The sequence below is a fragment of the Micromonospora sp. NPDC005163 genome (genome assembly GCF_053599835.1).
The window spans coordinates 1-55,509 of the sequence record NZ_JBSFYP010000030.1 but is presented as its reverse complement, the minus strand read 5'-3'; the positions used below and the strand labels follow the sequence as shown (position 1 = coordinate 55,509).

The 55,509-nt window shown below is 71.7% G+C and carries 55 protein-coding genes and 3 pseudogenes (1 of these 58 only partly in view); 24 read left to right on the top strand and 34 right to left on the bottom strand.

The genetic code is table 11. The annotated features are described in order from the left end of the window. On the top strand, window positions 1-403 hold the end of the coding sequence (locus ACWD6N_RS21205) for a SulP family inorganic anion transporter (RefSeq protein ID WP_450005098.1). It extends 1,088 nt beyond the left edge of the window; the window shows 403 of its 1,491 coding nt (coding positions 1,089-1,491); its start codon lies off the left edge, out of view; it ends in the stop codon at window positions 401-403. Next, window positions 403-834, top strand: a pseudogene (locus ACWD6N_RS21200) (MerR family transcriptional regulator); the annotation flags it as partial. The gene ACWD6N_RS21205 and the pseudogene ACWD6N_RS21200, both read left to right, overlap by 1 nt. 107 nt (window positions 835-941) lie before the next feature. On the opposite strand, the gene ACWD6N_RS21195 reads toward ACWD6N_RS21200, so the two are convergent. From ACWD6N_RS21195 to ACWD6N_RS21185, 3 genes are read right to left on the bottom strand one after another with little or no spacing between them, the layout of a single operon-like run. Then, window positions 942-1,505, bottom strand: a complete 564-nt coding sequence (locus ACWD6N_RS21195; RefSeq protein WP_450005097.1) for a GerMN domain-containing protein — start codon at window positions 1,503-1,505, stop codon at window positions 942-944. Further along, window positions 1,502-2,857, bottom strand: coding sequence for a sensor histidine kinase (locus ACWD6N_RS21190; RefSeq protein ID WP_450005096.1), 1,356 nt, complete (start codon window positions 2,855-2,857; stop codon window positions 1,502-1,504). Before ACWD6N_RS21190 ends, ACWD6N_RS21195 begins: the two co-directional genes overlap by 4 nt. Beyond that, on the bottom strand, window positions 2,854-3,543 hold the full coding sequence (locus tag ACWD6N_RS21185; RefSeq protein WP_450005095.1) for a response regulator transcription factor: 690 nt from the start codon (window positions 3,541-3,543) through the stop codon (window positions 2,854-2,856). Before ACWD6N_RS21185 ends, ACWD6N_RS21190 begins: the two co-directional genes overlap by 4 nt. 154 nt (window positions 3,544-3,697) lie before the next feature. Here ACWD6N_RS21185 and ACWD6N_RS21180 point away from each other — a divergent pair, with 154 nt between their 5' ends. From ACWD6N_RS21180 to ACWD6N_RS21165, 4 genes are all read left to right on the top strand, one after another. Next, complete coding sequence (locus tag ACWD6N_RS21180; protein ID WP_450005094.1) at window positions 3,698-4,114, top strand: STAS domain-containing protein; 417 nt, start codon at window positions 3,698-3,700, stop codon at window positions 4,112-4,114. A gap of 133 nt (window positions 4,115-4,247) precedes the next feature. Next, the gene (locus ACWD6N_RS21175) at window positions 4,248-4,850 is read left to right on the top strand and encodes an STAS domain-containing protein (protein ID WP_387322717.1); all 603 of its coding nucleotides are present in this window, start codon (window positions 4,248-4,250) and stop codon (window positions 4,848-4,850) included. A gap of 65 nt (window positions 4,851-4,915) precedes the next feature. Next, window positions 4,916-5,191: a GlsB/YeaQ/YmgE family stress response membrane protein gene (locus ACWD6N_RS21170; protein ID WP_387322719.1), complete on the top strand. Its 276-nt coding sequence runs from the start codon at window positions 4,916-4,918 to the stop codon at window positions 5,189-5,191. A gap of 31 nt (window positions 5,192-5,222) precedes the next feature. Next, complete coding sequence (locus tag ACWD6N_RS21165; RefSeq protein WP_354965345.1) at window positions 5,223-5,522, top strand: BON domain-containing protein; 300 nt, start codon at window positions 5,223-5,225, stop codon at window positions 5,520-5,522. 27 nt (window positions 5,523-5,549) lie between these two features. Here the strand turns inward: ACWD6N_RS21165 and ACWD6N_RS21160 are convergent, their stop codons facing one another. From ACWD6N_RS21160 to ACWD6N_RS21145, 4 genes are all read right to left on the bottom strand, one after another. After that, window positions 5,550-6,911 carry a permease prefix domain 1-containing protein gene (locus tag ACWD6N_RS21160; protein ID WP_387322721.1) on the bottom strand — a complete coding sequence of 454 codons (1,362 nt, stop codon included), beginning with the start codon at window positions 6,909-6,911 and terminating at the stop codon, window positions 5,550-5,552. Then, on the bottom strand, window positions 6,908-7,282 hold the full coding sequence (locus ACWD6N_RS21155; protein WP_387322722.1) for a PadR family transcriptional regulator: 375 nt from the start codon (window positions 7,280-7,282) through the stop codon (window positions 6,908-6,910). The genes ACWD6N_RS21160 and ACWD6N_RS21155 overlap by 4 nt, the downstream gene beginning before the upstream one ends. An 84-nt stretch (window positions 7,283-7,366) precedes the next feature. Then, window positions 7,367-8,251 (bottom strand): MHYT domain-containing protein, encoded by an 885-nt coding sequence (locus tag ACWD6N_RS21150; protein WP_387322724.1) that lies wholly within the window; start codon window positions 8,249-8,251, stop codon window positions 7,367-7,369. Window positions 8,252-8,417: 166 nt separating this feature from the next. After that, a complete protein-coding gene (locus ACWD6N_RS21145; protein WP_450005093.1) occupies window positions 8,418-11,219 on the bottom strand; it encodes a DEAD/DEAH box helicase in 2,802 nt (933 codons plus the stop codon). An 86-nt stretch (window positions 11,220-11,305) separates the two neighbouring features. Here ACWD6N_RS21145 and ACWD6N_RS21140 point away from each other — a divergent pair, with 86 nt between their 5' ends. Beyond that, window positions 11,306-12,076: an HAD family hydrolase gene (locus ACWD6N_RS21140; protein ID WP_387322728.1), complete on the top strand. Its 771-nt coding sequence runs from the start codon at window positions 11,306-11,308 to the stop codon at window positions 12,074-12,076. A 55-nt stretch (window positions 12,077-12,131) separates the two neighbouring features. Here ACWD6N_RS21140 and ACWD6N_RS21135 read toward each other — a convergent pair whose 3' ends face one another. Further along, window positions 12,132-12,530 (bottom strand): hypothetical protein, encoded by a 399-nt coding sequence (locus ACWD6N_RS21135; protein WP_450005092.1) that lies wholly within the window; start codon window positions 12,528-12,530, stop codon window positions 12,132-12,134. Beyond that, window positions 12,527-12,835, bottom strand: a complete 309-nt coding sequence (locus ACWD6N_RS21130; RefSeq protein ID WP_387322732.1) for a hypothetical protein — start codon at window positions 12,833-12,835, stop codon at window positions 12,527-12,529. Before ACWD6N_RS21130 ends, ACWD6N_RS21135 begins: the two co-directional genes overlap by 4 nt. A gap of 115 nt (window positions 12,836-12,950) precedes the next feature. On the opposite strand from ACWD6N_RS21130, the gene ACWD6N_RS21125 reads away from it, so the two are divergent. Further along, complete coding sequence (locus ACWD6N_RS21125; RefSeq protein WP_450005091.1) at window positions 12,951-13,868, top strand: EamA family transporter; 918 nt, start codon at window positions 12,951-12,953, stop codon at window positions 13,866-13,868. Here the strand turns inward: ACWD6N_RS21125 and ACWD6N_RS21120 are convergent. From ACWD6N_RS21120 to ACWD6N_RS21095, 6 genes are all read right to left on the bottom strand, one after another. Further along, window positions 13,831-14,769 carry a diacylglycerol kinase family protein gene (locus ACWD6N_RS21120; protein WP_387322834.1) on the bottom strand — a complete coding sequence of 313 codons (939 nt, stop codon included), beginning with the start codon at window positions 14,767-14,769 and terminating at the stop codon, window positions 13,831-13,833. The genes ACWD6N_RS21125 and ACWD6N_RS21120 overlap by 38 nt on opposite strands. Before the next feature lie 172 nt (window positions 14,770-14,941). Next, window positions 14,942-15,895 carry a twin-arginine translocase subunit TatC gene (gene tatC, locus ACWD6N_RS21115; protein ID WP_387322736.1) on the bottom strand — a complete coding sequence of 318 codons (954 nt, stop codon included), beginning with the start codon at window positions 15,893-15,895 and terminating at the stop codon, window positions 14,942-14,944. A gap of 18 nt (window positions 15,896-15,913) precedes the next feature. Further along, window positions 15,914-16,207 (bottom strand): Sec-independent protein translocase subunit TatA, encoded by a 294-nt coding sequence (tatA, locus tag ACWD6N_RS21110; protein WP_089021067.1) that lies wholly within the window; start codon window positions 16,205-16,207, stop codon window positions 15,914-15,916. Window positions 16,208-16,410: 203 nt separating this feature from the next. Next, complete coding sequence (locus tag ACWD6N_RS21105) at window positions 16,411-16,656, bottom strand: hypothetical protein (protein ID WP_354965354.1); 246 nt, start codon at window positions 16,654-16,656, stop codon at window positions 16,411-16,413. Between the two features lie 10 nt (window positions 16,657-16,666). After that, window positions 16,667-17,731, bottom strand: a complete 1,065-nt coding sequence (locus ACWD6N_RS21100; protein WP_354965355.1) for a helix-turn-helix transcriptional regulator — start codon at window positions 17,729-17,731, stop codon at window positions 16,667-16,669. Next, entirely contained in the window at window positions 17,728-18,726 is a 999-nt protein-coding gene (locus tag ACWD6N_RS21095; RefSeq protein WP_450005090.1) for a helix-turn-helix transcriptional regulator, read from the bottom strand. Before ACWD6N_RS21095 ends, ACWD6N_RS21100 begins: the two co-directional genes overlap by 4 nt. Before the next feature lie 126 nt (window positions 18,727-18,852). Between ACWD6N_RS21095 and ACWD6N_RS21090 the strand changes: the two genes are divergently transcribed. Both ACWD6N_RS21090 and ACWD6N_RS21085 read left to right on the top strand, forming a co-directional pair. Next, window positions 18,853-19,854: a cation diffusion facilitator family transporter gene (locus tag ACWD6N_RS21090; protein WP_450005089.1), complete on the top strand. Its 1,002-nt coding sequence runs from the start codon at window positions 18,853-18,855 to the stop codon at window positions 19,852-19,854. A gap of 59 nt (window positions 19,855-19,913) precedes the next feature. Further along, the gene (locus ACWD6N_RS21085) at window positions 19,914-20,999 is read left to right on the top strand and encodes a DUF3866 family protein (protein WP_450005088.1); all 1,086 of its coding nucleotides are present in this window, start codon (window positions 19,914-19,916) and stop codon (window positions 20,997-20,999) included. A gap of 28 nt (window positions 21,000-21,027) precedes the next feature. Here ACWD6N_RS21085 and ACWD6N_RS21080 read toward each other — a convergent pair whose 3' ends face one another. The 3 genes from ACWD6N_RS21080 to pafA form a co-directional block, all read right to left on the bottom strand. Continuing rightward, a complete protein-coding gene (locus ACWD6N_RS21080; protein ID WP_450005087.1) occupies window positions 21,028-22,173 on the bottom strand; it encodes an oxalate decarboxylase family bicupin in 1,146 nt (381 codons plus the stop codon). 165 nt (window positions 22,174-22,338) lie between these two features. Then, a complete protein-coding gene (locus tag ACWD6N_RS21075; RefSeq protein ID WP_354965360.1) occupies window positions 22,339-22,533 on the bottom strand; it encodes a hypothetical protein in 195 nt (64 codons plus the stop codon). Between the two features lie 67 nt (window positions 22,534-22,600). Then, window positions 22,601-23,959 carry a Pup--protein ligase gene (pafA, locus tag ACWD6N_RS21070; protein WP_354965361.1) on the bottom strand — a complete coding sequence of 453 codons (1,359 nt, stop codon included), beginning with the start codon at window positions 23,957-23,959 and terminating at the stop codon, window positions 22,601-22,603. 192 nt (window positions 23,960-24,151) lie between these two features. Between pafA and rfbB the strand changes: the two genes are divergently transcribed. Next, window positions 24,152-25,135: a dTDP-glucose 4,6-dehydratase gene (rfbB, locus tag ACWD6N_RS21065; protein ID WP_450005086.1), complete on the top strand. Its 984-nt coding sequence runs from the start codon at window positions 24,152-24,154 to the stop codon at window positions 25,133-25,135. 4 nt (window positions 25,136-25,139) lie between these two features. Here rfbB and prcA read toward each other — a convergent pair whose 3' ends face one another. The 6 genes from prcA to arc form a co-directional block, all read right to left on the bottom strand. Further along, window positions 25,140-25,964 carry a proteasome subunit alpha gene (prcA, locus tag ACWD6N_RS21060; RefSeq protein WP_354965363.1) on the bottom strand — a complete coding sequence of 275 codons (825 nt, stop codon included), beginning with the start codon at window positions 25,962-25,964 and terminating at the stop codon, window positions 25,140-25,142. A 61-nt stretch (window positions 25,965-26,025) separates the two neighbouring features. After that, a complete protein-coding gene (prcB, locus tag ACWD6N_RS21055; RefSeq protein WP_354965364.1) occupies window positions 26,026-26,865 on the bottom strand; it encodes a proteasome subunit beta in 840 nt (279 codons plus the stop codon). Continuing rightward, window positions 26,784-27,455, bottom strand: a complete 672-nt coding sequence (locus ACWD6N_RS21050) for an endonuclease VII domain-containing protein (RefSeq protein WP_450005085.1) — start codon at window positions 27,453-27,455, stop codon at window positions 26,784-26,786. The genes prcB and ACWD6N_RS21050 overlap by 82 nt, the downstream gene beginning before the upstream one ends. Before the next feature lie 5 nt (window positions 27,456-27,460). Continuing rightward, window positions 27,461-27,676 carry a ubiquitin-like protein Pup gene (locus ACWD6N_RS21045; RefSeq protein WP_067366797.1) on the bottom strand — a complete coding sequence of 72 codons (216 nt, stop codon included), beginning with the start codon at window positions 27,674-27,676 and terminating at the stop codon, window positions 27,461-27,463. Window positions 27,677-27,793: 117 nt separating this feature from the next. Further along, window positions 27,794-29,311, bottom strand: a complete 1,518-nt coding sequence (gene dop, locus ACWD6N_RS21040) for a depupylase/deamidase Dop (protein ID WP_354965366.1) — start codon at window positions 29,309-29,311, stop codon at window positions 27,794-27,796. A 185-nt stretch (window positions 29,312-29,496) separates the two neighbouring features. Next, window positions 29,497-31,278, bottom strand: a complete 1,782-nt coding sequence (gene arc / locus ACWD6N_RS21035) for a proteasome ATPase (RefSeq protein WP_387322754.1) — start codon at window positions 31,276-31,278, stop codon at window positions 29,497-29,499. A 178-nt stretch (window positions 31,279-31,456) separates the two neighbouring features. Between arc and ACWD6N_RS21030 the strand changes: the two genes are divergently transcribed. After that, a complete protein-coding gene (locus tag ACWD6N_RS21030; RefSeq protein WP_074309704.1) occupies window positions 31,457-31,747 on the top strand; it encodes a ferredoxin in 291 nt (96 codons plus the stop codon). Window positions 31,748-31,791: 44 nt separating this feature from the next. On the opposite strand, the gene ACWD6N_RS21025 is transcribed toward ACWD6N_RS21030, so the two are convergent. The 3 genes from ACWD6N_RS21025 to ACWD6N_RS21015 form a co-directional block, all read right to left on the bottom strand. Continuing rightward, a complete protein-coding gene (locus ACWD6N_RS21025) occupies window positions 31,792-32,364 on the bottom strand; it encodes a hypothetical protein (protein ID WP_450005084.1) in 573 nt (190 codons plus the stop codon). 102 nt (window positions 32,365-32,466) lie between these two features. Continuing rightward, window positions 32,467-33,486: a tRNA (adenine-N1)-methyltransferase gene (locus ACWD6N_RS21020; protein WP_450005083.1), complete on the bottom strand. Its 1,020-nt coding sequence runs from the start codon at window positions 33,484-33,486 to the stop codon at window positions 32,467-32,469. After that, a complete protein-coding gene (locus ACWD6N_RS21015; protein WP_450005082.1) occupies window positions 33,483-34,637 on the bottom strand; it encodes a site-2 protease family protein in 1,155 nt (384 codons plus the stop codon). The genes ACWD6N_RS21020 and ACWD6N_RS21015 overlap by 4 nt, the downstream gene beginning before the upstream one ends. A gap of 78 nt (window positions 34,638-34,715) precedes the next feature. Here ACWD6N_RS21015 and ACWD6N_RS21010 point away from each other — a divergent pair, with 78 nt between their 5' ends. The 4 genes from ACWD6N_RS21010 (at window position 34,716) to ACWD6N_RS20995 (ending at window position 40,199) form a co-directional block, all read left to right on the top strand. Further along, complete coding sequence (locus ACWD6N_RS21010) at window positions 34,716-35,630, top strand: RecB family exonuclease (protein WP_450005081.1); 915 nt, start codon at window positions 34,716-34,718, stop codon at window positions 35,628-35,630. A gap of 205 nt (window positions 35,631-35,835) precedes the next feature. Next, entirely contained in the window at window positions 35,836-36,522 is a 687-nt protein-coding gene (locus tag ACWD6N_RS21005; RefSeq protein ID WP_450005119.1) for a response regulator, read from the top strand. Between the two features lie 354 nt (window positions 36,523-36,876). Continuing rightward, a complete protein-coding gene (locus ACWD6N_RS21000) occupies window positions 36,877-37,644 on the top strand; it encodes an ABC transporter ATP-binding protein (protein ID WP_354965373.1) in 768 nt (255 codons plus the stop codon). Beyond that, window positions 37,644-40,199 (top strand): ABC transporter permease, encoded by a 2,556-nt coding sequence (locus ACWD6N_RS20995; RefSeq protein ID WP_450005080.1) that lies wholly within the window; start codon window positions 37,644-37,646, stop codon window positions 40,197-40,199. Before ACWD6N_RS21000 ends, ACWD6N_RS20995 begins: the two co-directional genes overlap by 1 nt. A gap of 62 nt (window positions 40,200-40,261) precedes the next feature. On the opposite strand, the gene ACWD6N_RS20990 is transcribed toward ACWD6N_RS20995, so the two are convergent. Continuing rightward, entirely contained in the window at window positions 40,262-40,918 is a 657-nt protein-coding gene (locus tag ACWD6N_RS20990; protein WP_450005118.1) for an HAD family hydrolase, read from the bottom strand. A 122-nt stretch (window positions 40,919-41,040) separates the two neighbouring features. Beyond that, entirely contained in the window at window positions 41,041-41,784 is a 744-nt protein-coding gene (locus ACWD6N_RS20985) for a neutral zinc metallopeptidase (protein ID WP_450005079.1), read from the bottom strand. Between the two features lie 181 nt (window positions 41,785-41,965). Here ACWD6N_RS20985 and ACWD6N_RS20980 point away from each other — a divergent pair, with 181 nt between their 5' ends. The 3 genes from ACWD6N_RS20980 to ACWD6N_RS20970 all read left to right on the top strand — a co-directional run bounded on the left by ACWD6N_RS20980 (window position 41,966) and on the right by ACWD6N_RS20970 (window position 44,543). After that, entirely contained in the window at window positions 41,966-42,328 is a 363-nt protein-coding gene (locus ACWD6N_RS20980; RefSeq protein WP_354965376.1) for a hypothetical protein, read from the top strand. A gap of 545 nt (window positions 42,329-42,873) precedes the next feature. Further along, window positions 42,874-43,266 (top strand): YciI family protein, encoded by a 393-nt coding sequence (locus tag ACWD6N_RS20975; protein ID WP_354965402.1) that lies wholly within the window; start codon window positions 42,874-42,876, stop codon window positions 43,264-43,266. Window positions 43,267-43,268: 2 nt separating this feature from the next. Continuing rightward, window positions 43,269-44,543 carry an RNA polymerase sigma factor gene (locus ACWD6N_RS20970; protein ID WP_450005078.1) on the top strand — a complete coding sequence of 425 codons (1,275 nt, stop codon included), beginning with the start codon at window positions 43,269-43,271 and terminating at the stop codon, window positions 44,541-44,543. 28 nt (window positions 44,544-44,571) lie between these two features. Here the strand turns inward: ACWD6N_RS20970 and ACWD6N_RS20965 are convergent, their stop codons facing one another. Continuing rightward, complete coding sequence (locus ACWD6N_RS20965) at window positions 44,572-45,669, bottom strand: calcium:proton antiporter (RefSeq protein WP_450005077.1); 1,098 nt, start codon at window positions 45,667-45,669, stop codon at window positions 44,572-44,574. 316 nt (window positions 45,670-45,985) lie between these two features. Between ACWD6N_RS20965 and helR the strand changes: the two genes are divergently transcribed. Next, a complete protein-coding gene (gene helR / locus ACWD6N_RS20960) occupies window positions 45,986-48,130 on the top strand; it encodes an RNA polymerase recycling motor ATPase HelR (protein ID WP_450005117.1) in 2,145 nt (714 codons plus the stop codon). Window positions 48,131-48,136: 6 nt separating this feature from the next. Here the strand turns inward: helR and mug are convergent, their stop codons facing one another. Further along, window positions 48,137-48,712, bottom strand: coding sequence for a G/U mismatch-specific DNA glycosylase (mug, locus tag ACWD6N_RS20955; protein WP_354965380.1), 576 nt, complete (start codon window positions 48,710-48,712; stop codon window positions 48,137-48,139). A 100-nt stretch (window positions 48,713-48,812) separates the two neighbouring features. Between mug and ACWD6N_RS20950 the strand changes: the two genes are divergently transcribed. From ACWD6N_RS20950 to ACWD6N_RS20940, 3 genes are all read left to right on the top strand, one after another. Continuing rightward, window positions 48,813-49,556, top strand: a complete 744-nt coding sequence (locus ACWD6N_RS20950) for an SAM-dependent methyltransferase (protein WP_450005076.1) — start codon at window positions 48,813-48,815, stop codon at window positions 49,554-49,556. Between the two features lie 37 nt (window positions 49,557-49,593). Further along, on the top strand, window positions 49,594-50,436 hold the full coding sequence (locus ACWD6N_RS20945) for a CPBP family intramembrane glutamic endopeptidase (protein ID WP_450005075.1): 843 nt from the start codon (window positions 49,594-49,596) through the stop codon (window positions 50,434-50,436). Between the two features lie 109 nt (window positions 50,437-50,545). Next, complete coding sequence (locus ACWD6N_RS20940) at window positions 50,546-51,466, top strand: NAD-dependent epimerase/dehydratase family protein (RefSeq protein WP_450005074.1); 921 nt, start codon at window positions 50,546-50,548, stop codon at window positions 51,464-51,466. A gap of 9 nt (window positions 51,467-51,475) precedes the next feature. Here ACWD6N_RS20940 and ACWD6N_RS20935 read toward each other — a convergent pair whose 3' ends face one another. Next, window positions 51,476-51,916: a VOC family protein gene (locus tag ACWD6N_RS20935; RefSeq protein ID WP_354965384.1), complete on the bottom strand. Its 441-nt coding sequence runs from the start codon at window positions 51,914-51,916 to the stop codon at window positions 51,476-51,478. Between the two features lie 199 nt (window positions 51,917-52,115). On the opposite strand from ACWD6N_RS20935, the gene ACWD6N_RS20930 reads away from it, so the two are divergent. Further along, on the top strand, window positions 52,116-52,850 hold the full coding sequence (locus tag ACWD6N_RS20930) for a methyltransferase (protein ID WP_450005073.1): 735 nt from the start codon (window positions 52,116-52,118) through the stop codon (window positions 52,848-52,850). A gap of 769 nt (window positions 52,851-53,619) precedes the next feature. Here ACWD6N_RS20930 and ACWD6N_RS20925 read toward each other — a convergent pair. Further along, window positions 53,620-53,925: pseudogene (locus tag ACWD6N_RS20925) on the bottom strand (integrase core domain-containing protein); the annotation flags it as partial. Between the two features lie 7 nt (window positions 53,926-53,932). After that, a pseudogene (locus ACWD6N_RS20920) lies at window positions 53,933-55,283 on the bottom strand (IS30 family transposase). Window positions 55,284-55,509: the final 226 nt, after the last annotated feature.

Genomic DNA, 55,509 nt, shown 5'->3' with positions numbered 1-55,509 from the left:
GGCCACCGTGGCCACCACCCTGGCCACCCACAACCTGGCCGTCGGCGTCGTCGTCGGTGTGCTCACCGCCACGGTCATCTTCGCTCGCCGGGTCGCCCACCTGGTCGAGGTCACCAGCGTCCTGGACCCGGACGGCACCACCCGGATCTACTCCGTGCACGGTGAGTTGTTCTTCGCCTCCAGCAACGACCTGGTCGGCCAGTTTGACTACGCGAACGACCCCGAGCACGTGGTCATCGACATGAGCCACGCCCACGTCTGGGATGCCTCTTCCGTCGCCGCCCTCGACGCGATCACCACCAGGTACGCCACCCGCGGCAAGACCGTCGAGATCGTCGAGCTGAACAAGCCCAGCGCCCGCATCCACGACACCCTCGCCGGCCAGCTCGGCGTCGGCCACTGATGGCCGCCACCGGCCAGGAGAGCGGGTCGGAGCACACGCCCGCCCCGGCCACCGGCCGTCTCATGCAGATCGGAGAAGTGGCCGAGCGGGTCGGGTTGAGCATCCGGACGATCCGCCACTACGAGGAAGCCGGCCTGATCGTCCCCTCCGCCCGCAGCGAGGGCGGCTTCCGCCTCTACACCGAACCTGACCTCAGCCGACTCGCCGTGGTCAAGCGGATGAAGCCTCTCGGGTTCACCCTCGACGAAATGCGGGACCTGCTCACCGTCCTCGATGCCCTCGACACCGCCACCGGCACCGACCGCACCGCCCTGCTCGACCGCCTCGCCATGTTCCGGACCGCGGCCACCGCCCGCGTCACCGCTCTACGGGACCAGCTCGCCATGGCCGAAGCCTTCGCCGGAACGCTCCGCGACAAGCTCGACCACCACAGCGGCCGCCGGGAGCGGCGTCAGCAGGCAGCCGCCCCGGACGACGGCATCCTCGGGAACGCCGGGAATGTCGCCGAGCAGGAACTCCCGGGCCCGGCCCAGCCCGGTCAACGTGGGGTGATGAGCGGGGCGTAGTCGGCGCGGGTGAGCGGTTGCTCGGACAGCGAGCCGTCGGCGCGGGGCACGGCGAGTGGTTTGCCGTCGCGCAGGAACACCACGGTGGTGACGTCGTCGCGAACGGTGAGGGTGCAGACGATCTGCCCAAAGGCCAGGACCTCGTCGCTGCGACCGGCGTCGTCGTCGGGTGCGTCGACCGCGACGCGGGCCTGCGTGCCGCTCACTGTCGCACCGGCGGCGTTGACCGCTCCCGGCAGCGCGCTGGTCAGGTCGCTGTCGCGTTCGGCCGTACCTGGTCCGGCGAGCAGGTGCCGCAGTTGATCCTCGACCGTGGGGACGCGGTCGACGCGCCGAACGACGGAGACGATGCGGTGGTCGCGGACGAGGCAGACTGTCTCGTCCGCGCGGCCGGCCGGTGCCGTGGTATCGGCGGGGGCGGCACTGTGGAACGGACCCCGCGGGGCCCGCACCGTCCGGGGGGCGTCGTCGGTGGGGACGCCGCAGCCGGTCAGCAGCGCGACGAGTGCCAATGGGGCCAGGCGGCGGTGGTTCATGGCAGGCTTTCCGGCAGGGTGACGCGGAAGCGGGCGCCTCCGCCGGGGCGGTCGGTGACGGCGGCGTGCCCACGGTGCGCGGCGGCGTGCTGGGCGACCAGCGCGAGTCCGAGACCGGTGCCGTCGCCGGCGCCGCGGGTGTGGGCGGCTCGCCCGCGGACGAAGCGGTCGAAAATCGCCCGCCGGTCCTCGACGGACACACCCGGGCCGTCGTCCTCGACCTCGATGACGCCGGCGTCGCCGTCGCGGCTCAACCGGACACTCGCCGGGCAGCCCCCGTAGGTCACGGCGTTGTCGAGCAGGTTCGCCAGGATCTGCGCGATACGCCGCCGCTCGACCTGCCACGTCGCGGGTGCGTCCGCCGCGAGGTGGACGAGCGAGGCCGGCAGGTCGAGGGCATGGCAGGCGTCCCGGGCCAGCGCCACCACGTCCACGGCTCCCCGATGGGCGGGCTGGTCGCTGCGCGCCAGGTCGATCAGGTCGTTGACGAGCCGTTGGAACCGGTCGATCTCGTCGGCGACGAGCCCGGCGGCGGTGGCGGTCCGCTCGTCCAGGTGCTCCCGGCGACGCGCCAGGACGCTGGCCGCCGCGGCGAGGGTCTGCAGAGGTGAGCGCAGTTCGTGGCTGACGTCGGCGGCGAAGCGGCGGTCCCGCTCGATGCGATGGGCGAGCTGGTCGACCATCTGGTTGAACGAGGAGGACAGACGCGTCAGGTCGGGGTCGGTGGCCGGGTCGAGGCGGGCGGTGAAGTCGCCGGCGGCGATCTTCTCGGCGGCGTCGGCGACCGCCGTCAGCGGGCGGAGCCCGTGCCGGGTCGCGTACCAGCCGAGGGCCGCGCCGGATCCGGCGACCATGATCGCGACGGTGGTCAGCGCGAGTGCCAGGACCTGGAAGGTCTGCTCCAGCTCGCGCAGAGAGTTGACCTCGAAGTACGTCGCCGTCGCGGACAGGGGCACCGCGACCACCAGGGCGGGTTGGCCGTCGACGCGTACGCGCTGCATTGCCGGTTCACCGGAGGCGACAGCCCGTCGCAGGTCGACGGGTATGGCGGTGGTGGTGCCGGGGTCGGCGGTCCGGGCGTACCACTCGCCGTCCAGGTGCAGCACGGGCCGCCGGCCGCCGCCCGTGTCCAGTGACCGAAGGACCTCCACCACGTCGGGGGTGCCGGTGTTCAGCCCGGCACGGACGACGGCGGCGTCGAAGTACGCGGCGCGCAGGGCGGTGCGTTCCCGCTCGTCGATCAGCGAGCGACGGGTCAGCTCGTACGAGACCAGGGCCATCGACGCGGCGAGCAGGAGCGCTCCGACGGCGAACGCGGCGGTGACCCGGGTGCGCAGTCCGAGGCGTCTCATCGCTGCAGCTTGTAGCCCAGGCCCCGCAGCGTGACCAGGTGTCGGGGGGTCGCCGGGTCCGACTCGATCTTCTGCCGCAGCCGACCGACATGCACGTCGACCAGCCTCTCGTCGCCGCTGTCGTAGCCCCAGACCCGTTGCAGCAACTGCTGGCGGGACAGCACCCGGCCGGCGTGTTCGGCAAGCTCGCACAGAAGCCGGAACTCGGTACGCGTGACCGGTACGGGCCGACCGCCGCGACGTACCTCTCCCCCGTCGGGACTGATCTCGAGCTCGCCGAACGCGAGCACGGGCACGGGCTCCGGCGCCGGTCCCGCGGCACCGGTCCGGGCGCGGCGGCGCAGGGCGCGCAGCCGCGCGGTCAGTTCCTTGATCGCCACCGGCTTGACGACGTAGTCGTCGGCGCCGGCTTCGAGGGCGGCGACGATGTCGTGCGTGTCGTCGCGGGCGCTGACCACCACGACCGGCACGTCGTCGTCCCGGCGCAGGTGCCGGATGCACTCGAAGCCGTCGAGGCCGGGCAGCATCAGGTCGACCAGCACGTAGTCTGCCGGATCGCGGCGCTGCACGCGCAGGCCCTCCTCGGCCGTGGCGGCGCCCACCGCGTCGTAGCCCTCGTCCTCGAGTGCGAGCAGCAGCGCCAGGCGGATGCGGTCGTCGTCCTCGATCACCAGTACGGCCGTCATGCCCGGCATCATCCCCAGGCCACCGGCCACGCGGCCAACCGTGCCGGCCGGCTGGCGGATTTGTCACGCAACTGTCATAGATCCGCGCGGTGACCGCCAAGCCGGCACGGCACGGTCATAGGCGACCGGGTCCGCAAGGGGAAGGGGCACGCCGGTGACAGGACCACCCGCATCCACCTCATGCACGCTGCAGCTGGTCGAGGTGCGCGTCACCGAACTCGACCTGGCCTGCCTGCCGGCGACCGGCGCCGTGTTCGACCGGCTCCTGGCCCTGTCTCCCGCGCAGGTCGTGGTCGACCTGTCCGGGTGCCGGCACATCGACGCCGCTGCCATCGGCCTGCTGCTCGACGTGCACCGGCGGCTGGCCCGTACCGCCGGGGCCCTCACCATTCGCGACCCGAACCCCCGCATCCGGCGCATCCTGCACACCGCCCGCCTGGACCAGGTCCTGCCGATCGTCACCGGTCCCCCGCCGTCGATCCCGGGCGCCCCGGCGACGGGACCGGAACCCGCATCGGCGCAGCCGGCTCTGGTCGCCTACGGCCGAGCATCCGTGACCACCTCTCAGTGAGGAGCCGGCAGGCCCACCGCCCCAGCGGTGCCTGAACCGTCAAGCGCGGGACCCGGACCACCCGTTCGGTCCCGCCCCGAACGCCGTGCCCCGCCCGAACCGGCGGGACACCGGCCCAGGAAGGACCAGCGGTATGACCGTCGTCCCGGACGATCACCTGATGACACTGATCTGCGACACCTGCGGCGACTCCATCACGTCCACCGCGTGCGTGCTCCCCGACGCCGAAGTCGTCTGGACCCTGGTGCTCGAACACGGATGGAGTGGTTCCCCGTTCGCCACCGGCCCGCATCGCTGCCCGCACTGCAGCCTGCTGCCAGTCTCCGGTGGCGGTCAGGCGTCGAGCGACCTCCACGGTCCCGGGGGCATCCTCGGCATCGACCATCTCGACGACGTGACGGTCCTGGCCGCCACCGGTGACGTCGACGTCGACAGCGGCGACAGCATGCGCGCCGCCCTGCGCCACGCGAGCGAGCTGGAAGGACACGTCGTGGTCGACCTGGGCCGAGTGCACCTCATCGACTCCGTCGGCCTCGGCCTGCTCGTCCGCGCCCACCGCGAAGCCCGCGACCGCGGCGTCACGCTGTGCCTGGCCGCGCCGTCGCGGTTCGTCCGCACCGTCCTGCACACGATGCGCCTGGACCAGGCCTTCCCCATGTTCGAGAGCCGCGACGAGGCCATCGACCAGCTGTCCCAGGGTCTGGAGTCCGCCGCGACGACGGCCGCCCATTCCTGACCGACCGACGTGGACCCCCGCCCTGATCCCTCCCCGTCACCGGCAGCGACACCTGAGGAGAGCCCATGACCGTCACCGGTCTCGTCACCGCGCTCCTCGTCGGCGTCACCATCGGCCTGTTCGGCAGGCTCGTCATCCCAGGACGCCGGGAGGCCCCGATCTGGTTGACCGTGGCCGTCGGGGTCGTCGCGGCCCTGGCGGGCACCATCGTCGCCCGTCTCGCGGGCGTCGACACCCGCGCGCCCAACGTCCTGGCCGTGCTCATCCAGGTCGGTCTCGCCGGCATCGGCGTGGTGCTGGTCGTCGCCTCCGCCAGGTCCGAACGGTCCGACGCCGCGTGAACCCAGCACCGGCACGATCGAGGAGCTCCCCGTGTACATGCCTTGGCCACTACCCGACGAGAACTGGTTCGCCGACGCCTCGAACCAACCTGAGCAGGACCGCGAGGACGTGCGGCTCGAGGCGCTGGTCGCGCAGCGACTGAGCATCGACTGGACGACGCGGCGCCAGCAGATCCGTGTCTCCGTGCAGAACCGGGTCGTCATCCTCGCCGGCGTGGTGAGCGACACCGAAACGCGACAGGCCGCGGCCGAACTCGCCTGGGACGTGCCCGGTGTCTTCGACGTCTGCAACACACTGCGGCTCAGCGCCCGGCGGCGCGGTCACCGGTGACCGCAGATCACCACCCTTCGTGACGGCTCAGGCGACGTCGAACAGGAGCGGGAAGGCGAGGACGACAGCCCAGGCCCACCCGAAGTACACGATCACGTATCGGGTCTGCCACCGTTCCAGGCGGGCGAAGGGCATGCGGCCACGCACGAAGCCGAGGTACAGCCATGCCGACCACGCCAGGTTGGCGAGCAGGACGAGGTTCTCGCCCAGTGCCGCCGTCTTGTTGGGGCTGAAGCCCCATTCGGTGATCCGGCCCGTGATCGCCGCCAGCACCAGCACGTCGATGATGAGAGCGCTGACGATGAGCGCGAGTTGCAGGCGGTCGAACAGACCGGGTCGGGCCGTGAGGTCACGGGCGGAGATGGCGTACAGCAGCATGCCCAGCACGATGACGAGCAGCACGTCGAAGAGAATGAGCGCGTCGCGCTCGACGTCGATGCCGTTGGTGGTCCAGACGACGGCGACCAGGAAGGCCAGCAGGGTGGCCGTGAAGAGCGGCGTGAAGACCCGGGTCAGCACCGGCGCCATGTTCTCGATGACGCTCTGCTTGGCCTCCACCAGCCAGGCCGACACGATGACCGCGGCCACGGCGCCGCACGGCAGCAGCCACGACTGGACGAATCCCTCGACGTTCAGCCCGATGGCTGCGAAGGCGTTCACCGTGATGGCCGTGAGGACGCCGCCACCCAGCCCGATGAGGACGAAGTAGATCAGCCACTCCCCGGTGAACCGGATGAAGTCCATTCGTCGCCGGTCCGAACGCCAGTCGCCGCCCGCGTAGGCGACGCCGACAACCAGCCACAGCGCTATCGGCAGGTGGATCGCGGTGAGCACCATGGTCTGCGAGCCGTCGGCCAGCGGGTACGCGTTGGCGGCGACCGCGCCGAGAACGAACAGCGACGCGAGCGCCCCGATGACGCGGGGACCGACGCGGCGTTGCCAGGCGAAGTAGGCCGCGAGCACCGGCAGCGCGAAGAAGCTGGCGTTTCGCGCGTAGAAGCCGCCGTCGTCGCCCAGGTCGAGCCCGAACCAGGACGGCACCTTGATGGCGAGCGCCGCGACGGCCGCACAGAGCACCATGACGGGCAGTTCCCGCCGGGAACGGGCGGCGGCCGGCGCGTCCGGCTCCCCAGGCAGCACCAGTTGTTTCCATAAGCGCTCGGAGTGCTCGCGAGCGAACTCCCGCGACAGTTCGTCGAGGCTGCCCATGCGTTTGACGGCGATGAGGAACGACTCGTCGGCGTGCAGGCCCGCCTCGGTCAGCTCGGTGATCCGGCTGCGGAGGTGGTCCTCCAGTTCCTCGACATCGGTGTGGTGCAGCTCGCGGCGGCGGTGGATGTAGGCCCGCCACTCGGCGATCTGGCCCTCCAAGTCGTTGTCGACGGTCATAGCCCCGCCCCCCACGCCGGTGCCGTGATCGGCTTGATGGACTGTGCCGTGCTCCACACGCCCCGCAGGGCGTCGACGACAGCGGCCCACTGGCGGCGCTGCTCGGCGAGCTCGGCTCGGCCCCGGTCGGTGATGCGGTAGTACTTCCGGCGTCGTCCCCCCGGCGGGGTCTCCCAGGCCGACTCGACGTGGCCGAGCCGCTCCAGGCGGTGCAGCAGCGGGTAGAGCAGGCCGTCGGTCCACTCCAGCTGCCCGCCGGAGAGGTCGTTGACCTGCTTGAGGATGGCGTAGCCGTAGCTCTCGCCCTCGGCGAGAATCCCCAGCACGAGTGGCGTCGCCGAGGCCGCGACGAGGTCTTTGGTGATATGCATGGCACCGCCTATACCTAGATCTGCAATGCATAGTAGTTCTAGGTATGACGCCAGCGCAATCAGAATGAGCGGCCCGTGCCGCCGTCAGCGGGGCGGCATCTCCCGCCGGGACGGGAACGGGGTGCCCGGCTGGCCGAGCGTGGAACGGGCGCGCAGCCCGACCGGGTCCGGGGCGACGACGGGTGCCGCGGCGGCCGGCTCCGGGACCCGCCGGGCATCCAGGTACGCGGCGGCGGCCCGGTCGTCCTCGGTCGGCGCCGCGAGCAGGGCGTAGAGCAGGCCGACCACCCCGAAGATCACCGCCAGCACGATCGGCACCAGGAGCGCGCCCATGCCGGTGCCGGTCACCTCGCCCCGGCCCTCGTGCTGGTGCACCGAGAGGGCGCTCATGCCGGTGAAGTGCATGCCGTTCACGGCGACGCCCATGACGAGCGCGGAGGCGAAGATCGCCAGCGGCCGGCGAACGGTCATCGCGAGCCACAGCGCCACGGTGGCCGCCACGACCGCGATCACCACCGAGAGGGCGACGCGGACCGTGTCGTAGCCGAGGGTGCCGTTCAGGCGCATCGCCGCCATCCCGGTGTAGTGCATGGCGGCCACGCCGGCACCGGTGAAGATCCCGCCGGCGACCAGCCGTACCGGGTTCAGCCGGCCGGTGCCCACGATGGCCAGGCCGATGCCGACCGCCACGACGGCGATGGCCGTGCTGGCAGCGGTGAGCGGCACGTCGTACCGGATCCGGGTGCCGGCGACGGCGAAGCCGAGCATGGCCATGAAGTGCATCGCCCAGATGGCGGTGCCGCCGAGGGCCCAGGCGGCCAGCAGCCCCCACCACGCGCGCAGGCCGGCGGTGCGGGCGGTGCGGATACGACCGGCGCAGATCAGCCCGAGGACCGAACCGAGCACGGACAGCGCGTAGCTCAGCCCGGGCGTGATCCACCCGTACTCAAAGTGATTGATCTCGGCCACGGCGGTCTTCTCCCCATTCGTTACCGGCGCGTAAAGGTGGTGCCCGGGCAATGATCAGGGGTGCCCCGAACAGGCGCGACAGCACCCCCCGGGGCTATCCGGGGGGTGCTGTCGCAGTGACCGTCCGATGCGTCGGTTCACCGACGACGGTGACCGAAAGTGATGATCAGGCGGAGGTGTGGTACGCCAGCACACCTCGGTTGATGGCCGCGATCGCCTGCCGGGCGGTGGAGCGCAGGTCGGGTGACGCGCCGCCGGAATCGGCCAGCTGGCCCAGCAGGTCGACCACCTGACGCGCCCAGCGGACGAAGTCGCCGGCCGGCATCTCACCCTCGATCTCGTGGCCACTGCCGAGCACCTTGGCCAGCGCGTCACCACGGGCCCACCGGTAGACCGGCCAGGCGAAGCCGAGATCCGGCTCCCGGGTCGCGGTCAGCCCCCGTGCCGCCTCGTCGGCCTCGATCTCGCCCCACAGCTTCAGCGTCTCGTCGACCGCGTCGGCGACCGGCCCGCGTGGCAGCGACGCCCGCTCGTCGACGTCGCGGCGCGCCTCGAAGACCACCACGGACACGGCGGCGGCCAGCTCGGCCGGGGACAGCCCGTCCCACACCCCCCGACGCAGGCACTCGGCGACCAGCAGGTCCGCTTCGGTCCAGATCCGGCCGAGCATCCGACCGGCGTCGGTGACCGCCCCATCGCGGCTAAGGTAGCCGCGGTCGGTCAGCAGCGCGACGATCCGGTCGAACGTCCGCGCGAGGGAGCCGGTACGGCCGGAGACCCGCTCGCGCAGCTCCTCGGTGTCGCGCTCCAACCGCCGGCGCCGCTCGGCCCAGCGGGCGTGTTCCTCCCGCTCCGGGCAGGCGTGGCAGGGGTGGTGACGCAGCTCGGTGCGGAGCTGGGTGAGCCGGTGGTCCTCGCCGGTCGCCTGCCGGGAACGGCCACCCCGGCGGCCGCCGTGCCGGTCCAGGCCGGTGCCGCTGACCTCGGCGGCGAGGTCGCGCCGGGCGGCCGGTGAGCGGTGGTTGAAGTGCTTGGGCACCCGGATCCGGGCCAGCACCTCGGCCGGGGTGGTGAAGTCGCCCGGGCTGACCCGCCCCGCCCAGCGGTCCTGGGTGAGCACCAGCGGCCGGGGCTCGCCGAACCCGCCGGTCGCCGGGTCCAGCACCACGGCCAGCCCGGCCCGCCGGCCGGCCGGCACCCGGATCACGTCGCCGATCCGCAGCCGCTCCAGCGAGGCCACCGCGGCGGCCTTGCGCTGGGTCTGCCCCTGCCGGGCGATGGCCTTCTCCCGGTCGGCGATCGCCACCCGCAGCGCGAAGTACTCGTCGAAGTCGCCGTGGTGGCAGGCGGCCTCCGCGCCGTACGCCTCGATGGTCTCGGTGTTGCGCTGCACCTGCCGGGCCAGGCCGACCACCGACCGGTCCGCCTGGAACTGGGCGAACGAGGACTCCAGCAGGGCCCGGGCTGGGTCCGCGCCGACCGTGCCGACGAGGTTCACCGCCATGTTGTACGAGGGCCGGAAGCTGGACCGCAGCGGGTACGTGCGGGTGGAGGCGAGCCCGGCCACGTGCCGCGGGTCGGTCTCCGGGGACCACACCACCACGGCGTGCCCCTCCACGTCGATGCCGCGCCGGCCAGCCCGCCCGGTGAGCTGCGTGTACTCCCCCGGGGTCAGGTCGACGTGGGCTTCGCCGTTGTACTTGACCAGCCGCTCCAGGACCACGCAGCGGGCCGGCATGTTGATGCCCAGCGCGAGGGTCTCGGTGGCGAAGACCGCCTTGACCAGGCCCCGGACGAACAGCTCCTCGACGATCTCCTTGAACACCGGGAGCATGCCGGCGTGGTGGGCGGCCAGGCCACGCTCCAACCCGTCGAGCCACTCCCAGTAGCCCAGCACCGTCAGGTCCTCACCGGGGATGGCGGTGACCCGGGACTCGACCACCCGGCGGATCTCGGCCCGCTCCTCGGGAGAGGTGAGCCGCAGCCCGGCGGCGAGGCACTGCTGCACCGCCGCGGCGCAGCCGGCCCTGCTGAAGATGAACAGGATCGCCGGGAGCAGACCCTCCCGGTCCAGCCGGTCGACGATGTCCGGGCGCATCGGGCCGCGCCAGCGTGGGCCGCGCCGGCCGGAGCCGGGCCGGGCGCTGCGGCCCTCGCCCAGCTCCAGGCGGCGCATGGTGTCGCGGGTGTAGCGCAGCAGCTCCGGGTGCACGTCGTGCTTGCGGGCGGCGTCGGCGTCGTGGAACAGGTCGAACATCCGCTTGCCGACCAGCATGTGCTGCCACAGCGGCACCGGCCGGTGCTCGCTGACCACCACCGCGGTCTCACCGCGCACGGTGACCAGCCAGTCCGCGAACTCCTCGGCGTTGGAGACGGTCGCCGACAGGGAGACCAGGGTGACCGAGGCGGGCAGGTGGATGATCACCTCTTCCCACACGCCGCCGCGGAACCGGTCGGCCAGGTAGTGGACCTCGTCCATCACCACGTAGGCCAGCCCCTGCAGGGTGCTGGAGCCCGCGTAGAGCATGTTTCGCAGCACCTCGGTGGTCATCACCACCACCGGCGCGTCGCCGTTGATGGCGTTGTCGCCGGTGAGCAGGCCGACCTGCTCAGCGCCGTAGCGGTTGACCAGGTCGTGGTATTTCTGGTTGGACAGTGCCTTGATCGGTGTGGTGTAGAAGCACTTGCGCCGGGCCGGAGGGGCGCCCGCGTCGTCGGCCGCCGCCGGGTCGCCGGGCCGCCCGCGCAGCGCCAGGTGTACGGCGAACTCACCGACCACGGTCTTGCCGGCGCCGGTGGGGGCGCAGACCAGCACCCCGCTGCCCCGCTCCAAGGACTGGCACGCCTCCCGCTGGAAGTCGTCGAGGTCGAACCCCAGGTCAAGGGCGAACTCGTCCAGCGCCGGGAACTGTGAGGCCTGCGCGGCCCGGCGGCGCGCCGCGACGTACCGCTCGGCGGGGCTCGACATGTCACCAAGATTAGTGCGTGCCGGGACACGACACCCGACAAGGCCGTCCGGAGGGGCCGTCGGCGGCGGTCGGTAGGGTGCACGGCGTGCCGGACCATGCCGAACCGCCCCAGACAAGTCCGCCGGGCAGCGCCGAGGACGCCGCCGCCCCCCGGGCGTCCCGACGGCCCGTCAAGGCGGTGCTCTTCGACTTCCACGGCACCCTGGCCCAGGTGGAGGAGCCGCGGCAGTGGGTGCTGGCGGCCGCGGCGACGTGCGGGGTCACTTTGGATCGGGTCCGGGCCACCTCGCTGGCCGACCGGCTGCTGACCGCCGGGCGGGCCGGCGGGCCACTGCCGGCCCGGGTGCCGCCCCGGCTGGCCGAGCTGTGGGCCGACCGGGACCTCTACCCGCACGCCCACCGGGGTGCGTACACCGGGCTGGCCGAGACGGTCGACGCGGGCATCGAGGGCTTCGCCGACGCCCTCTACGAGCGGCTGCTGATCGCCGAGGGCTGGCTGCCGTACCCGGACACCGCCCCCACCCTGACCGCGCTGCGCGAGGCCGGAGTGCGGGTGGCGGTGGTCAGCAACATCGGCTTCGACCTGCGGCCGCTTTTCGACGCCTGGGGGCTGACCGGGCTGGTCGACGCGTTCGTGCTCTCCTACGAGGTGGGGCGGTGCAAGCCCGACCCGGCGATCTTCCTGCGCGCCTGCGGGATGCTCGGCGTGGATCCGGAGCAGACCCTGATGGTCGGTGATTCGCCGGCCGACGCGGGCGCCGTGGCGGCCGGCTGCTCGGTGCTGGTGCTGCCGGCAGCCGAACCCGGCCGGGAGAACGGGCTGGGCGCCGTCCTGGACCTGGCCCTGCCGGCCTGACCGGCACCAGCGGGACGGGGCAGGGGTGGCACCCCGCCGGCTGGCTCCGGCATCGTCAGTCCGGGATGCGAATCACCGGCAGATCGCCGTCGCCGTACCTGTCCTCCCCGCTGAGGATCGAGGCGTCGTGTTCGAGGCAGGCGAGCACGGTGGTGGCGAGATCGGCACGGCCCGTCAACGTGCGCCAGAAGCTGAGTTCGTGCCAGGAGCGTCCCTCGGTAGCAAGCACCTTGCAGGCGTCCAGGGTCAGCAGCCGGTGAAGGGTCGCGCGTTCTTTAGGGTCGCTGACCATCGCCAGGGCCTCCGCCGCGGTCACGGCGGTGACACCGAACCTGTTGCGGTCCTGAATGACCTCGCGCAGCGGCTCTCCGACATGCACCGAGCCCGCCAGATAGGCCAGCAGTGCCGACCGGTCCAGCACAAGCCGGACTGGCCGGTCGTCCTCGGGAGTCACGCAGCCGGCTGCTCAAGAGTGCCGGCGGCGGCGTCCAGCGCATGCTGGCGTGCCCGCTCCCGAAGGGCATTTCGGCGCTCCGGCGACCACTCGGCCTCAACGGCGGCGCGGCGGGCGCGCGCCTCTGCCACACCCTGCTCGGTGATGTGGATGCCCTGGTGGGCCAACTCCGCGTCCAGGGCGTCCAGACGCATACGGTCACGGACAGCCTGCGCGACGTAGGCGCTGGCGTTGGACTCGTGCTCCAGGCGCTCAGCCACGTCGGGTGGAACGGAGATCGACAATTTTCGCATCGCGCCGGTCATACCTCGGAAGGTACTCCGGTAGCACCGCGGTGGCGACCGTAAACGGTCGTGTCGGCAAAAGCGGCCGGTTTGGTGGACACCGCCGGAGGGCGGCCGAGGCAGACCGCCTAGCGTCATGGCCGTGACCGAGACCCTGCTACCCGCACCCAGCCCGGCCGGCGCGCCACCGGCCCGGCGCGGTGGCGTCGCCGCCGTGGGCATGGTGCTCGGCGGGGCGCTGTCGGTGCAGTTCGGCTCCGCCGTGGCCGCCCTGCTCTTCCCGCGTACCGGGGTGGCCGGCGCGGTGACCCTGCGACTGACGATCTCGGCCGTGCTGCTGCTCGTCGTGTGCCGGCCCCGACTGCGCGGGTACGGTCGGGCCGACTGGGCCGCGGCGGGCGCGTTCGGGCTGGCGCTGGCCGGCATGAACTCGCTGTTCTACCAGGCCATCGAGCGGATACCGCTGGGCTCCGCGGTGACCCTGGAGGTGCTCGGCCCGCTGGCGCTGTCGGTGTTCACCGCCCGCCGGCTGGCCAGCTGGTGCTGGGCGGGGCTGGCGCTGGCCGGGGTGGCGCTGCTCGGGCAGGGCGGCTTCGACCGGCTCAACCCCTCCGGGGTGGCCTTCGCGTTCGGCGCGGGCGCCATGTGGGCCGCGTACATCGTGCTCAGCGCCCGGGTCGGCGGCCGGTTCCCGGGCGCGGACGGGCTTGCCCTGGCACTCACCCTCGCCGCGCTGGTCACCCTGCCGCTCGGCGTCATCGACGGCGGTGCGGTGCTGCTCGACCCGGCCGTGCTGGCGCTCGGCACGGCCCTCGCGGTGCTCGCCTCCGGACTGCCGTACACCCTGGAGCTGCTGGCGTTGCGCCGGATGCCCACCGCCACCTTCGCGGTGCTGATGAGCCTCGGCCCGGCCATCGCCACGCTGGCCGGTTGGCTGGTGCTGCGGCAGGCGCTGACGCTACTGGAGTGCGCCGCCATCGTGCTGGTCATCGCGGCCAGCATCGGCGCGGTACGGGTCAGCGCAGCAGCCGCAGCGCGCCCGGAACCACGCTGACCGTCACCGGCAGGTCCAGCGAGCGCTCACCGTCGGCGTACGTGGTGATGCCCTCGGCGCTCAGCTCCACCGTCCGCGCCCGGTAGCTGCGCACGAGCGGGTGCTCGACGTGGGTGCCCTGGTAGATGCGCGGCTTGATCCGGATCAGGGTGCGCCGGTCGATCCGGCCGCCCACCACCACGTCCAGCAGACCGTCGGTGGGGTCGGCGTCGGGACAGATCCGCATCCCGCCCCCGTAGCTCGGGCAGTTGCCCACCGCCACCAGCACCGCGTCCACCTCGTGCGGCACCCCGTCGAGGCGCAACGTGTACCGCCGGGGCCGCAGCCGGGCCAGCTCGACGAGGATCGCCAGGTCGTACCGGCGGGGGCCGCGCGGCCAGCGCATCCGGTTGGCCCGCTCGTTGACGATCGCGTCGAACCCGGCCGCGAGGACCGCCCCGTACCAGCGCTCGGCGCCGTCAACGCCGGTCATCCGGGCCAGGTCGACGAGACGGGTCCGGCCGGCGCGCAGCGCGTCAACGATCACCCCCATCGCCGCCACCGGGTCGGCCGAGAAGCCGGTGTCGACGGCGAAGTCGTTGCCGGTACCCGCCGGCACGGCGCCGAACGGCACGTCGGTGCCGGCGACGGCCTGCATCGCCCGGTGCACGGTGCCGTCCCCGCCGATCGCGACCAGCGCGCTGGCACCGTCGGTGACCGCGGCCCGGCACGCCGCCTCCGCCTCGGCGGGACTCGCCGCCGACAGCAGCCGGACCGGTCGGCCGGCGGCGGCCAGCCCGTCCAGCAGCCGGGGAAGCAGGCCGCGGTGCCGCCCCCGGCCGGCCGTCGGGTTGGCGAGCACGGCGACGGGGCCACCGGCGAGCGGGCAGGGCGGGTGATCGTCTGCGGTCACGGGCAGCACCGTAACCGGTCGGACGCCGGTCGTACACCGGGCGGTGGCCACCTCACCAGGGGTCCGGGTCTCGGCGCTCACGGTGAGCTGTCGGGCGGTGTCAGTGACCCGAGCCTGGAACGCGGCGACGCCGCCCCCGGCAGGCGGGGACGGCGTCGGCGGACCAGGCGGCGCGGGGCCGTCAGGTCATGTCGTCGTAGCGACGTTCGATCGGTGCCGGTGGGGCGATCGGGTCCGGCGCGCCGACCGGCGCGGTCGCGTCCACCCGCTGCCCCGCCTCGACCGGCTCGGGGTCGTGCTCCAGCGGCGACACCTCGTCGTCGTCGAGGCCGGCGTAGACCTCCTTGCCCCGTCCGCGCCGCCGGTCGTTGATGAACGCCACCCCGACCGCAGCGAAGTAGAGCGCGGAGAGGCAGACGGCCAGGGCGGTCATCCCGAACGGGTCCGGGGTGGGGGTGACCACGGCGGAGAAGGCGAAGAACACGAAGATCGCCACCCGCCACCAGCTGAGCAGCCGCTTCGCGCTGGCCAGGCCCACGAAGTTGAGCATCAGCACGATCAGCGGGAACTCGAACGCCACCCCGAACAGCAGAATCAGATTGGTGACGAACGAGATGTACCGGGTGACCTCCAGGTTAGTGGAGATGTCGTCGCCCGACACGTTCAGCAGGAACTCGAGGCCCTTGGTGGTGACGAAGAACGCCAGCACCGCGCCGGCGGCGAAGAGCGGCGCCGCCAGGGCCGTGAAGATGTAGGCGTAGCGCCGCTCGTTGCGGTGCAGCCCGGGCGCGATGAACGCCCAGAGCTGGTAGAGCCAGATGGGCGCCGCGACGATCAGACCGACCCACAGGCCGATCTTCAGGTTCAACAGGAAGACGTCCGCCACGCCGAGCTGGACGAACAGGCACTTCCCGGTGTCCGGGTCGATCGACTGCGGTAGGTCGCAGTACGGCTTCGACAACAGCACCCGGACCGGCTCCGCCAGCCAGATGCCGACGCCGAAGCCGATCAGGATCGCCAGCGAGGCACGGAACAGGCGGTTGCGCAGCTCGCGGACGTGCTCGATGAGCGTCATCGAGCCGTCGGCGGCGCGCTCGAAGGCGCGCGGGCCGCTTTTACGCAGTGCGAAGGCCACGGTGCTCGGGCCTCTCGGTCAGTTGTCGCGGACGCGGTGCACCGGGTCGGCGACCGGCTGCTGCGGCGGCGCCTGCTGGTACGGCGCCTGCTGCGGCTGCCCGACCTGCGGCGGCAGCGGCTGGTAGCCGGCCTGCGCGTCGGCCTTCTCGGCGAGGTCGCGGTCGTCGTCCTGCAGGCTCTTGGTCTCGGCCTTGATGATCCGCAGCGAACGACCCAGCGAGCGGGCCGCGTCGGGAAGCCGCTTCGCACCGAAGAGCAGGATCAGCACAACCACGAGAACCGCGATGTGCCAGGGCTTGAGGGCACCCATGAGAAGCTCCAGTCGCTCTGTGTGTCCGGGGGCGGTACGCAGCCCATCGTACGTGCGGATCGGCCGGTTGCCACCTGCCGGGGGCGGTCGGCGCGGCCCGGCCGGTGAAGTCTTGACCAACCGCGATGATCAGTCAACCATCGCCGAGCCGTCGCCACCGCGGCGGCCCGTCGCCAGCGGGACGGCGCGGCGACGGGGATCAATCAGCCGCGCCTGGCCTTGATCACGGCGAGACGTCGCTGAGCGGTGTCGAGCTGGCGCTGAACACCCTCGGCACGCTGCTGCAACGCCTCGGCGGTGTCCCGCAGCGCCTCCGCCTCGGCGGCCCGGCGCTGCAGCGCCGCCGCGGCGCGGCGCAGCCGGGGCAGCCGGGCCAGCACCGGACGCACGGCCAGCGCGAGCGCCACGAGCGGGAGCAGCACCACCGCGAGCACGATCCAGATCAGCACGGCGGTCAGCCTACTGGGTGCGGCCGGCCACCGCCGGGTCGCCCGAGGGCGCGCCGGGCGTCGCCGGGTCGGCCTCGGGCCGCCGGGGGGCGGCGGTGGGAGCGGGCACGGCGTACGCGTCCAGCGCGGCGGCCGCCGTCGCCCGGACCTGCTCGGCCAGCTCGACCGGGGCGACCACGGTGACGTCCGGGCCGAGACCGAGCACGAACCGGCGGGCCCAGCCCAGATCGGTCACCCGCAGCGACACCAGCCACTGGTCGCCGTCGCCGGCCTCCACCCGCTCACACGGGTAGTACTCGGTGATCCACCGCTCGCCCCGACCGACCCGCAGGGTGATCAGCGGCAGGTCGGGTGTGGGACGGAAGACGCCCTCGGTCAGGTCGTGCGGGACGGCCTGCGGCGGGACGGTGGCCGGCTCGTCCAGCTCGCTGATCGCGTCGATCCGGTCGGCGCGGAACAGCCGGACCGCCTCGGCGCGGCGACACCACGCCTCCACGTACGCCAGGCCGCCCACCATCAGCATCCGCAGCGGGTCGATGACGCGGTCGGTGGTCTCGTCCCGGGTGGCCGTGTAGTAGGTGATCCGCAGCGCCCGACCGCCCTCCACGGCGGCGCGCAGCGCCTCCACCCGCCGGGTGTCCCCGGGCAGCCGCACCGCCACCGGCGCGCCCACCAGATCACCGGCGGCGTCCTCGATCTTCGCGAGGGCCCGCTCGACGGCCTCCCGGTTGGCCACCCCGGGCGTCTCGGCGAGCATCCGCAGCGCCACCACGAGGGCGAGCGCCTCGTCGGGGGTGAGCCGCAGCGGGCGGTCGATGCCGGCGTCGTAGGTGATGGTCACTCGGTCGCCGTCGAAGGCCATGTCGATCAGGTCACCGGGGCCGTAGCCAGGCAGCCCGCACACCCAGAGCAGCTCCAGGTCCTCGCGCAGCTGTCGCTCGGTGACGCCCAGGTCACCGGCCGCCTCGGCGATCTCGATGCCTGGCCGGGCCAGCAGGTAGGGCACCAGGTTGAGCAGCCGGGCCAGGCGGTCGGCGGAGGCCCGGGAGCCGCCGCGCGCGGCGGGCCGGGTCATCGGGCGTCCCCCGTGACGACCAGCTCGTCGTGCCGGGCGGCGATCTCCTTGAGCCGCTGGATGACCGCCTCGCGGACCTCTGGTGGGTCGAGCACGCGCACGTCCGGGCCGTAACGGACGAGCTGACCGGCCAGCCCGTCCGGATCCGCGTACGGCAGGACCAGCCGGTCGCCGTCCGGGCCGGCGGTCACCTCGACCGCCCAGCGGCGCAGACCGGCGGCCCGGCTGGGTGCGGCCAGCACGGTGGCCCGACCGGTGCGCTCCACCGGGCCGGACCAGCGGGCCACGTGGCTGATCAGGTCGACGCCGGCCGGCGGCTCGTAGGCGCCGGGCGCGCCGGTCACCCGGACCGCGCCGACCACCCGGGACAGCCGGAAGCAGCGCGTCGCCGCGCGGTCCAGGTCGTGGCCGACCACATACCACCGGCCACGCCAGCAGACCACGCCCCACGGCTGCAGCCGCCGACGGCTGGGCGCGTCCCGGTCGGGCACCCGGTAGTCGAACCCGACCTCCCGGCGGTCGCGGGCGGCGGCGGTCAGCGGCGCGAACGCCGGGTCGACGGTGACCATCGGCTCCAGGCCCAGGGTGGCCTGCGGGTCCACGTCCACCCCGGCGGCGCGCAGTTTGGCCAGCCCCGACGAGGCGGCGGCGGCGAGACCGGCGTGCTGCCACAGCCGCGCGGCGATGCCCACGGCGGCGGCCTCGTCCGGTTCGAGGGGGATGTCGGGCAACGCGTACTCGCGGTGGGCGATCCGGTAGCCGGGCTCGGCGTCGAAGACACTGGCCGTCCCGGTCTCCAGCGGCACGCCCAGCTCGCGCAGCTCGGCCTTGTCCCGCTCGAACTTGCGCTGGAACGCCTCGTGGTCACGCGCGTCGTCCGGATCGTGCTCGTAACCGGGCACGGTCGCGGCGATCTGCGCGGCGGTCAGGAACCGTCGCGTGGACAGCAGGCAGATCACCAGGTTGACCAGGCGTTCGGTGCGGGTCCGCGACACGGGTAGACGCTAGCAGCCGACGCGCCCGAGACGTGCACCCGCGCTGGCGTGCCGCACATCTGTTCGGATCGGCGGGTCCCGGCCACTCGCCGAGCGCCGGGCCGCCACCGGTCATAGGGTGCCTTCATGGCGCAAGCGGGGGTCAAGACCGAGAGCGTCAGCACCGTGGTCGTCGCCGGGGCGGCCAACCTCGCCATCGCGGTGGCGAAGCTGATCGCCGGGCTGATCTCCGGCTCCGCCGCGATGCTCTCCGAGGCGGCGCACTCGGTCGCCGACACGACCACCGAGGTGCTGCTCTACCAGGCGCTGCGCCGTGGCGCGCGACCAGCGGACGCCCGGCACCCCTTCGGGTACGGCAAGGAGAGCTACGTCTGGGCGTTCTTCGCCGCCATGTTCACCTTCGTCGCCGGCGCCGGTTTCGCCGTCACCCACGGCGTGACCACCATCCTGTTGCACCAGCACAGCGACGACTACCTCATCTCGTACATCGTGCTGGGGGTGTCCTTCGTCATCGAGTCGATCTCGCTGGGCCGGGCCGTCCGGCAGGTCCGCCGCGAGTCCCGGCGGTGGCGGACCACTCCCCGACACTTCCTGCGGCTGACCGCCGACACCACCGTCAAGGCGGTCTTCCTGGAGGACAGCGCCGCCCTGATCGGTCTGCTGCTGGCCGGGCTCGGGGTCGGCCTGTCCGAGGCCACCGGCGACGAGGTGTGGGACGGCGTCGCGTCGATCCTGATCGGGCTGCTGCTCCTGACCGTCGCCGGGATCCTGGCCAGCAACAACCTGTCGCTGCTGGTCGGTCGGGCGGCCCCGGAGCGACTGCGCCGGGAGATCGAGCGGGAGCTGGCCGGGCTACCCGAGGTGGAACGGATCGATACCCTGCTGACCATGCAGCTCGGCCCGGACGACCTGCTGGTCGCCGCGAAGGTCGATTTCCGCGACGAGGCCACCGGCGCGGCCATCGAGGCCAGCGCCGACGAGGCCGAACGGCGGCTCACCGGGCGGTACCCGGAGATCCGCTACGTCTTCCTCGATCCCACCCGGTCCCTGCCCGGCGCCGTCGGCAAGGCCCGCAACACCCAGGCCCGGCCGAGCCCGGACTCCGGCGGCGAACCAGACCCGAGCTGAACCACGCGCCGGACCACCCGGGCGCGGGGCGCCGGGTCCGCGCCGCTAGCGTGCCCGTCATGGTGCGATGGCGGGCGGGGATGGTGGCGGCGCTGCGACGGCAGTGGACCGGGGCGGTGGAGCTGGACGTCGACCTGCCCGACGGCACCCGGATGCGGGCGCTGGCCTACCCGGAGCTGGTCGGCACTCCCGAGCCCGGCGACCGGGTGCTGCTCAACGCCGGGGCGCTGCTGATGGGGCTGGGCACCGGCGGGTACGCCCTGGTGGTTGCTCTGCCGGACCGGCTGCCGCCCGACCCGCCGGACGCCGGCGACACCCGCGACGCCGGGCACCTCGTCAAGGCCCGCTACACCCCACTGCAACCGATCCTGCTCGGCGTCGACGAGGAGGCGTCCCCGCACCGGGACGTGCTGGCCGACGCCGACGACCTGGGCGGGCTGCCGGTCGTCACCGCCGACCTGCACTCGGCCCTGCCGGCGATCCTCGCTGGTATCCGGGCCGCGGCCCCGGACGCCCGGGTGGCGTACCTGCTCACCGACGGCGGGGCGTTGCCGGCCTGGTTCTCCCGTACCCTCGCCGGGCTGCGCGCCGAACTGGCCGGCACGATCACCGTCGGGCAGGCGTTCGGCGGCGACCTGGAGGCCACCACCCTGCACGGCGGCCTGCTCGCCGCCCGGTACGTGCTGCGCGCCGACGTGGCCGTGGTCGCGCAGGGTCCCGGCAACCTCGGCACCGGCACCCGGTGGGGCTTCTCCGGCGTGGCCGTCGGCGAGGCGGTCAACGCGATCGCCACGCTGGGCGGTCGACCCGTCGGGTCACTGCGGATCTCCGCCGCCGATCCCCGCCCCCGGCACCGGGGCGTGTCGCACCACAGCCTCACCGCGTACGGGCGGGTGGCGCTCGCCCCGGCGGAGCTGGTGGTGCCCGACGACCTGGACCCGGCGTTGGCCGCCGAGGTGGACGCGGCGCTGGCCCCGCTGGCCGGCCGGCACCGCATCGTCCGGGTGCCCACCGCCGGCCTCGACGCCGCGCTGCGGTCCAGCGTCGTGCCACTGTCCACGATGGGACGTGGCCTCGACGCCGACCACGCCTACTTCCTCGCGGCGGCGGCGGCCGGCCGCCACGCCACCACCCTGCTCCCCTGACCCCCCACGCCGCGGAGGGCGACCCGGATCAGCGGATCACGGGGCGCTTGTCCCGGGGTAGGGCTTCGATCAACTCCCGAGGCAGGTTGAGGGTGTCCGCGATGACCTGGGGTGGCGTGTTGGCCATCCACTGGGTCAGGGAGATGTCCTCGAAGCGGGGCTTGCGGAACATCTCCAGGAAGACCAGCGGCTCGTCGCCGAGGTTCTCGATGTAGTGGCCGTAGGCGAACGGCACATACCCGACGTCCCCGGAGCGCATGTCGAAGGTGCCCGCCACACCACTGCTGGCGAACACGCCCATCCGGCCGTGCCCGGAGAGGTAGTACTGCCACTCATCGTCGGTGGGATGCCAGTGCAGCTCCCGCATCCCACCCGGGTCGACCTCCACCAGAGCGGCGCAGATGGTGGTGGCCGCGGCGAACTGGGACACGTCGGCGATGCGTACCTGCCCACCGGCGAACCACTGCGGCTGCTGGGCGAGCAGCCGATGGCTCAGCGTGCGGGGCACATCCCCGGTCGGGCTCACCACCCGGTGCCGATCCAGCGGCGGCGGCACCTCTCCGGCGAAGATGTACTTCTCCCGCTCCGGGACCGAGTCGAGCTGCTCGGGCCGCCAGCCGAAGTTCTTCGCCAGCACGTCCTTCGGGGTGTGCGCGAAGAAATCGCTGATCAGGAACGTGCCGTTCTCGGTGAACGCCCCGTCGTCGAAGACCAGCAGGAACTCGACGCCCTCGTCGAGGGCCTGGATGTGGTGCGGCACCCCTTGCGGGAAGAACCACAGGTCACCGGCGCGCACGTCGTCGAGGAAGTTCCGGCCCTCCTGGTCGACGGCGCTGATCCGGGCGCTGCCGCGCGACACGTACGCCCACTCGGACTGCTTGTGCCAGTGCAACTCCCGGTACGCGCCCGGCTCCAACGCCATGTCCACGCCGCACAGCTCGGTGGCGACCGGCAGCTCCCGCACGGTGACCTCGCGGGTCCAGCCGCCCCGTTGGATGCGGGTGTGCGCGTCGGAGAAGGAGAACCGCAGGTTGGGCAGGGTGCCCGCGTCCGTGCTCGGTGGCGTCAACAGATCGGGGTTCTGCCGGTCCCGGACCACGTCGCGCGGCCCGGGGTCCCGCCAGCCGGCCTGTCCCCTCTGGGGTTGTGGCGTCGCCCTGTCCCCGCCCGTCATCGCCCGCTCCCTCCGTCGGCCAGCCCGATGCCACCGGGGCGCCGCGAGGTGCGGGCGTCCGGTGACCGGCGACGGGTACCCGGCCCCGAGACCCGGGCGGGCCAGCGGTGGCCCGGCCGGGCCAGCCACCGCCGACGGGCGGCGAAGAAGGCGAAGACCCGGGGATCAGGCGAGGAAGATGAGGGCGAGCCAGCCGCCCACGATGAGCACCAGCGCCAGGGCCAGCACCCAGGTCGGCACGGTGTACTCGCCGCGGCGGTTGCGGTCGATCTCGGCGCGGATCTTGTCCCGCCGGCGTTCGACCCAGTTCTGCCGCTCGGCGCCGCGCTCGGAGCGGTCGGAAGGTCCAGAAGTCGTCATGGCGCGCCCAGCCTACCGGGCCGGCCGGCCCCGCCGGCGGACACCACCGCCGGGGCCGGCACACCCGTCACATGCTGGCGATCAGCCGCTCCACCCGTTCGTCGTACGCCCGGAACGGGTCCTTGCAGAGCACGGTGCGCTGCGCCTGGTCGTTGAGCTTCAGGTGCACCCAGTCGACGGTGAAGTCCCGCCGCTTCTCCTGGGCGTGCCGGATGAACTCGCCGCGCAGCCGCGCCCGGGTGGTCTGCGGCGGGGTCTCCTTGGCCTCGAAGATCTCCGGATCGGTGGCCACCCGGTCCACGTCGCCACGGCGCTCCAGCAGCCCGTAGAGGCCGCGACCACGACGCACGTCGTGGTAGGCCAGGTCCATCTGCGCCACCCGGGGGTGCGACAGCGGCAGGTCGTGCTTGCGCTGGTAGCGCTCGATCAGCCGCAGCTTGCTGACCCAGTCGATCTCGCGGGAGACCGGCTCCAGGTCCCCGGTCTCCACCGCGCTCAGCACCCGGCCCCACAGCTCGACCACCCGCTTGGCCGCCTGGTCGCCCCCGCGGCGCTCCACGAACTCGGTGGCCTTGGCCAGGTATTCCTGCTGAATGTCCAGCGCGCTGACCTCCTTGCCGGAGGCCAGCCGGACCTTGCGCCGGCCCGTGATGTCGTGCGAGACCTCACGGATCGCCCGGATCGGGTTCTCCAGCGACAGGTCGCGCATCACCACCCCGGCCTCGATCATCCGCAGCACGATGTCGGCCGTGCCGACCTTGAGCAGCGTGGTGACCTCGTTCATGTTGGAGTCGCCGACGATCACGTGCAGCCGCCGGTAGCGCTCGGCGTCGGCGTGCGGCTCGTCGCGGGTGTTGATGATCGGGCGGCTGCGGGTGGTCGCCGAGGAGACGCCCTCCCAGATGTGCTCGGCCCGCTGTGACAGGCAGTAGACCGCGCCACGCGGGGTTTGCAGAACCTTGCCGGCCCCGCAGATCAACTGCCGGGTGACCAGGAAGGGGATGAGGACGTCGGCGAGCCGGCCGAACTCGCCGTGCCTGGAGACCAGGTAATTCTCGTGGCAGCCGTACGAGTTGCCGGCCGAGTCGGTGTTGTTCTTGAACAGGTAGATCTCACCCGCGATGCCCTCGTCGTGCAGTCGCTTCTCCGCGTCGACGAGCAGGCCCTCCAGGATCCGCTCGCCGGCCCGGTCGTGGGCGACCAGGTCGGTCACCGAGTCGCACTCCGGTGTGGCGTACTCCGGGTGCGACCCGACGTCCAGGTAGAGCCGGGCCCCGTTACGCAGGAACACGTTGCTCGACCGACCCCAGGACACGACGCGACGGAACAGATACCGCGCGACCTCGTCCGGGGACAGCCGCCGCTGCCCGCGATAGGTGCAGGTGACGCCGTACTCGGTCTCGAGGCCGAAGATTCGCCGCTCCATGGTGTGACATTAGCCGTCCGGAGGGCCCGTTCGTCACTGTCAGACCACAGGTCGCGCCCGGGGGGCGGTCACATACCGGTTGAGTGCGACATTCCGTCCGGCCCGCGCGCGCCGGCGGCGCCCCGCCCCGGATGCGCCGGCAACGGCGCGACGGCCCTCTCGGGATGCCGGCTCGCGTAGAGTGCTGAACCCGTGAGGATCCTCGTCACCGGCGGAGCGGGATTTATCGGCTCGGCGTACGTGCGCATGCTGCTCGGCGCGCCGGGCGGCGACGCGGGACTCCCGGTGAGCGAGCCGGACGTGGTGACCGTGCTGGACAAGCTGACCTACTCGGGCAACCTGACCAACCTCGACCCGGTGCGCGACGACCCCCGGCTGCGGTTCGTGCAGGGTGACATCTGCGACCCGGCCCTGGTCGACGAGGTTGTCGCCGGGCACGACGTGATCGTGCACCTCGCCGCCGAATCGCACGTCGACCGGTCCATCGCTGGCGCCGCCCCGTTCGTCACCACCAACGTGCTCGGCACCCAGACGCTGCTGGACGCCGCGCTGCGCCACGGCACCGGGCGGTTCGTGCACGTCTCCACCGACGAGGTCTACGGCTCGATCGACGAAGGTTCCTGGACCGAGACCTGGCCGTTGGCGCCCACCTCGCCGTACTCGGCCTCGAAGGCCGGCGCCGACCTGCTCGCCCTGGCCTACCACCGCACCCACGGCATGGACGTGGTGGTCACCCGCTGCTCCAACAACTACGGGCCGTACCAGTTCCCGGAGAAGGTCATCCCGCTGTTCGTCACGAACCTGCTCGACGGCGGCACCGTCCCGCTCTACGGCGACGGCGGCAACGTCCGGGACTGGCTGCACGTGCACGACCACTGCCGGGGCATCGCCCTCGTGCAGCACAAGGGCCGCCCCGGCGAGGTCTACCACATCGGCGGCGGCACCGAACTGACCAACCGGGAACTCACCGGCCGGCTGCTGGAAGCCTGCGGCGCCGGCTGGGACCAGGTGGTCCCGGTCCCCGACCGCAAGGGCCACGACCGCCGCTACTCGCTCGACACCATCAAGATCAGCGAAGAGCTGGGGTACGCCCCGAGCATCGACCTGGAACACGGTCTGGCCGCGACGGTCCGGTGGTACCGCGACAACCGGGCCTGGTGGGAGCCGCTGCGGTAGGGATTTACTCGGCCGTCTGCGTGCCCGACTTGTCCTCGAGATCGGCCGACCCGGCGGACGACGTGGGCTTGTGCGCCTCCTCGGTCGGCGACGTCGGCGCCTCGGCACGGTCCCCGGCCGGCGGCTCGGCGCCCCCGTCCAGCAGCGAGGTCAACGCCGCGCCGGTGATCCGGCGGAAGGTCCGCCCGACGCGCCGGCGGTCCAGCACCGCGACCTCAAGCTGGTTCGCGGCGATCGCCCGGGCGGCGCCGCCCTCCCCGCCGACGGTGCTCAACGCCTGCACCGCGACGTTCACCGCCTCCCCGAGCGACATGTCCGCCCGGTGGTTCGACTTCAGCACGCCGGTGATCGCCTCGGCCTGCCCACCCATCGCCATCCGCCCCGGCTCGTCGTTGACCGAACCGTCGTAGGTCAGTCGGTACAGCTCATCGTCGTCGGGAGTGGCACCGACCTCCGCCACGCAGATCTCCACCTCGAACGGCTTCGACTGCTCGGTGAAGATCGCGCCCAGCGTCTGCGCGAACGCGTTCGCCAGGGCCCGACCGGTGACGTCCCGCCGGTCGTAGCTGAGCCCGTTCAGGTCCGCCATCCGCACGCCGGCCCGGCGCAGGTTCTCGAACTCGTTGTACCGCCCGACGGCGGCGAAGCCGATCCGGTCGTAGATCTCACTGACCTTGTGCAGGGCGCTGGAGAGGTTCTCCGCGACGAAGAGCACCCCGCCGGCATAGCTGAGGACCACCGCGCTACGACCCCGGGCGATGCCCTTGCGGGCCAACTCGGAGCGGTCGCGCATGATCTGTTCGGGCGAGGCGTAGAACTGCATGGCCACGGCGGCGGTTCTCCTTACGGCGCTGAGCTGACGACTGCTGACTGGTGGGGGTGGGCGAGGGTCAACCGCCCGGGTTCTCCATCCGGCCGGAGACCACACCCTCGGCGATCGCCGCCGTTTCGGCGTCGGTCAGCCGGCGGGTGCCGTCGGCCGTCGCGGTCATCACCACCGGGTAGATCCGTCGGGTCAGGTCCGGTCCGCCGGTCGCGGTGTCGTCGTCCGCGGCATCGTAGAGCGCCTCGACCGCCAGCCGGGTCGCGTCGTCGACGGACAGGCCGGCCCGGAAGCGCTTCTTCAACGCGGACTTGGCGAAGAGCGAGCCGGAGCCGATCGCGTCGTAGCCGGTCTCCTCGTACGGGCCGCCGGTCACGTCGAAGCTGAAGATCCGGCCAGCCCGCGCCGGGTCCGCGCAGGCGAGGTCGAAGCCGGCGAAGAGTGGCACCACCGCCAGCCCCTGCATGGCGGCGCCCAGGTTGCCCCGGATCATCGAGGCCAGCCGATTTGCCTTGCCGTCCAGCGAGAGCATGGCGCCCTCGATCTTCTCGTAGTGCTCCAGCTCCACCTGGAACAGTCGCATCAGCTCGATGCCGATGCCCGCGGTGCCCGCGATGCCGACCAGCGAGTACGCGTCCGCCGGGTGCACCTTCTCGATGTCGCGCTGGGCGATCAGGTTGCCCATGGTGGCCCGGCGGTCGCCGGCCATCACCACACCGTCAGCGGCCGCGATGGCCACGATGGTGGTCGCGTGCGGCGCCAGGTCGGCGGCCATGCCCGGTGGCAGCGGCCGTCGACCGGGCAGCATCTCGGGCGCCACCCGGCTCAGGAACGTGGTGAAGGACGACGTCCCCGCGTTGGTGAACACATCTGGTAGACGCCCGGATGGATCAAAGCCCGCTGCCACGTGGTTCCTCTCAGGTACGTGATCGCCCTGGCCAGCCTCATGGGACTGTCACGGAACTGGCCAAGACCACCGTTGCAGTTGAAGCAGAGTATCCCGCGCACCCATCCGGTGCGATGATCGTGGTCCAGATGTTCCGGATCGGGGCGCTCACAGATGGCGCACACGCCGCCCTGCTCGGCCAGGAGCTCGTCGAACTCCTTCTGCCCCACGCCGTAGCGCCGCCGCAGGTGGTATTCGCGCGTGCCGCCGTATAGCCGCTGCGCGGTCTCCTTGCTCCGGTCATTATGGCAGGGTTTGCAGTAGCTGTGCCGACCACTGGCCTTAGCCCTGATAGTGGGAAAATCCGCCAGCGGCTTGATCTGCTCGCAATCCGGGCACCACTTGAGACCCTGACCAACCGGCGTCGCCGACCGTCGCTGCGGGGAGACGCCTCGTTTGCGGCGACTGACCTCCGACCGGGCGTTCGCGCACGACTTGCAGTAGAAGGCGAGCCCGCCCGTCCGTCGACGGTCGCTGTGGAACTCAGTGCGTGGCAGTAACCGCTTGCAGTCCGGGCATATCTTGTCCGATCGGCCTGGCAAATCGGACATATGCCTCATTGGCCCCCTTTTTGGACGTAACCCCTCACGAATTCTTCTGCATTCTCTTCAAGAACGGAGTCGATCTCGTCGAGCAGGTCGTCGACGTCCTCGGTGATCTCGGCGTGCCGCTCCGCCACCTCAGGGTTGGCCTCGGTGGTGACGTCCTCGATCTCCTCGCCCTGCCGGGACTTGCCGGACTGCGACTGACCGCCGCTGTCACGAGTGGCCATAGCTGCCTCCTCTAGATCGCCTGGCATGAAATCTACCCCGTCGAGGCGACAGAAAGCCCCCGCGTCAGCCGTGTTCGGGTGGCACCGATCGCCGATCCCCGACGGGCGCGGCGTCGCTCACCGGCCGGTCAACGTCTCCAGGAGGTCCTTGGCGCTGGCGCAGCGGTCGAACAATGCCCCGACGTGCGCGCGGGTGCCCCGTTCCGGCTCCATCATCGGCACCCGGACCAGCGACTCCCGGCCCACGTCGAAGATCACCGAATCCCAGCTGGCGGCGACCACCTCGGAGGCGTACTGCGCCAGGCAGCGACCGCGGAAGTAGGCCCGGGTGTCCTCGGGCGGCTCGGTCATCGCGGTGCGCGTCTCCTCGTCGGTGAGCAGCGTCTTCATCGCCCCCCGGGAAACCAGCCGGTGGTAGAGGCCCTTCTCCGGCCGGACGTCGGAGTATTGCAGGTCGACGAGCTGGAGCTTGTGCGCGCCCCAGCCGAGCTTCTCCCGCTCCCGGTAGCCCTCCAGCAGCCGCTGCTTCGCGACCCAGTCCAACTCGTCGGCGCAGAGCATCGGATCGCGACCCAGCCGGTCCAGCACGCTCTCCCAGCGGTCGAGGACGTCGGTGGTCTGCTCGTCCACGTCCGTGCCGTAGCGGTCGTCGACAAAGGACCGGACCCGCTCCAGGTAGGCCCACTGCACGTCCAGCGCGGTGAGCCGGCGGCCGTCGCGCAGCCGCATCCGGTGGGTCAGGGACGGGTCGTGGCTGACCGCACGCAGCTCTGAGACCGGGTCGGCGATGCCGAGGTCCGGGCCGAGCGCCTTCTCCTCGATCATGGTGAGGATCAGCGCGGTGGTGCCGACCTTGAGGTAGGTCGAGATCTCCGAGAGGTTGGCGTCGCCGATGATGACGTGCAGCCGGCGGTACTTGTCGGCGTCGGCGTGCGGCTCGTCCCGGGTGTTGATGATGGGGCGCTTGAGGGTGGTCTCCAGACCCACCTCGACCTCGAAGAAGTCGGCGCGTTGGGAGATCTGGAAGCCGCTCTGGCCGCCGTCCTGGCCGATGCCGACGCGGCCGGCGCCGCAGACGATCTGCCGGGTGACGAAGAAGGGCGTCAGGTACGCCACGATGTCGGCGAACGGGGTCTGCCGGCGCATCAGGTAGTTCTCGTGCGCGCCGTAGCTGGCGCCCTTGTTGTCGGTGTTGTTCTTGTAGAGGTGGATCGGCTGGCTGCCGGGGATGGTGGCGGCCCGGCGGGACGCCTCGGCCATCACCCGCTCGCCGGCCTTGTCCCAGCGCACCACGTCGCGCGGGTTGGTCACCTCGGGGGTGGAGTATTCCGGGTGGGCGTGGTCGACGTAGAGCCGGGCGCCGTTGGTGAGTATCACGTTGGCCAGGCCGAGGTCCTCGTCGGCGAGGGCCTCGGCGGGGTCGTAGGCGGCCCCGGAGTAGGTGAAGCCGCGCGCGTCGCGCAGCGGCGATTCCTCCTCGTAGTCCCACCGGGCCCGCCCACCCCGGTTGAGCTCGGGGCGGGCTCCGTATGCGTTGACCACCTGGGACGAGGTGACCATCGGGTTGGCTCCGGCCTGGCCGGGCACGGAGATGCCGTACTCGATCTCGGTGCCCATGATCCGTCTTACGCTCATCGACCTACCCGCTTCGCTCGCCCGACCCGGTCCCCCGTCACGTCGAGCGTAGTCCGACAGATCGGGGACGGGGGCACGCCGGTGCAGCCGTGTCACCGGTGTCGTCGCCGCGCCCGGGTCCACAGAAAACGGTTGGGGGCCCGGGACGCGTCGCGTCCCGGGCCCCGGCCGTTGCTAGCTGTGGCTCAAAGGTACTGGCCGGTGTTGCTGGCGGTTTCGATGGACCGCCCGGCCTCGGCGCCCTTGCCGCCGGAGACCAGCGTGCGGATGTAGACGATCCGCTCGCCCTTCTTGCCGGATATCCGGGCCCAGTCGTCGGGGTTGGTGGTGTTGGGCAGGTCCTCGTTCTCCCGGAACTCGTCGACGCAGGCGTCGAGCAGGTGCTGCAGGCGCAGCCCCTTGCGCCCGGAGGTGAGGAACTCCTTGATGGCCATCTTCTTGCTGCGGTCGACGATGTTCTGGATCATCGCGCCGGAGTTGAAGTCCTTGAAGTAGAGGACTTCCTTGTCACCGTTGGCGTAGGTGACCTCGAGGAAGCGGTTCTCCTCGGTCTCCGAGTACATCCGCAGCACCACGGCGTCGATCATGGCCGCGACGGTGGCCTGGGGGTCGGCGCCGTGCTCGGCCAGGTCGTCCGGGTGCAGGGGCAGCCCGGAGAGGATGTACTTGGAGAAGATGTCCTTCGCCGCTTCGGCGTCCGGCCGCTCGATTTTGATCTTCACGTCGAGCCGACCCGGACGCAGGATCGCCGGGTCGATCATGTCTTCCCGGTTGGAAGCGCCGATGACGATGACGTTCTCCAGCCCCTCCACGCCGTCGATCTCGCTGAGCAGCTGCGGGACGATCGTGTTCTCCACGTCGGAGGAGACACCGGAGCCACGGGTCCGGAAGATCGAGTCCATCTCGTCGAAGAACACGATCACCGGGGTGCCCTCGCCGGCCTTCTCCCGGGCTCGCTGGAAAATCAGCCGAATGTGCCGCTCGGTCTCGCCGACGTACTTGTTGAGCAGCTCCGGGCCCTTGATGTTGAGGAAGAAGCTGGTGTGCTTCTCCTTGCCCTGCCGCTCGGCGATCTTCTTGGCCAGCGAGTTGGCCACCGCTTTGGCGATCAGCGTCTTGCCGCAGCCGGGCGGGCCGTAGAGCAGGATGCCCTTGGGCGGGCGGAGCTGGTGCTCACGGAACAGGTCCGCGTGTAGGAAGGGCAGCTCCACCGCGTCGCGGATCTGCTCGATCTGCGACTGGAGGCCACCGATGTCGGTGTAGCCGACGTCGGGCACCTCCTCCAGGACCAGCTCCTCGACCTCGCTCTTCGGGATCCGCTCGTACGCGTACGAGGAGCGGGGCTCGATCATGAGCGAGTCGCCGGCCCGGATCGCCGAGCCGATGAGCGTCTCGGCGAGGTGCACGATGCGCTCCTCGTCGGAGTGAGAGACCACCAGTGCCCGGTCACCCGGCGCACCGCCCGGCCCCTCCAGGATCTCCTTGAGCATCACCACCTCGCCGACCCGCTCGTAGCCGAACGCGTCGACGATGTTGAGCGCGTCGTTGAGCAGGACCTCCTGGCCACGGCGCAGCTCGGCCACGTCGAGCGAGGGCGAGACGGCGACCCGCAGCTTGCGACCGCCGGTGAAGACGTCCACCGTGCCGTCGTCGTGCTTGGCCAGGAAGACGCCGTAGCCACTCGGCGGTTGTGCGAGGCGGTCGATCTCCTCCTTGAGCGTCACAATCTGCGTGCGAGCCTCCTTGAGGGTGCTCACCAGCCGGTCGTTGTTCTCGGTCAGCCGCGCCAACTGAGCCTGGGTGGCCGCCAGCCGCTCTTCGAGCTGCCGGACGTGTCGGGGGCTTTCGGTCAACTTGCGCCGCACCAGGGCGAGTTCCTCTTGAAGGAACGCGACCTGCGTGGAGAGATCGTGGGCTTCCTTCTCCCACCGTGCGGCGCGCGAGTCCGCGTCGTCGCTGCGTGCCACGTCCCACCTCCCCGGGGGGCTTGAACGTTCTGCCCTAACACTAGCCGCTATGAGGCCGATTCGGTCCCACGCAACACCCTCGTCACCGAACCTTGATCGCCAAGGGTGGCCTGGCGGGCCGGTACTGGCGTTCGGGTACCGTCGGACCGTACGACGGGAGAACATGGGGGGTGCTCCGGTGGCCGAGGTCGCGACCGACCAGTTGCAGGTCTGGGTGGACCAGGATCTCTGCACGGGCGATGGGCTCTGTGTGCAGTACGCGCCGGAGGTGTTCGAGTTCGACATCGACGGCCTGGCGTACGTCAAGGGCGCCGACGGTGAGCTGCGGATGGCGCCGGGCAGCCGGGTGGACGTGCCCGAGCACCTGCGGCTCGAGGTGATCGACTCCGCGAAGGAGTGCCCGGGCGACTGCATCCACGTCGTGCGGGGCGACGGTGTCGAGGTCGCCGGCCCGGACGCCGAGGACTGAGCCACCCGCCAACCGGCGCGGCCCCCGGCACGAGGGGGTAGGGCTCAGAGCAGCGGGCGGCCGACCACCGAGGCGACCAGCCGGGCAAAATCTTCCAACCGGGCGATCTGCCCGGCGCCGCCGTCGTCGAGGGTCTTGCCGAAGCGCAGCGCGTCGTGCCGCGGCGTGCCGACGATCTCCTCGCTCGGCGGCGCCTCGTCCAGCGAGGTGAGCAGCAGATACACGTCGATGCTGTCGACACGGATCTCGCCGCTGTCGGTGCGGTTGAGCCGGCGACGGCAGCCGACCTCGGTGACGGTGGAGACCGGCACCACTCGCAGCGACGACGTCATCGACCCCGGCGGGCCCTCCGTCGGCGGCACGTCCTCGCCGTGCCAGAGGATCAACCGGCTGCCGTCGCAGACCACGACCTCCTGCCACACGCCGTTGACCTCGTTGACGAAGCGTTCCAGGGTGAAGCCGAGCACCGACGCGCCGCGCAGCACCCCGCCGAGCGCCTCCAGGGCCACGTCCGGGTCGCGCAGGTAGGCGCGCGCCGCCGACTCCAGGTCCTGGTAGGGCGACCAGTCCGGAAACACCGCGGGCAGATCGCCGCCGCCGTAGCCCGGTCGGCTCATGCCGCAGCCTCCCCCCGCGCACCCACACCGACCCGCCTGCTCGCACCGGCCCGGACGCCCGCACCCGCACGCGTGCTCACGCCGGCCCGCCCAGCTCGATGGTCACGGCCTGTCCATCTCCCCCGTCGCGTCGGGCTCCACACCCGCCGCCTGCGCGGCGGCCGCCTGTCGGGCCGCCTCCGCCTGTCGGGCCGCCTCCGCCTCGCGCAGCACCTGCCGGCGCTGCACGTACGCCTCAGTGCCCTTGCTGGGCTTGCGGCGGCGAGGCGGCGCGGTGACCCCGGGGGCCAGCTTGCGGGCGGAGACCAGGAACGCGGTGTGCGCGATCATCCGGTGGTCCGGCCGGACGGCGAGGCCCTCGGCGTGCCAGTCCCGCACCAGCGACTCCCAGGCCCGCGGCTCGGTCCAGCCGCCGCGCTCGCGCAGCGCCTCCACCAGCTCGGAGAGCTGGGGCGTGGTGGCCACGTAGCCGATGAAGACGCCGCCGGGCACCAGCGCCCGCTCGACCATGTCGAGCGTCTCCCACGGGGTGAGCATGTCCAGGATGATCCGGTCGAAGCCGGTCTCCTGGCACTGCGCGACGTCGCCGACGTGCAGGTTCCAGGCCGGGTGCGGCCCGTTGAAGAACGACTCGACGTTGCGCCGCGCGATCTGGGCGAAGTCGTCCCGCAGCTCGAACGAGTGCAGCTCCCCCTCGGTGCCGACCGCGCGCAGCAGTGAGCAGCTCAGCGCGCCGGAGCCGGCGCCGGCCTCCAGGACCTTCGCGCCGGGAAAGATGTCGCCCATCGCGACGATCTGCGCCGAGTCCTTCGGGTAGATCACCTGCGCGCCGCGCGGCATGGACAGCACGTAGTCCGACAGCAGCGGCCGTAGCGCCAGGAAGGCCGTGCCGCCGCCGGTGGTGGTGACCACGCTGCCGTCGGGCAGGCCGATCAGCGCGTCGTGCGCCAGGATGCCGCGGTGGGTGTGGAACTCCTTGCCGGGCTCCAGCGTCACGGTGTGCATCCGCCCCTTGGGGTCGGTCAGCTGCACCCGGTCGCCGGGCCGGAACGGCCCGCGGTGCACGGGTGTCAGTGCCGGGGAGGCGGCGTCGGCCGGGACGGTGGAGGGAGTTGCGGTCACGATGTCATCTTCCGGTCGGGTTCGAGGACCTGCGCGAGGTCCGCGATGTGCAGAATGCCGACGACATCTTCGCCTGCCGTCACCACGTACTGCGCGCCCGGGTGGCTCTGCACGGCCTCCATCACCCGCTCGCCGTCCAGCCCGACCGGCAGCGCGGGGAGCGCGCCCAGCGACCGGGCGACGGCGTCCACGGCCAGCCACGGGCGGCGATCGGCGGGTACCGCCTCGGCGGCGGCCGGGTCGACCAGCGCGACCGGCCGGCCGGTGGAGTCCGTGACCAGCAGCGCGGCGGCGGGCTGCCCACCCTCGGCGCGCCGGCGCTGGGCCTCGGACAGCGGTGTGCCGGTGGTCACCGGCCAGACCGGCCGGGCCAGGCGGGACAGGTCGATCAGCGGGAACCGGCGGCTGACCCGGGCGGCCCGGATCGACTGCCCGGCGCCGCGCCAGAGGGTGACGGCGACCAGCAGCATCAGCGGCAGCGCCAGTGGCGCCAGGAAGCCGCCGACGGTGAGCAGGAGGACCAGGATCGTGGTGCCGACGGCGACGACGCGGCCGGCCCAGCCGGCGACCTCGGTGCCGCGGTGCCGGTCGCCGGTCAGCCCCCACACCGCGGCGCGCAGCGCCCGGCCGCCGTCGAGTGGCAGCCCGGGCAGGCTGTTGAACAGCGCGACGATGACGTTGCTCACCGCGAGCTGGAAGGCGAGCTGATGAGCCACGCCGCCCACCGGCAGGGCGAGCGTGGCGGCGACCGCGACGACGGCCAGCACCGCGGAGACCGCCGGGCCGGCCAGTGACACCAGCAGGTCGACGCGGGGAGACGGGGCGTCCCGGTCCATCTCGGTGTAGCCGCCGAGCAGTTCCAGAGTGATCCCGCGCACACCGATGCCGTAGCGGCGGGCGGTGAGCGCGTGGCCCAGCTCGTGCAGCAGCACCGAGCCGAGCAGCGACACCACGAACCCGAAGCCGATCAGATAGCCACTGATCTGCGGCAGGTCCAGCTGCCGGCGAGCGAACTCCGCGTACAGCACGGCGACCAGCGCGGCGAGCAGGAGCATCGAGGCGTTGAGGTGCAACGGCACTCCGAACACCCGGCCCACGTTCAGGCCGGTGCGCCGGTCGGGTCGCCGCGGCGGTCGGGATGTCTGCTCCATCGGGACGATGCTACGGACCGGTGGCGCCCCGGGGCGGGTGGCGGTCGGTGTCACACCGGTGCCCTAACCTTTGCCGACATGACGGCGGAACCGGTCACCACCCACCAGTCCCCCTCCCCGGCGCAGGTGCCGCCGACGGTGCGGGCCTCGCTGTCCCCGTCGCGGGCGGCGGATTTCAAGACCTGCCCGCTGCTCTACCGGTTCCGCAGCATCGACCGGCTGCCCGAGCGGACCACCATTGAGCAGGCCCGGGGCACCCTGGTGCACGCGGTGCTGGAGCGCCTGTTCGACCTGCCCGCCCAGAGCCGCACACCGGCCGCGGCAGGTGACCTGGTGGCCCCGCAGTGGGACCGGATGGTCACCGAGCAGCCGGAGCTGGCCGGGATCTTCGACGGCGCGGAGCCGGCCGGCCCCGTGGAGTTCCTGCGCTCCGCCGCCGGGCTGCTGGAGGGCTACTTCGCGGTGGAGGACCCCACCCGGTTGGAGCCGGCCGAGCGGGAGAGTCTGATCTCGGCGGTGGTCGACGAGGAGCTGCTGATCCGGGGTTACCTCGACCGGCTCGACGTGGCCCCGGACGGCGCGCTGCGGGTGGTCGACTACAAGACCGGCGGCGCCCCCCGGGAGGCGTTCGAGGCGCGGGCGCTGTTCCAGCTGAAGTTCTACGCGCTGGTGCTGTGGCGCACCCGAGGGGTGGTGCCCAGGGTGCTGCGACTGCTCTACCTGCGCGACGCCGAGGTGTTGGACTACACGCCGGACGCCGAGGAGCTGGTCCGCTTCGAGCGCACGGTGGTGGCGCTGTGGCGGGCGATCGAGCAGGCCACCGCCCGGCAGGATTTCCGGCCCCGCCCGAGCCGTCTCTGCGACTGGTGCAGCCACCAGGCGCTGTGCCCCAGTTTCGGCGGCACCCCACCACCGTTCCCGGTCGGTGTGGCCGGCGCCGATCCCCTGCGCGATGCCCGGTCCGGTCCGGCGGCGCCGGGCGCCGACGACTGACCTCCGGTGCGGCGCACGCCCGTCACCGCGCCTCCTGACCCCTCGCGCCGAGCCACCTCGGGGGCCTCAGGCCGACCGGACAGGGGCCACGCCGATCGGGACACGGCGGCTGGCCGAGCTCTACGGTGGTCCGCGGCGCATCGGTAGGCATGCGCGAGGATGACCGGTGCGGCAGCACGGCGTCGGCGCGGGACAGGGGGACGAGATGACCGAACGGGTGGCCTCGGCGCGGCCGGTGCGGATCCTGCTCGCCGACGACCAACCGCTGCTGCGCACCGGGTTCCGGATGGTGCTGGGCGCCGAGGGTGACCTCCACGTGGTGGCGGAGGCCGGCGACGGCCTGGAGGCGGTGGAGCTGTCCCGCCGGCTGCTGCCCGACGTCGTGCTGATGGACATCCGGATGCCCCGGATGGACGGGGTGGCCGCGACCCGGGCGATCGTCGACGCCCGACTGCCGGTGCGGGTGCTGGTGCTGACCACGTTCGATCTGGACGAGTACGTCGTGGGCGCGCTGCGCGCCGGAGCCAGCGGATTCCTGGCCAAGGACGTCCCGGCCGAGGAGCTGATCGCGGCGATCCGCACGGTGGCCGGCGGGGACGCGGTGGTGGCGCCACGGATCCTGCGGCGGCTGCTGGACCGCTTCGCCGACCTGCTGCCCGACCCGGCGGCGACGCCGTCGGCCGTGCTCAGCACGCTCACCTACCGGGAGCGCGAGGTGCTGGTGCAGGTGGCCCGGGGGCTGTCCAACGCCGAGATCGCGGCGGTGCTGTCGGTCAGCGAGACCACCATCAAGACCCACGTCGGGCACGTGCTGACCAAGCTGCGGCTGCGTGACCGGGTGCAGGCGGTGGTGCTGGCGTACGAGTCGGGGCTGGTCCGTCCCCGGGCGTAGCTCCCTGGCGGCAGCTACCTCACTCGGCGTACCCGCAGATCCCTCCCAGGGGCGACGCCCCCGGTTGCCGCGCTCACCTACCGTGACCGGAGATGGCTCGGCGCGGTTGACCCTCTCGTGGGGTCAGCTCCTAGCGTGCGGCCTGGAAGCGTTCCGCCGGTCAGAAAACACGTGGACCGGCCGTCGGGTCAGGGGCAACCCTGAGCCGGCATGGGGGTGCACCCGCAGCGTGAAATCCGCGCCGGGTCACCCCGTGGGCGGACGGGACGGGCGCGTGCAGCGCCGATGATGGAAACGGTCGTGCCGGACCAGCGGGGGCGGCGCGTATTGGCAGAGACGGAAGAGGTAGATGACGTGACCGCGACGGTAGGCCAGCAGGCGCAGGCCGCGGCCAGGGCGAACGACGTGTGGAAGGTGTACGGCAGCGGCGAGGCGCAGGTCATCGCGCTGCGCGGGGTGAGCGCGGAGTTCGAACGCGGCCGGTTCACCGCGATCATGGGCCCGTCGGGTTCCGGCAAGTCGACGCTGATGCACTGCCTGGCCGGCCTGGACTCGGTGACCCGGGGGACGGTGGCGATCGGTGAGACGACCGTCACAGGGCTGGGCGACTCCGGGCTGACGAAGCTGCGCCGGGACAAGGTGGGCTTCATCTTCCAGCAGTTCAACCTGCTGCCCACGCTGACCGCGAAGGAGAACATCCTGCTGCCGCTGTCGATCGCCGGGCGCAAGCCGGACCCGGCCTGGTACGACACTGTGATCGACACGGTCGGTCTGCGGGACCGGCTGGACCACCGGCCGGCGCAGCTCTCCGGCGGGCAGCAGCAGCGGGTGGCGTGCGCGCGGGCGTTGGTGTCCCGCCCCGAGGTGATCTTCGCGGACGAGCCGACCGGCAACCTGGACTCCCGCTCCGGCGCGGAGGTGCTCAACTTCCTGCGCAACTCGGTGCGTGAGCACGGCCAGACGATCGTGATGGTCACCCACGACCCGACCGCCGCCGCATACGCCGACCGGGTGGTCTTCCTCGCCGACGGGGAGATCGTCTCGGAGCTGATCGAGCCGACCGCCGACACGGTGCTGGACACCATGAAGAAGCTGGACACCCCGACCGAGGTGGGCAACTGATGTTCCGGGCGACACTGAAGAGTCTGCTGGCCCGCAAGGTCCGGCTGATCCTGTCCGGGCTGGCGGTGGTGCTCGGAGTGATGTTCGTCTCCGGCGCCTTCGTGCTCACCGACACCCTGGGCCGCTCCTTCGACTCGGTCTTCGCCGACGGCTTCTCCGAGATCGACGTGAACGTCGCGGCGAAGCCGAAGGTGGAGGTCAGCGAGGTCCAGGGCGAGCAGACCGCCAACCCGGTGCCCGCCGCGGTGGTGGACCGGGTGAAGCAGGTGCCGGGGGTGGCCTCGGCGACCGGCATCGTCAACGCCGACGGCGCCCGCGTGATCGGCAGCAACGGCAAGGTGGTCACCTCGTTCGGTCCGCCGCAGTTGGGCGAGAACTGGACCGGGGAGAGCGAACTGCTGCAACTGCGCGAGGGCCGCGGGCCACAGGCCGAGGACGAGATCGTCATCAACAAGTCGCTCGCCACGGCGGCGAAGCTGCAGGTCGGCCAGAAGGTCGGGGTGCTCACCGCGTTCGAGTCGAAGAAGCGCGACTTCACGCTCGTCGGCATCCTCGGTTACAGCGGCGACCGGGACTCGATCGGTGGGGTCAACGAGGTCTTCTTCACCACCCCTGTGGCGCAGCGGTTGATGCTCGGCGCGCCGGACGCGTTCAGCAGCATCACCGTACGCGCCGCCGACGGAGTCTCCGACGAGGCGCTGCGCGACGACGTGGCCCGCACCCTGGGCGCGCAGTACGAGGTGAAGACCGGTGAGCAGGTGGCCGCGGACGCCGCGGCCAGCCTCAAGGAGGGCCTCTCCTTCTTCAACAAGATCCTGCTCGGCTTCGCCGCGGTGGCGCTGCTGGTGGGCACCTTCCTGATCCTGAACACCTTCTCGATCATCGTCGCCCAGCGCACCCGGGAGTTGGCGCTGATGCGGGCCATCGGGGCCAGCGGCCGGCAGATCATCGGCTCGGTGGTGCTGGAGGCCATCGCGGTGGGGCTGATCGCCTCGGTGCTCGGCCTGGCGGCCGGCATCGGCGTGGGCGCGCTGCTGGCGTTCCTGTTCGGCAAGCTGGCCGGTGGGCTCACCCTGGCCGGGATCGGCGTGCCGGCGGCTGCGGTGATCGGCTCGTTCGCCGTCGGACTGGTGATCACCGTGGTGGCGGCGCTGCTGCCGGCGCTGCGGGCGTCCCGGATCCCGCCGATCGCCGCCATGCAGGACGTGGCCACCCCGGACCGGCCATTAACCAAGATCACGATCGCCGGGTCGGTGGTCACCGGCATCGGCGCGGTGCTGCTCTTCCTCGGGCTCAGCGGCAACGCCAGCGGCCAGACGCTGCCCACCATCCTGGGCGGGGTGCTGTTCGCCTTCATCGGCGTGGCGCTACTGACGCCCCTGATCAGCCGGCCGGTGGTGAGCCTGCTCGGGGCGATCTTCTCCTGGTCGGTGCCGGGCAAGCTGGGCCGGCTGAACTCGGGCCGCAACCCGCGCCGTACCGCGATCACCGCCGCCGCCCTGATGGTCGGCATCGCGTTGGTCACCGGAGTCACGGTGATCCTCGACTCGGCCAAGGGCAGCATCAGCGCTCTCGCCGAGGACACCATCAAGGCCGAGCTGGTGATCTCCGGTGTGCAGGGCGGCCCGCGGCCGCCGAGCTTCGACCCGGGGGTGCTGGACCAGGCCAAGGCCCTGCCCGGCGTGCAGATGGTCGACGGCGAGTACGGCGACATGGCGAAGCTCAACGGCGAGAGCACCTGGGTCGCGGCGAGCAGCGACGTCGCGTCGCTGCGGCAGATCTTCGGTGCCAAGCCCACCGCCGGTGACATCGACCGACTCAGCCCGACCCAGATGCTGGTCAGCTCGGACACCGCCGACTCCCGCGGCCTGTCGGTGGGCTCGACGGTGAACGTGCAGCTGACCCGGGGCGAGGCGCGGACGTACACGGTCAGCGGCATCTACGAGTCGTCCCAGCTGACCAACCCGGTGATGCTGCCGGTGACGGCGGCGAAGGACTTCGCCATCCCGCAGCCCATCCAGGGCTTCATCCAGCTGGCCCCCGGCACTCGAGTCGCCGACGTGCAGCCGCAGGTGGAGACGCTGCTCGCGGACAGCCCCGAGGTGTCGGTGGCCGATCGGCAAGCGTTCATCAAGCAGCAGACCGGTCAGCTCGACGCGCTGCTCACGATGATCCAGATTCTGCTGGCGCTGGCCATCGTGATCGCCGTGCTCGGCATCATCAACACCCTGGCGCTGTCGGTGCTGGAGCGGACCCGCGAGCTGGGTCTGCTGCGGGCGATCGGCCTGCGCCGCGGGCAGACCATGGGCATGATCACCGTGGAGGCCGTGGTGATCTCCGTGTTCGGCGCGCTGCTCGGCGTGGTGGTCGGCAGCGGCCTCGGCGCAGCGGTGGTCGAGGCACTCAAGGACGAGGGAATCACCGACCTGATCCTGCCGTGGGGGCAGATGGGTGTCTTCCTCGGTCTCGCCGCGATCATCGGGGTGGTGGCCGCGGTGCTCCCCGCGGTCCGGGCGGCCCGGATCAACGTCCTGGGCGCGATCGCCCACGACTGACCGCTCACCACGGAACCCCGGCGCCGCTCGCGGCGTCGGGGTTCCGTGCCGTCGGCCCCCGGTCAGCCGGTCGCGCCGGCCCGGTCGACCAGCAGCGCGGCAAGCAGATCCAGGTCCGCGCCGGTCAGGCTCTCCAACTGGTGTACGCCGGGCATGCTCGGCAACGGCGCCTCCGCGGGTACGGCCAGCACCGCCGCGCCGGCGGCGAGCGCGCTGGCCACCCCGGTCGGCGAGTCCTCGATCGCCACGCAGCGGCCGATCGGCACATCCAGCAGCCGGGCGGCGGTCAGGTACGGCTCCGGGTGCGGCTTGACCGCGACCACCTCGTCGCCGCAGACGACCACGTCGAAGCTGTCCCGGCCGAGGGTGTCCAGGGCGATCTCGACCAGCGGCCGGCCGCTGGAGGTGACCAGCGCGGTGGGGATGCCCGCCGCCCGGACCGCGCGCAGCAGGGCGAACGCGCCCGGACGCCAGCGCAGCCCGCCGCGGAACAGCTCCAGGATCCGGGCGTTGATCCACGCCGCGCTGGCCCCCGGGTCCCGTTCGGGCTGGCCCAGGTCGTCGTGCAGGATGCGCATCGACTCGGCCATGCTGGTGCCGACGATCGTCCGGCGGGCGGCGACGGAGAGTTCACCGCCGTACTCCCGCGCCAGTTCCTGCAGTGCGACGTCCCACAGCTTCTCGCTGTCGACCAGCGTGCCGTCCATGTCGAAGAGCACGGCGGCGGGGTGATGGCTGCTCAGCGGATCCTCCAGGGTCGTGGCCGACACACCGGCGATCCTGCCAGGGCCCGCCGCCGCAGATGGCGGCGGCGGGCGCCGGGGTGACGCGGGCAACCCGGTCAGCCCAGGTCGCAGGCCTTCAGAGAGCGCTCGTAGCCGCGGAAGAACGACTCGGTGCGCTGCTCGGAGGTGCCGTGCGAACCCTCGGCGAACCACGGCTGGTCCGGGTCGTCGCCGACGGCCGCCACCCCCTCCCGGAACTCCTCCAGGTCACCCTCGGCCAGGTTCAGGTCGCCGGAGCGCACCGAGTCGCCGAGGTACGCCCCGGCCATGCAGTCGGCCTGCAACTCCTGCTGGATGGTGAAGCTGTAGTTGATGCCGAGCCGCACCTGGATGCCGTGGGCGTACTCGTGCCCGAGCAGGTAGAACACGAACGCGTCACCGACCTGCCGGAACGCCGCCACCGACCAGGCGATGTCGTAGGCGATGAAGTCGCCCCGTGAGCAGTAGACCGCGTTGTTGCGTGGCAGCGGCTGGCCGCCGCAGGACACCTCACCCGCCCGCTGGTACGAGGTGATCCGCCGGATGGGCTGGAAGCCCTGCCCGGACGCCTTGAACTGGGCCGCCCAGTACCGCTCGGCGACCGCCTGGGCGTCGGCGACGTCCTGCTTGAACTCGGCGACGCTGGTGGTGCTGTCGGCCCGGGTGGTGCTGGGCCCCGGCGAGGCCGCCGACCGGTCCGGCGTCGGGCGCTCACCCTCGGGCTCGGCCAGCCCACCGCCGGCGCACGCGGCCGACACCAGCGCGGCGATCAGCAGCCCCACCAGCGGACCCCGGGCGTCGCGCCCCGATCGTGCCCCCACGGTGCCTCCCCTGGCGTCGGTGCTGAGCTACGCAGTACCCCGACGATACGGTCACCACGCCCACCACCTCATTCACGTGCGTGGCCGCCGGGTGGTTCACGGTTCAGGCGCGGTTCACGGCGCCGGCGTTCAACCGCCACAATGGGCCGGGGCGGGTCGCCGTCCAGTGAGGAGGGTCGTCGTGCACGTGCTGGGCAGCCGCCGGCGCAGCCAGCCAGCCCCGCCGCACATCGTGTGGCGGTCGCTGCGCGACCCGTACGAGGCCGGCAGCCGGCCCTGGCTGGAGCTTCGCGACGACGAGGTGGCGCCCCGGGTGGTGGCGGGCTACGCGCCGGTGCTGCTGATCTGGTCGTCGCTGTGGCCGCACCGGCCCCTCGACCGGATCCGCTTCGACCTGGCTCCCGAGCCGCCCGGCTCGGACTGCGCGCTGCGCTGGACGCTCACCACCGACGGGGAACTGCCGGGCGAGAGCACCCTCGGATACCTGCGACACCGGCTCAACTACCTGATCAACAACCGGCTGCGGCTCTCCTACGGTCAGTAGAGCGGTCAACCCGTGCCGTCGCGACTCCGCTGCCACGTGTCGCCCTGGTCGCCGTGCCGCTCGGCCTCGTACCGCTGCTGTCTGGCCCGCGCGGCCCGGCCGGCCGTGCTGTCCTCGCTGGAGCTCCCGCCCGCCCGATCGCGCCACGCCAACACCCCCGAAGGCCGCACCCGCCACCGCGGCGAAGACCCCAACCACCACCCACACGGTCGTCATCTCGCCACGCTAACCACCCCCCACCACCCACCCCACCCCGCGCGCCCCCGCCCGGCGCGCCCCGGCCCGGCCCCGCCCGGCCCGGCCCCGCCCCGCCCGGCCCCGCCCGGCCCGGCCCGGCCCGGCCCGGCCCGGCCCGGCCCAGTGATCATGAGGTTATTGCGGGGTGGCACGGCGTGTCGTGACAACAACTTCATGATCGACGCGCGTTGAGGGGTGGGGGTTGGAAATGGGGGGTCGTAGCGTGTCCGGGTGGGGTGGGTGGCTTCGACGTCTCTGGTGAAGCGGCGCCGTCGCGGCGCCGGAACAGGAGGACCACCGTGAAGTACATGATCCTGCTCTACGGCTCGCAGCAGGACTACGACGTGCTGACCGGCCGGGCGACCGACCGGCCGGCCATGTCGGCCGAGCAGATCGCGGCCATGCACAAGCACATGGAGACGTTCCACCAGGCGCTCGCCGAGTCCGGGGAACTGGTCGACGCCCGGGGGCTCAGCGAACCGGTGCACGCCCGCCGTGTGCAGGTGCGCGACGGCGCGCCGGTGGTCACCGACGGCCCGTACCCGGAGACGCAGGAGGTGCTGGCCGGCTACACGATCGTGGAGTGCGCCAGCTTCGACCGGGCCACGGAGATCGCCGCCGGCCTGGTCGACCCGGACTCCCCCGGCGGGTACGTGGACGTGCGGCCGGTGCTGGACGGCGTCGAGGACCTGGCCGGCTGACGATGCCGAAGCCCGTCGAGGACCTGCTGCGCGAACTGGCGCCGCAGGTCCTCGGCGCGCTGGTGCGTCGCTACGGGCACTTCGACACCGCCGAGGACGCCGTCCAGGAGGCGCTGATCGCCGCGGCGAGCGGTTGGCCGCGCGACGGCGTACCGGAGAATCCCCGGGGCTGGCTGATCACCGTCGCGTCCCGCCGGCTGACCGACCTGCTGCGCGGCGAGCAGGCCCGGATGCGGCGGGAGGACGCCGTGGCGCGGCGGGTGCTCCCCGAGCAGTGGCAGGCGCCCGCCGCCGACCGGCCGCCGGCGGACGCCGACGACACGCTCATCCTGCTGTTCCTGTGCTGCCATCCGGCGCTGTCGCCGGCCTCGCAGATCGCGCTCACGCTGCGCGCGGTGGGCGGGTTGAGCACCGCCGAGGTGGCCCGGGCCTTCCTGGTGCCGGAGGCGACGATGACCCGGCGGATCAGTCGGGGCAAACAGCGGATCCGGGCCAGCGGGCTGCGGTTCGCGCCGCCCACCGGCGCGGAGCGCGCCGACCGGCTCGCCGCCGTGCTGCACGTGCTGTACCTGATCTTCACCGAGGGGTACGCGCGGACCGCCGGGCCGGGGCTGCTGCGGGGTGACCTGACCGCCGAGGCGATCCGGCTGACCCGGCTGGTGCACCGCCTGCTGCCGGACGATCCCGAGGTGACCGGGCTGCTCGCCTTGATGCTGCTCACCGACGCCCGCGCCCCGGCCCGGATCGGCCCGAACGGCGAGCTGGTGCCGATGGCCGAGCAGGACCGGGGCCGGTGGCGGGCCGACCAGATCACCGAGGGCGTCGCACTGATCACCGCGGCGCTGCCGCGCGGGGTCGTCGGGCCGTACCAGCTCCAGGCGGCCATCGCGGCCGTGCACGACGAGGCGACCAGCGCGGAGGCCACCGACTGGGCCCAGATCACCGCCCTGTACGAGGTGCTGCTGGCCATCTCCGACAACCCGGTCGTGGCGCTCAACCACGCCGTGGCGGTGGCGATGAGCCGGGGCGCGCCGGCCGGGCTGGCGCTGCTCGCCGAGCTGGCCGACGACACCCGGCTGGCCGACGATCCCCGCCTCCCGGCCGCCCGCGCCCACCTGTGGGAGCTGACCGGTGAACGGGTTGCGGCGCGGGAGGCGTACCGAACGGCGGCGGCGCGGTCGACGAACCTGGCCCAGCAGCGCTACCTGAACGCCCGCGCGGACCGCCTGGCAGACGACCCCGGTAAGGAAGGGCCCCTTCTCAACGCCTGGCGTTGAGAAGGGGCCCTTCCTTACCGCAGGCGGGTCAGGGGCTGGCGGCCAGGAAGACGAAGGCTGCCAGCAACACCAGGTGTACGCCGCCCTGCAGCACGTTGGCCCGGCCCGGCACCACCGTCAGGACCGCGGTCACCGCGGTGAGCGCGAGCAGCGCGAGCTGGGTGCCACCGAGGCCGAGCAGCAGCGGGCCGTCCAGCCAGATCGAGGCGATCGCTATTGCCGGGATGGTCAGGCCGATGCTGGCCATGGCTGAGCCGAGCGCGAGGTTCAGGCTGATCTGCACCCGGTCGCGGCGGGCGGCGCGGGCTGCGGCCAGGGTCTCGGGCAGCAGCACCAGCAGCGCGATGATGACACCGACGAACGCGTGGGGCAGGTTCGCCGCCGCCACCCCGGCCTCGATCGTCGGGGAGACGGTCTTGGCGTCGCCGACCACGGCGACCAGCGCCACCAGCAGCAGTCCCAGACTGACCAGCGCCGCTCGCGTCGTCGGCGGCTTCGCGTGCTCCTCGGCGTCGATGACCCGGCCCTGGCTGTCGACCGGCAGGAAGTAGTCGCGGTGCCGGCCGGTCTGCACCAGCACGAACAACCCGTACAGCGCCAGCGACGCGACGGCGGCGAACGTGAGCTGGGCCGGGCTGAACTGCGGGCCGGGCCGGGCCGTGAAGGTCGGGATGACCAGGCTCAGGGTGGCCAGGGTGATCACGGTGGCCAGCGCCCCGCCGGTGCCCTCCGGATTGAACACCGCCACCCGCCGCCGCAGCGCCCCGAGCAGCAGGGACAGGCCGAGGATCCCGTTACAGGTGATCATCACGGCGGCGAAGACCGTGTCCCGGGCGAGCGACTGGGTCTTCTCCGGTCCGCTTATCATCAGCGTGACGATCAGGGCGACCTCGATCACCGTGACCGCGACGGCGAGCACCAGGGAGCCGTACGGCTCGCCCACCCGGTGGGCGACCACCTCGGCGTGGTGCACGGCCGCGAGCACCGCGCCACCCAGCAGCGCCGCGACGACCACGACGACGGGTGCGGGTAGGTCCCGCCCCCACGTCAGGATCAATACCAGCACGGCGAGCACGGGTACGGCGACGGTCCAGTCGGTCATTCGAGATCGAAGCAGGGCGGCCATGCCCTAAAGAGTGCCAGGTCAGGTGATCATGTGCCCACCATCGACGCAGCCGTGCCGCGGTGGGGGCACTCTCCACTACGGTCGAAAACCCTGATTTCCGGCGGGCCGCCGCATCGCGCGGAAAGTGTCCGTCACACCGGACGATCAAGGGAAAGGAGGGCACACCCACTCCCCGCCACTTCTAACGTATAGCGCACCGGGGGGCTTGCGGCAAGACCCGGGTCGTGCTTCAGAATCGCCGACCGAGGCCAGGACCTGCGGAAATCCGAGCAACGGTTGCCCGCGGCCTCAGATCGGAGCCAATGACGTGAGCCCTCTGACCACCAGCGTGTTCGACCTTCCCGACCACCTCTCCCCCAAGGCCGACCCGCCGCTGGTCGACCGCGACGAGCGGCACTTCGCGGCCCTCGCGGAGAGCCTCGAGGAGTTGCTCGCCGAGCTGTCCGACCGGCTTGACGCCGCGCGCAAGGCGCCCGGTGGCAAGGGCCGGCAGGCGGTGGACCGGGACATGGAGGTCCGCCGGTTGACCGCTCGCCTGAGCGCACTGCGCCGCTTCGGTCTGGACCTGTGCATCGGACGCGTGGTCGGCGCGGACGACCCGGAGCCCGTGTACGTCGGACGACGCGGCCTCACCGACAGCACGGGTCGTCGGCTGCTGCTCGACTGGCGCTCCCCCGCGGCTGAGCCCTTCTTCGGCGCGACCCACGGCAACCCGATGGGTCTGGCGAGCCGCCGCAGGTATCGCTGGACCCGCGGCCGGATCAGCGACTACTGGGACGAGGTGTTCACCCCGGACGGGTTGGAGGGGCACGCCGCGCTCGACGACCAGTCCGCCTTCATCGCCAGCCTGGGCAGCAGCCGGTCCAGCCAGATGCGGGACGTGCTCGGCACCATCCAGGCCGACCAGGACGCCATCATCCGCGCCGGGTCCCGCGGCGCTCTCGTCGTCGACGGCGGTCCCGGTACGGGGAAGACCGTCGTCGCGCTGCACCGCACCGCCTATCTCCTCTACTCGGATCCTCGCCTCGGTCACCGTAGGGGCGGGGTGCTGTTCGTCGGGCCGCACCAGCCGTACCTGGCCTACGTCGGCGACGTCCTGCCCAGCCTCGGCGAGGAGGACGTGCAGACCTGCACGCTGCGGGACCTCGTGCCCGAGGGCGCCGCGGCAACCGTCGAGACCGACCCGGACGTGGCCCGCCTGAAGTCGTCCGCGAACCTGGTGCACGCGATCGAGGCGGCCGTCCGGTTCTACGAGGAGCCGCCGGCCGAACCGATGACGGTCACGGCCGGCGACGCCGACATCCGGCTCAGCGCCGACGACTGGGCCGAGGCGTTCACGGCACCGGGGCCCGGCACCCCGCACAACGAGGCGCGTGACGAGATCTGGGAGGAACTGCTCACGATCCTGCTGGAAAGGTACGACGGCGACGAGCCGGAGGACCTGGTCCGTGGGTCGCTGCTGCGGAACAGGGAACTGCTCGCGACCGTCAACCGCGCCTGGCCGCTGCTCGAGGCGACCGACCTCGTCGGTGACCTGTGGTCGGTGCCCGCCTATCTGCGCAGGTGCGCGCCCTGGCTCAGCCCCGAGGAGATTCGCAAGCTCCAGCGGGGTGACGCCCAGGCCTGGACGGTGTCCGACCTGCCGTACCTGGACGCGGCACGGCAGCGGCTCGGCGACCCGGAGGCGTCCGGGCGCAAGCGTCGGCAGGAAGCCATCGTCGCCGTCGAACGCGAGCGCATGGCCACGGTCGTCGACGAACTGATCGAGGCCCACGCCTATGACGACGGCGAGGGCGTGCTGTCGAGCCTGCGCCAACTGGATCTCCAGGACGCCCTGGTCGACGAGTCCGCCCTGCCCGGCGCCGACCCGGACCAGCTCGCCGGCCCGTTCGCGCACATCGTCGTGGACGAGGCTCAGGAACTGACCGACGCGGAGTGGCAGATGTTGCTGCTTCGCTGCCCGTCCCGGAGCTTCACCATCGTCGGCGACCGCGCCCAGGCGCGGCACGGGTTCACCGAGTCGTGGCAGGAGCGGCTCGAACGGATCGGGCTCGACCGGGTCAACCTGGCCTCCCTGAGCATCAACTACCGGACGCCGAAGGAGGTCATGGCGGAGGCCGAGCCGGTCATCCGGGCCGTGCTGCCCGACGCCAACGTGCCGACGTCCATCCGCGGCAGCGACGTCCCCGTCGTACACGGATCCGCTTGCGACCTGGGCTCGATCCTCGACACCTGGCTCGCCGCGCACGCCGACGGCATCGCCTGCGTCATCGGTGACCCCACCTTCCCGACGACGTCCCGCGTCCGGTCGCTGACCCCGGAGCTGTCGAAGGGGCTCGAGTTCGACCTGGTCGTCCTGGTCGACCCCGAGGCGTTCGGCACCGGAATCGAGGGAGCGGTCGACCGCTATGTGGCGATGACCCGAGCGACCCAGCAACTCGTCGTCCTCACGAGCTCCTGACGGTTCTCACCGGCGGAGCGTCTCCTCGTGCAGCGCCGCGAACTGGGCGGTCAACGCCGGCAGCGGGAAATGCGCGTTCAGGCCGCTGGGGTTGGGCAACACCCAGACCCGGGCTGGGCCCAGTCGATCCGGCTGCGGGCCCAGCCCGGCTCCCGGCCTGGCAAAGGCGATCCGGTACGCGGTCACCCCGAGGATGGCCACCCACCGCGGCCGATGCCGCTCGGTCTTCACCGCCAGCCCCGCCACCCCGGCCACCAGCTCGGCCGGCGTCAGCTCGTCCGCGCGGGCGGTGGCCCGGTTGCTCAGGCTGGTTATCCCCAGGCCCTGCCGCAGCAGCTCGTCGCGTTCCCACGGGCGCAGCTCCCGGTCGGTGAAGCCGGAGCGGTGCAGGGCCGGCCAGAAGCGGCTGCCCCGCCGGGCGAAGTGCTCTCCCACCGCGGCGGAGTAGAGGCCCGGGTTGAAGCCGCAGAACAGCACCCGCAGGCCGGGACCGATCACATCCACCAACCCCCGGCCGGCGGCCGCCGCGACCTCCTGCGGGGTCGGCCGCCGCCGGAAATGCCCCGGCTCGCCGGTGTCCACCCCACCGATCCTGCCGTACGACCCGCCACCCGATCACGGCTTCCGGCGCACGGGGCGGCCCGGCCGTGCACCGTCGATCATGACTTGACACCCTCAACGGATGCAGTCAATCGACCACCTCGCCTCCAGCCGCTACGCCCGGATGCGCTGGAACACTCCGCTGTCCGAGGAGCACGCGTCCCTGCTGCTCCAGCGGCTCGACGTCCGTCCCGGCGCGCGCGTGCTCGACCTCGGCTGCGGCTGGGGTGAACTGCTGCTCCGAGCGGTCGCCGCGGGTGGTGTCGCCGGCCCGGTCGCCACGAGGGGCGTCGGCGTCGACACCGACGACGCCGCACTGGCCCGAGGGCGCAGGCAGGCCGCCGGCCGGTCACTGAACCGGCACGTCGCGTTCGTGATGGGAGAGGCGGCTGCCTGGCAGGAGCCGGCCGACCGGGTCCTGTGTATCGGTTCCGCGCACGCCTTCGGCGGCACCGGCGCCGCCCTCGACGCGCTCGCCGCGGTCGTCCGGCCCGGTGGACGGCTGCTGTTCGGCGAGGGGTACTGGGAGCGTCCCCCCGGCACTGAGGCCGAGCAGATCTTCGGGACGGAGGTCACCGACCTGCCGGGCCTCGTCGAGGCCGCACGCGAGCGCGGCTGGCGGGTCCTGCACATGAGCACCGCCGACCAACGGGAGTGGGACGACTTCGAGTCCACCTGGCTCGCCGGCCGGCAGGAGTGGCTGCTGACGTACCCGGAGGATCCTCGCGCGGCGGAGGTCCGCGCCGAACTCGACGAGCGGCTGCGCCAGTACGTCTCGGTCTATCGCGGAATCCTCGGCCTCGCGTATCTCGTCCTGGGCCGCTGACGGTCCGTCCTTGACCTCAGTGCCTACGGTGAGCGCGGTGAGCGGTCGACCTCGCGATCCCCGTGCAACCCGCGACGCTCGCCTCGCCCCGCACTGGCGAATCCTCATCGTGTTCGCCGGCACCGTGCTGGTGTGGCTGTTCGTCTACCACGGTGCCCTGCTCGGCCGTGACTACGACCGCCCGACCCATGTCACCAGGGCCGTCCTTACGACGCTGCTCGTCGTACCCCTGGTGGTTGCCGCCCGCCGCCTGCTGGATCGGCGACCCTGGACCGGCCTCGGGTTGCCCTCGCTGCGCGTCGGCTGGCGGCGTCTGCTGCTCGGCATGGCCTGCTGGCTCGTGCCCGCCGCCCTGGGGTTCGCGCTCTGGCTCGGCTTCGGCTGGGTCGAGATCAGCCTGCGCACCTCCGCCGCCGACGCCCTGCGGGTGGCGGCGCTCCTGGTCGTGCTCGTCTTGCTCTACGAGGCGCTGCCGGAGGAACTCGTCTTCCGCGGCTACCTGCAACGCAACCTCGCCACCCGGTTGCCGGCCTGGCAGGCCGTCATCGGCCAGGCCGTGTCGTTCACCCTGTTCGGGTTCCTCGTCGGCGCCGCCACCTCCCCCGACCGACTCCTGCTCTTCGTCGTCTTCGCGCTCCTGCTCGGCGCCTTCCGCGTCGCCACGGGTGACATCTGGGCGGGCATCGGCTTCCACCTCGCCTTCCAGACCGTCGCCCAGTTGTTCGGAGACGTGGGGGCCGTCTTCGACGTGGTCGGAGCTGACGTCCTGGGGCTGGTCGCCCTGGGCGGGCTGCCGTTCGCTCTCGGCTGGATGGCCATGGAACGTCGCTACCGAAACAACCTGAACTGGCGGGCCCGGGAACCGGACCCGATCCGTTGACGAACACGCGAGAGGACGTGGGCGCCACGGCAACGTCGGGACCGTCCGGAGCCGGCGGCACCCGGGTCGCGACTTGACAAGCAACGGGCTCCAGAGTGGACGATTCAGCGTGCGAATACTTGTGGTGGGTGGAAGTGGTCTGATCGGTGCCCATGTCGTGGACGTGTTGCGCGAGCGAGGCCATGCCGCGACGACGGTGGCGCGTACCGCCCACCCGGGTGTTGATCATTTGATCGATGTCGGGTCTGCCTCCGTCGACGAACTGCGGGCACTGCTCGCCGGTCACGACGGCGTGGTGTACGCCACCCGCACGGACGAACAGCGACCGCTGCGCAAGCCGATCTATCCGACGTTTCGTCGGGACAACGTCGAGCCGGTGGTGCGCCTGTTCACGGCCGCCCGCCTGGAAGGTCTCACGCGCGGTGTCGTCATCGGCTCGTACTACACCTATTTCGACCGGCTGCGTCCGCAGTGGCGACTCGCGGCCCGCCACACGTACATCCGGTGCCGGGTGGAGCAGACCCGGGAGGGACGGGCGGCCGCCGGCCCGGATCTACCGGTCGCCGTGCTCGAGTTGCCGTTCGTCTTCGGCCGGGCCGGCGACCGGCTACCGAACTGGTCCGCTCCGCTGGACCGTTGGGCACGGTCACGCACACCCCTGGCCGTCCCCGTCGGCGGGACCGCCGCGGCCTCGGCGCGCAACGTGGGCGAGGTGGCGGTGGACGCTCTTGAGCAGTCCCGCGGTGAGGACATTCCGGTCGCTGACGAGAACCTCACGTGGAACGACATGCTCGCGCGCATCGCCGAGGCGGTCGGGCGACGTCGCCGGGTCGCTCGCCTGCCCGCCAGCGCGGTCAAGGCCTCCCTACGGCTCGGCGGCGCGCTGCAGGCCCTGAGCCGCAAGGAGTCGGGCGTCAACCCGACCCACCTCGCCGACCTCCTGCTCGCCGAGCTGTTCATCGAGCCGACGACCGGCCGGACGCTGGACCCGGCGCTCCGCGAGACCTTCGTCGACACGGCGACCGCATAGCATCGGCCGTCAGCTGAGCTGTTGGGCCAGTCCGACGATGATGCCCTCGGGGCCGCGGACGTAGCAGAGTCGATAGCTGTCCTCGTACTGCGCCAGCTCGCCGACGAGTTCGGCGCCGTGGGTGCGCAGGCGGGCAACGACGTCCTCGATGTCGTCGACGGCGAACATGATGCGCCGAATGCCCAGCGTGTTCGCCGGTGCGTCCTTCGGCTCGGCGCTGATCGCCTTCGGCGCGTGGAACATCGCCAGCTCGATTCGGCCGTGGCCGTCCGGGGTCCGCAGCATGGCGACCTCCTGTCGGACGTCGTCGATCCCGATGACACGCTCTACCCAACGCCCCTCGATCGGCCCCCTGCCCTCCAGCTCCATGCCAAGTTCGACGAAGAACGAAATCGTCGCGTCAAGGTCGTCGACAACGATGAGAACGTTGTCCATCCGCTGGATCGTCATGCTGAATCTCCCTGGTGTGGTACGGCCACGGTGGCCGCATCCACCCCTGAGACGGAGCCGCCGTGCCGTTCTCGACATCCTCTGCAGCATCCTGTTCCGGACCTGCCCTCTCGATGATCCAACGGTGGCGGCCCAGTCGGGTGGCGCGAAGGGAAGGAATCGACTATCGGGTCAGGTCGCCGGTGGCTACGGTATCCGGATGACCGACACCAGCCGGCCATCGGCGACCGCTGAGACGGGCTACCAGCCGACGGTCACCGCGGCACATGCCAAGGAGATCCACCGGTGGCACGAGGACGCCTATCAATCGCTGCGAGCGGAGGCCGGGGCGGGGCAGACGTTCGACTACCTGGGGTTGACACTGGACGTGCCACCGGAAGTTATGCCGATCACCCCGGTGTCCGATGTCCTCGGTGAAGCCGTGCTGGCCGAGGTAGAGACCGGTGACCGGGTGTTGGACATGGGCACGGGCAGCGGCGTGAACGGCATCCTCGCGGCGTCCAGGGCGACCGACGTGGTCGCGGTCGACATCAACCCGCGAGCCGTCGAGGCCGCCCGACACAACGCGGCACGCAATGGCGTGTCGGAGCGAATCGACGTACGACAGAGCGATGTGTTCAGCGCGGTCGACGGTGACTTTGATCTGATCATCTTCGATCCACCGTTCCGGTGGTTCGCCCCGCGTGACCTGTTGGAGATGGCTGCCACCGACGCCAACTACGGCGCGCTGACCACGTTCGTCCGCGCTGCCGGCCGGCATCTCCGCGCCAACGGCCGCATGCTGATCTTCTTCGGCACCTCTGGTGACCTCGGTTATCTGCGGCAGTTGCTCGCCGAGGAGGGCTTTACGCCCGAGGTTGTGGCGACCCGGGACGTGGTGAAGGACGGGATGCGGGTGGACTACTACACGTACCGAGTGACCCGAACCGCCTGAACGTCTTACCGGAAATCTGTGTTGCTGCCCCCTGTTGACCGGCCCACCGGGCACTCACTCAGCCAGGCTCGCCTGGCCGCCCCGGTCAGACGGCCTTGGCGCAGGTGCCGGAATCGGGTCCAGGGTACTGGCAGCCACTGGACCCAGCACCCGAAAGTGGGGCCACCCCCTCGGGGCTCCGCCCCGGACGCCACCAAATCTGACTTGCAAGAATGCGTCCGCAGCAAGCCAGCAACGCCCATAGGAAGGACCCCACTCATCAAGGAAGTCCCGCTCGTTTATGTAATCCTTGGCCGCGTACATCGCGGCGACGTCAAACATTGCGAGTGAGCGGTTGATCAAGTCAAACTCCTCTGCCTGCTGATCTCGCAACTCAATGACCGCCTCAACGGTCCGAGCATGGGAGAAGAGAAGTCTGCGCCCTCGCTGCAAATCGGGGTCGAGTAACCGCTCGTGAACTTTGAGGAATAGATCTCGCCGGTCCTGCCGTCGCGTATCCCGGAAGGAGAACCCTGTGAAAGCCAACGCGGCGAGAGAAATCAGCAGGGAGGCTGACGAGCTTACGAGCGAACCCAGCTGGCGCCATCCATATGAATACCCAACCACATGGCCGCCACCTCACGACCGGCCATTCGGTCGCTGCCAACGATCACCCGTGCGGCCAGGACGGAGCCTCCCGCAACGGTCCACGGACCGCAACCCGGCGACGCAGCCCTCGGCCATCCTGGAGCCGGAGCACTGTCAAGCCCCGGGTTTGATGGAGAGTTGGTTAGCTGGTTTTCAGGGCTGCGGTGACCGGCTGGGTCATCGCGTGTAGGGCCTCGTGTTCGGCGGGCGGGATGTGCCCGAGCTCGCCGTGCAGGCGGCGGTTGTTGTACCAGTCGATGTACTCGACGGTGGCCATCTCCAGGTCGTCGAGCCCGCGCCACGGACCTCGGTTGCGGACGAGTTCGGCCTTGTAGAGCGAGTTGAACGCCTCGGCCATCGCGTTGTCGTACGAGTCGCCCTTGGAGCCGACCGAGGCGACAGCGCCGGCCTCGGCGAGCCGCTGGCTGTAGCGAATCGCTCGATACTGGGCGAGTTCAATCGGTCGTTGCAACACGGGGCTGTTGTAGTGAGCGTAGTTGCTCGGCGAAGACCTCGGCCGGGGTCTTCCAGCCAAGGATCTTGCGGGGCCGGTTGTTGACCGCGAGGGCGACGGCCTCGAGGTCCTCGTTGGACCACCTCGACAGGTCGGTGCCCTTCGGAAAGTACTGACGCAGCAGCCCGTTCGTGTTCTCGTTCGTCGGCCGCTGCCAGGGCGAGTGCGGATCGGCGAAGAACACCGTCGTGCCGGTATCGAGGGTGAACTGCGCATGACCGGAGAGCTCCTTCCCGCGGTCCCAGGTGAGGGTCTTGCGCAACTGCGCGGGCAACTTCGTCATCGATGTCGTAAGCGCGGTGTTCATCGCGACAGCGCCGTAGCCGCCGAGCGAGGGACCGTTCTTCACCGGTGGTTTCTCGCCCCAGCCCTCCAACCGAGGCAGATGCACGAGAAGCGTGCAGCGGCTGGCGCGCTCGACGAGCGTGCCGATCGCGGAGCGGCCCGTCCCGATGATCAGATCCCCTTCCCAGTGCGCGGGGACCGCGCGGTCCGCGGCTTCGGCGGGGCGCTCGCAGAGGACGACATCGGCAGTGACATGCCCTTGCGGCTTGTTCTGGGACCGCGCTCTGGGAATCCGCAGCGCCCGGCCGGTGCGCAGACACGCAACCAGCTCACGCTTGAGCGCTCCACGTCCCTGAATGAACAGTGACTGGTAGATCGCCTCGTGGCTGATGCGCATGGACTCATCATCGGGGAAGTCGACACGGAGCCGGTGCGAGATCTGCTCCGGGCTCCACGCCGTCGCCCAGCGGCGGTCCTGCCGATGCGGCTTGTTCAGCCCTTTCCACGCGGGCGGCTCAGGCCCGGTGACGATCGTGCCGTCGGGTCGGCGGACGCCGCCGGCGAGCCGGTCCTGTACGTACTCGCGTAACCTGCCATTGCTCACGAGCTTCGCGGTCTTCGGGCGCTTCGCGGCCTGCTGCGCCTTCCACTGCCCCACCAGAGCCCGGTAGACCGGCTTACCGCCCCTGGTCGCCGCGTTACGGCGCGGCTCGCGTGAGATCGTTCCCGGGTCGCGTCCGATCCTGCGGGCGATCTCGCGCACTTCCGACCCCCTGAGCGCGCAACAGCGCGATCTCCTCGCGCTCGGCGAATGACAGGTAACGGCCCGTGGGCTCGTCCAGACTGATCGGCGGCATGCCGCCAGCGTGACGAAACCACCGGGACCCGACCGGCCATGACACACCCACAGCCTCCGCGGCCTCTACCGTCGTTACTCCCGACGCGATCCGCCGCCAAAAGTCCCGCTGCACCGCACGAGACGGCTCCGGCCGGCCCGGTGAACGCATCGACGGTCGCAATGCCCGATCCGACGCCCACTGGCGCCGCGCACCAGCCGGCACCTCAGGTATCTGCCTCTTGCCGCGCCCCATCGCAAACCTCCGTGATCAAGGTGTTGCGACGACCAGTTGAATCCACCCTGGACTCCCCTGTCCGAGTGATGGACCAGTTTGCGCAGGTCAGCGCCGTGATTCTCGCGGCGCCAGATCGCCATCTTCAGCGCGTCGAGAGCAA

Bases quoted from the DNA above. Each gene is read 5' to 3' on its own strand.
- pafA (WP_354965361.1), bottom strand. From the start codon at position 23,959: ATGGAGCGGCGAATCTTCGGCCTCGAGACCGAGTACGGCGTCACCTGC.
- ACWD6N_RS21090 (WP_450005089.1), top strand. From the start codon at position 18,853: ATGGCGCAAGCGGGGGTCAAGACCGAGAGCGTCAGCACCGTGGTCGTC.
- ACWD6N_RS20975 (WP_354965402.1), top strand. From the start codon at position 42,874: ATGATCCTGCTCTACGGCTCGCAGCAGGACTACGACGTGCTGACCGGC.
- ACWD6N_RS21155 (WP_387322722.1), bottom strand. From the start codon at position 7,282: ATGCATATCACCAAAGACCTCGTCGCGGCCTCGGCGACGCCACTCGTG.
- ACWD6N_RS20930 (WP_450005073.1), top strand. From the start codon at position 52,116: ATGACCGACACCAGCCGGCCATCGGCGACCGCTGAGACGGGCTACCAG.
- ACWD6N_RS21145 (WP_450005093.1), bottom strand. From the start codon at position 11,219: ATGTCGAGCCCCGCCGAGCGGTACGTCGCGGCGCGCCGCCGGGCCGCG.
- ACWD6N_RS21005 (WP_450005119.1), top strand. From the start codon at position 35,836: ATGACCGAACGGGTGGCCTCGGCGCGGCCGGTGCGGATCCTGCTCGCC.
- ACWD6N_RS21130 (WP_387322732.1), bottom strand. From the start codon at position 12,835: ATGACCGGCGCGATGCGAAAATTGTCGATCTCCGTTCCACCCGACGTG.
- ACWD6N_RS21170 (WP_387322719.1), top strand. From the start codon at position 4,916: ATGACCGTCACCGGTCTCGTCACCGCGCTCCTCGTCGGCGTCACCATC.
- ACWD6N_RS20995 (WP_450005080.1), top strand. From the start codon at position 37,644: ATGTTCCGGGCGACACTGAAGAGTCTGCTGGCCCGCAAGGTCCGGCTG.
- ACWD6N_RS20970 (WP_450005078.1), top strand. From the start codon at position 43,269: ATGCCGAAGCCCGTCGAGGACCTGCTGCGCGAACTGGCGCCGCAGGTC.
- ACWD6N_RS21185 (WP_450005095.1), bottom strand. From the start codon at position 3,543: ATGACGGCCGTACTGGTGATCGAGGACGACGACCGCATCCGCCTGGCG.
- ACWD6N_RS21190 (WP_450005096.1), bottom strand. From the start codon at position 2,857: ATGAGACGCCTCGGACTGCGCACCCGGGTCACCGCCGCGTTCGCCGTC.
- ACWD6N_RS20965 (WP_450005077.1), bottom strand. From the start codon at position 45,669: ATGGCCGCCCTGCTTCGATCTCGAATGACCGACTGGACCGTCGCCGTA.
- ACWD6N_RS21045 (WP_067366797.1), bottom strand. From the start codon at position 27,676: ATGGCCACTCGTGACAGCGGCGGTCAGTCGCAGTCCGGCAAGTCCCGG.
- ACWD6N_RS21160 (WP_387322721.1), bottom strand. From the start codon at position 6,911: ATGACCGTCGACAACGACTTGGAGGGCCAGATCGCCGAGTGGCGGGCC.
- ACWD6N_RS21195 (WP_450005097.1), bottom strand. From the start codon at position 1,505: ATGAACCACCGCCGCCTGGCCCCATTGGCACTCGTCGCGCTGCTGACC.
- ACWD6N_RS21075 (WP_354965360.1), bottom strand. From the start codon at position 22,533: ATGACGACTTCTGGACCTTCCGACCGCTCCGAGCGCGGCGCCGAGCGG.
- ACWD6N_RS21050 (WP_450005085.1), bottom strand. From the start codon at position 27,455: ATGTCCGATTTGCCAGGCCGATCGGACAAGATATGCCCGGACTGCAAG.
- ACWD6N_RS21025 (WP_450005084.1), bottom strand. From the start codon at position 32,364: ATGAGCCGACCGGGCTACGGCGGCGGCGATCTGCCCGCGGTGTTTCCG.
- tatA (WP_089021067.1), bottom strand. From the start codon at position 16,207: ATGGGTGCCCTCAAGCCCTGGCACATCGCGGTTCTCGTGGTTGTGCTG.
- ACWD6N_RS20935 (WP_354965384.1), bottom strand. From the start codon at position 51,916: ATGACGATCCAGCGGATGGACAACGTTCTCATCGTTGTCGACGACCTT.
- ACWD6N_RS21015 (WP_450005082.1), bottom strand. From the start codon at position 34,637: ATGGAGCAGACATCCCGACCGCCGCGGCGACCCGACCGGCGCACCGGC.
- ACWD6N_RS20950 (WP_450005076.1), top strand. From the start codon at position 48,813: ATGCAGTCAATCGACCACCTCGCCTCCAGCCGCTACGCCCGGATGCGC.
- ACWD6N_RS21080 (WP_450005087.1), bottom strand. From the start codon at position 22,173: ATGACGGGCGGGGACAGGGCGACGCCACAACCCCAGAGGGGACAGGCC.
- ACWD6N_RS21010 (WP_450005081.1), top strand. From the start codon at position 34,716: ATGACGGCGGAACCGGTCACCACCCACCAGTCCCCCTCCCCGGCGCAG.
- dop (WP_354965366.1), bottom strand. From the start codon at position 29,311: ATGAGCGTAAGACGGATCATGGGCACCGAGATCGAGTACGGCATCTCC.
- ACWD6N_RS21175 (WP_387322717.1), top strand. From the start codon at position 4,248: ATGACCGTCGTCCCGGACGATCACCTGATGACACTGATCTGCGACACC.
- ACWD6N_RS21125 (WP_450005091.1), top strand. From the start codon at position 12,951: ATGGCCGTGACCGAGACCCTGCTACCCGCACCCAGCCCGGCCGGCGCG.
- ACWD6N_RS21100 (WP_354965355.1), bottom strand. From the start codon at position 17,731: ATGACCCGGCCCGCCGCGCGCGGCGGCTCCCGGGCCTCCGCCGACCGC.
- ACWD6N_RS21085 (WP_450005088.1), top strand. From the start codon at position 19,914: ATGGTGCGATGGCGGGCGGGGATGGTGGCGGCGCTGCGACGGCAGTGG.